Source organism: Mycolicibacterium sp. lyk4-40-TYG-92 (genome assembly GCF_030209435.1).
Classification (GTDB): Bacteria; Actinomycetota; Actinomycetes; order Mycobacteriales; family Mycobacteriaceae; genus Mycobacterium.
The window spans coordinates 1-54473 of the sequence record NZ_JARVRX010000009.1 but is presented as its reverse complement, the minus strand read 5'-3'; the positions used below and the strand labels follow the sequence as shown (position 1 = coordinate 54473).

The following is a 54473-nucleotide window of genomic DNA, read 5'->3' as shown; positions in this document are numbered from 1 at the left end:
CAAGGATCAACCGAAACAGATCCGTCACCCATCAACCGAAGTCCGACAGGGGCACTCTGGTGTTTCGTATGACGTGCGTGCTCGCTCTGGCATGACGTCGCGGGCCGGGCGCGTGACAGCGGGGCACTGCGCGCTCACTGACTTCCCGACTGTTGCGCAGTGGGAGCCACCACATTGCGCAGCGCACCGGTGCGCATGTCGGAAGGCGTGTAGCCCCACCACCGTTTGCAGCACCGAGTGAGGGCCGATTGTTCGGATAGCCCAAGGAGATTGGCAACCTGAGTCAACGGCATATCGCTGCCCGTCAAGTATGTGCGCGCCGCCGTCTGTCGCACTTCATCGAGCAAGATCGTGACCGAGGTCTTCTCATTGCTCAAACGACGTTGCAGCGTGCGTGGCGAGATTGTCAACATGCGAGCTACCGCGGTGACGTCCGTGGGCGCGGTGCCCAGTAACTGTTGGATCACCGCGCGCACTCGCGGGGCAAGGAGATCAGTTTCTCCAGGAGGTAACCGCTGAGCGAGCAGCGCCTCCACGAGGTGTCGCGTGTGCACGTCAGACTGAACTCGAAGGGGTAGTTCGAGAACCCGACTGGATAGGCGCAAGATGGCCGACGGCCGTTCAACGCGGACCGGCGCCCCGAAGAACTCTTCGAACACCGCGACCGGCGCCAGCGGCTGAAAGGGCAGCTCAACGGAAACCAGACCGTAGTGTTCGCCTGCCAAATCGGTGATGGACCGATGAAGGAATCCCATGCCGTGCTCGATTGAGCGATGAACCCTTGAGTCGTCGGGTGGGACATGGTTGCGAAGCGCCACAACACCCGGTGTGCCGTACGGGTCGGTTTCGAGACTGAGCCGAATCCCCGGCGAGTGCATGAAGAGATACCGTTGCGCGCATTCGAGGGCCTCACTCAAGGTGCTGCAGGCCTTTAGGGCCAGCGCCATGGTTCCGAGCATCGCGATGTTCTTTCGCCCGGCCAGCCGTAGCGCGAAATCTGGACAATTCAGTTCCGCCACGGCGAGGCGCAGCAGAGCCACCTGGGACGCCAACGGCGTCATCATTTCGTCGACATCAAGCGCCTCCCGCGGAAGGCCGACGCGTTCCACAAGCTGTTCGGCGTCCCCACCGAGTTCGGCGACCAAACCGCGAAACCCGCGTAACACCGCCGAACGAATCACCGTCACACGCCAAATGGTGGAAGCAGGGCCGCCATTACGTCAATACGACCGTCGTGGGTGATGTCTTGCAGGAGCTCTTACCCACCCGAGACCGATCGAGGTGTAGACGACTTTTCGTGGCCCCGCTCCGTGGCCGCAGCACGGGACGAAGCACCGGTAGCGCTGTCGTTGTCGCTACGGGCGGAACGCGGCAGGCGACTTGCCGGACTTGCAGGACCACCTGGACGCGCGAGTGGGAAAGGATGGCGTTCCGTGTGCGGTTCAGCACCGGGCTTCGATCGCAGGGATTCTTCAACGCGCGCTGTCGTTCGCCGTGGCTGTGTCGTCTTCTTAGGCCGATCGACTGCCGCGTCGGCCGCCGGTGGCGTTTTGGCTGTGGGTACGTCTACCTGTGCACTGTTGTCATGTTGGGCGAGGGTGTTGGCTACGTGAGTATCGCCGACTGCCGATTGACCGGTTGCCACCGTCGGCGTCGAGGCCGGCATCGCGGTACGGATTTCGCGGCTCGAGGCAGCATCGGTATGTGGGGCCAGCGCACCGGTGGTCTTCACAGTTGGGACCGACGCAGCGGCGACTGCCGGCGTCTTCGCGGTGCCCGTCGATGATCGCGGACCGCCGTGAATCACATCATTGAGCGCCTGAGAGATTCCTTGACCGGTAGCAGAGACGAGATCACGTGCCAACTTAAACGGGTCGATCGGCGGGAACAGCCCGGCCGGCGTCGGCTGACCGTAGGGTGCCGCGCGGTTGTAGCCGGTCTCAATCAGCACCCGCAGCACCGGTTCGATCAAGTCCACCAATGGAGTGACGACGAACGAGGTGCGGGTGAGTGTGCCCAGATCCCGCAGCGGTTGCAGAAGCGGCAACGCGTTGGTGGGAATCGTGATGTATGTCGTGTCACCGTAGGTTTGCCGGTTCGCCGGGTCGTTGAGCATCGCCTGGAACTCGTCCTCGGTGTACCCGTCGGGCCCCGTTCGCGTTGTCGGTATGCCGAGGCGCTGTGCCATGGGAATACCCGTCAGATCAGTGCCGTGGATGTAGATGATGCCCATGAGGGCGTTCGCCGTGGCCAGCAGGTTGATCGGATACGCGGGGAAGTCAGCGAAACCGTCGTACTGCATGGCGACATCAAGGGTTGAGTATCCGGTGTCGCTGCGGGTGGGGTCGGCGAAGGTGATGCCAAGTCCGGGAATCTGCAAGCCGGGGAATCGCGACAGCAAGCCGCCGTTCGGCCGATACTCGTTATCCGAGAGCACGAACTGGATCTGGCCCGCTGCCGGGGCGGACGGGTCCGCGGCCAGCTTTGCCTTCAACAGCGCGGCGACCATGGCCCCTTGAGAGCTACCCGTGATCACGATCTTGCCGGTGGGATCGGCTTGTAGTGCGTGCTGAAACGCTGTGGTCAGCGAAGCCGAGCCTTGGGCAACCGAATCGTCGAGGGTCATCTTCCCCGCGAGCGGGAACAGCTGCGCTGGGTAGAGCACCGGGACAACGTCGCACGCAGCAGTCTGGCAGACAGTGAACGGAAAATAGAGACGCTCGAGATTGGGGATGTAGCCCGGGACCTGAGTTGGATCGGGCATCCCGGTACCGCCCACGACGAGGGCGGTCGGCGCTGCCAGCGCCATGCCTGGGGTTAGTAATTCTGTCCCTCCGAGCAGCGCCACACTGGCAGCTGCGGAAACGGCGGCGACCGACGGCCACGTCACGCGACGCATAGGTATTGCCCTTTCTTTCGGGCGCTCATGTGCCCCCGGAATGCGATCATCGCGATTCTGCAGAAGCCGAAGCCCTAGCCGCTTGACTCTGCACGCCAGAAATTTGACCTATCGCGCCTTCCTAACTGGCGGCGCATCGCGCGTGAGCCCTGCCGTGATCCCCGTCGGCGGGTCGCCTCGTCATCCCCCACGCTCGACGTAGGGCGCTAGCCCGGTAGGTAGATCAGCCTGGCCATGACCACCGTGATCACCATGGTCAGCGCCAGCAGGGGCACGCCAACTTTCGCGTAGTCCGAGAACCGGTAGCCGCCAGGTTCCATCACCAGCATGTTGGTCGGCGACGACACGGGCGTGACGAACGCGGCGGAACAGGCGATGGCGACCGTCATCGCGAAGCCTTGCGGCGAGACGTGCAATGCCTGGGCCGCTTCGATGGCCACGGGCGCGATGAGCACCGCGGTGGCGGAGTTCGAGATGAACAGCGCCACCAGTGCCGTCACCAGGAACACCACCGCGAGCATGCCGGTGGGACCGAGGCCGCCCAGAGTGTCGACCAGGTGACCGGCGATCAGCGTCGTCGTCCCGGTCTTGGCCAACGCGGTCGCCAGTGGCAGCATGCCGGCAATCAGGACCAGGGTGCTCCAGCTGATCAGCCGGTAGATGCTGTCGACGCGAACGCAGCCCGCGCCGACCATGGCGAGCGCCGCGAGCAGCGCCGCATCGGCCCCAGGAAGCCAGCCGAACGCCATACACGTGACCATCGCGACCAGGATGCCTACGGCGGCGCGCGCCCGGCCCGGCGCGACCAACCGCTGCTGATACTCCGCGGGCAGGTTCAGGAGGATGAAGTTCCGGCGTGAATCGCTCAGCCGCTCGATGTCGTCCCAATTGCCACCCACCAGCATCGCGTCCCCGAAGTCGAGGGTGCGGCTGGTCAGGTGCTCGGTGAAGTTCTGCCCGCGGTGCCGGACCGCCAGGACGGTCACGTTGTGAGCAGCAGCGAGGTCCAGCTCGCCGAGTGTGGTGCCGATGGATTTCGACTCGGGCGCGAGCATCACCTCGGCCACCCCGACGTCCTGCAACACCTCGCGGCGTTCATCTTCGGCGCGGGGACCGGTCACCTGGCACCGAAGATCGGCGGCCAGCGCGGCGGTCTGCTGTTCATCGACGAGCGTGAACACCAGATCACCTGCCTCGAAAACGGTTTCGGGTCGCGGCGACAGATATCGGGCGGCCCCACGACTGTGCTTCTCGAATCCGAGCAGCTGGAGCCCGTAGCGATCGCGCAGCGCTTGTCGTTGCGCGGCAACCGATTGGCCGACCAGTGGCGAGTCAGCGGACACGTGCAGCAGGTGCCAGCGGGGTTTCAGACCATAGGACTCGATGACGTCGAAGGTAGAAGGCTCCTGAGCATCGGCCGCACCGGTCCGGTTGCGGCTCAACAGGTTACGCCCGATCGCGAGCATGAACACGACACTGACCGCGAGCGTGACGACGCCGAAGGGCGTGAAGCCGAAGAAGCCGAGCGTCGGCGTGATGCCGCGCTGACTGAGGATCCCCTCGATGATGATGTTCGGCGAGGACGCGATCGACGTCATCATGCCGCTGATCATGACGGCGACGCACAGCGGCATCAGCATGCGTTTGCGGTTCAAACCCGTTGCGGCCGTGACGGTCAGCACCACGGGAATCAGCATCGAGACGACGGCCGACGAGTTCATGACCGACCCGATACCGGCGGACAGCACCATCACCAACGCGACGAGCCGCGCCTCACTGCGGCCACCGACCTTGACGACGAACTCACCGAGCCGCTGCGTGATTCCGGTGTTGACCAGGCCCGCACTGACGATGAAGATGCCGGCCAACAGAATCACCACCGGTGAGCCGAAGCCCGCCAGTGCTTCGGTGGGGGTCAGCACTCCGGTGCTCATCAACGCGACGACGACGAGCACGCCGACGATATCGGCGCGCGGACGTCCCCACACGAACAGGCCGATCGCACCGGCCAGGATGCCGACGACGATCCACATCTGGTGTGTCACCGGATAGCCTCCGACCAGCTCACTGAGTCATGCATCCATGATCAATAGCATCCATTGCAGCGGATCGGCCGGAGGCCGACACCTGCACATCGCGCACTGATCAGCTCACGAGCGCCTGCGCATGCGCGCGCCGCAGCTTGCCCGACGGCGTCTTCGGGATCACTCCGGGCTCGACCACCACCACATTGCGCGGCCGGACATCGACCTCGGCGAACACCTCGTGTGCCACCTGCCGCTGGATGCGCCCCACCTGGGTTGGCTCACGCCAGCTCTTGGATTCGACTGCCATTGCGAAGGTCTCGCGCGACAGCCCGGCATCCAGTCGCACCGCTACGGCTCCGCCCGGCCGCACTCCCTCGACACGCGCGGCGGCTCGCTCGATGTCCGTCGGGTAGATATTGCGTCCGGCCATGATGATGACGTCCTTGACCCGGCCGCACACCACGATGCTGCCATTCTCTGTCAGGTACCCGAGGTCGCCGGTGTCGTACCAGCCTTGGTCGTCTTGAACCGAGAGGAAGCCGGCGACCGTCGTATACCCCGGCGTTACCGGCTCACCGCGTACCTCGATGACGCCGACACACCGGGCCGCCAAGATGCTGCCGTCCGCATCGACGACCCGGGTTTGCATGCCGCGCAGCGGCCGGCCCAGACACACGAGCCGCCGGGTATGACCCCGGTTCGCCGGCACTGCCCGCTGCAGAACTCCGAGCAGATCGGCGTCGACTTCATCGACGATCATCCCGGCGCCGCATTCAGTGAACGACACCGCCACCGTCGTCTCGGCCATCCCGTACGCCGGAACCATCGCCTGTGGTTTCAGCCCAAACGGCGCCCCGGCGTCGCATAGATCCTCCACATCGGCGGCCTCCACCTGCTCGGCGCCCGACAACGCCCAGCGCAACGAGGAGAGGTCGAATTGGCCCGGTGTGGCGTGCCTGCGCAACCGTGTGGCGAACAACTTGTAAGCGAAGTTCGGGGCCGCCGTCATGGTGCCCTTGTACTTGTCAATCAGCTTGGCCCACAACAACGTATCGCGCAGAAAATCCATCGGAGTTATCTTGATCAGTTCCACGCCGTAGTACATCGGCACGGTGAGATAGCCGGTCATGCCCATGTCGTGGAAGCAGGGCAGCCAGCTCACGATCACGTCGGAATCCGTGTCGACTTTCGCTCCCGCGAACATCGCCTCGGCGTTGGCGACGAAATTTGCGTGCGTGATGCGAACCGCCTTGGGCGGCCCGGTGGATCCGGATGTCAACTGCAGGAACGCGACATCGTCGTCGGTGGTGTCGAGTGGATCGATCGAAGGACCGTCGAGCAACTGCTCGACGGTGACAACTGGCATGCCCAATTGCGACAGCAGCGGCGCGGCGGGCAGGAAAGGATCAGACACGATCACAGCCTTGGCGCCGATCATGTCGACGACGGCGGTGGTTTCCTGGACCCAGCGCGGCAGATCGGTGCGCGGGGTGGGTTGATGCAGCATCGTCAGGCTCCCGCCGCGCATCCACACCCCCTGCGCGGTCGGAGCGATGTCGACCGGGGCGCCGGCCAGCACGGCGACCGCATCGCCGCGTCCGACCCCTACCGCGGCCAGCCCACCCGCGACGTGCCTCGCCCGGTGGTGTATCTCGATCCAGGTACGGCGCATTGGCGAATCGGGCTCACCGGTGACCATGCCCTTGAGGCTGTACCGTGCGTTTGCGAACATCGTCTCGGTAAATTTGCTCACAAGACTTCCCCTGACTATTGCGCGTTAGCGCTTGAGGGCGTCGTGTTCGCCTGCAGGCGTTGACAGCGCTACGTCAACGTGCAGGGACGAGACCGGAATGAGCGACTGCGGCCGGAACCCGCGCGATCCCCTCTCCCATCTGAATCGTAGTCGCTCCCGGACAAAACACAGCGCGAATTTGGCTGTGTCCGAACGAAAAGACGCCGATCACCGCGATATCACTCAAACGTCGACAATCGCCCAATCTTTGGTCCTGCGAGTGTTCATCAGATGGCACCCGGGCACATTGGAGACCCTGGAGCCATCGAAACCCAACTCTTCCAACGACTTTCGACGATATGTAACGGGCCGCCGTAGCCAGAGAACGGTCTGTGTAGAGCACCCCGCCGCGGACGTCGACGTGGACTGAACTTCGCCAGCTGCCCAGCAATCTTTGCCTGAATAAGAGTCGGCCAACCGAAATTCACACGCCAACATGCGTTGCGGCGATGATGTGGTTACTCTCGCCTAACGTCCGCTGATTTTGCCATCTTTCGTGCGGTACGCGTGAAACGCGGCCAATGAGAGGATGATCCGTGCAGGCTGACGAGTACGAGCCGACGGCGGGCCGTGCTCGCGGGCTGGATACCTGCGCGCTCACGGATCGATGCGAGTGGCTCGTACTGGAAGTCCCCGCCGACACCTGGTGGGACGTCGTGGATCGCCCGGAGGTCATCGCCCAGGGTATGGCCGGGTGGACGTTCTCTTCGTGCGCGCCTTCCGGTAGTGGCGCTGACACCGCAGTTTTGACGTTTACCGGGAACGGTCACGCCACGCGGTCGTTGTCCGAGTCGTGGAAAAACGACGGTCCGGGTTGAGGCTCAGAGGACCTCGCCGCTGACGCACGGAGATTCGTCACGGAGCGATTGACCGAGCTCTTCGGCGACCGGACCGTCAGTCGGCTCACGCCAGGAATCGCAGATAGCACGCCCCGAATATCAACACGATTCCGACGTTGGCCATCAGGCGGGGCCAGAAAAGGTGACGGAACAGCAGAACATCGACGCCCACAATGACGGCGATCATCGCCACCACGTAGGCCGCGAGCAACAGCTGTTTGCCCATGACTTGTTTGTACGCTGAACCGTCGGATTCGGCGGGCGGAACACGGCGCCGTCGCGTCTGCGGCGATACGGGCCAACCCCTGCCGGGCGGTCTACAGCATCGGTTCAACCGTCGAAAAACTACGCATTGTTCAGTAATTTCCGCAGCCGTACAGTCAATCTGGCAACCACGTTTCTGGAGGTCCAGACATGCCTGTGGACGAAGACAAACTCAACGAATTTCTCGGCATGGCGATCGGGGACATGGGCGCCGCGATGAGCGCCAGCCTGATCCTGCTGGGCGACCGACTCGGCCTCTACAAAGCGCTGGCCGTCAAACCGCTCACGTCCACCCAGCTGGCGGAGAAGACCGGCACGGTGGAGCGCTACGTCCGCGAGTGGCTGGCCAACCAGGCCGCCGGCGGCTACGTCCAGTTCGACCCCGACAGCGATACCTGGTCGTTGAGCCCGGAGCAGGCCGCATGTCTCGCGGATCCGAACGGGCCCGTCGACATCCCCGGCGCCTACAACATCATCGAGGCGGTGTTCCACGTCCTCGACCGCACCACCGAGAACTTCAGAACCGGCGGCGGCCTGGAATGGGGCGAGCACCACCCGTGCCTGTTCGCCGGTACCGAGCGGTTCTTCCGTGCGGGCTACAACCAGAACCTGATCAGCTCCTGGCTGCCTGCCCTCGACGGGGCGGTCGAGCGCCTGGAGACCGGAGCCAAGGTCGCCGACGTCGGCTGCGGGCACGGCGTCAGCACCATCCTGATGGCGAAGACCTATCCGAATTCGACATTCATCGGTTACGACTACCACCCCGAATCGATACGCGTCGCCGCCGAACACGCAGAGGCCTCCGGCACGTCCAACGCCCTGTTCGAGGTCGCCGACGCGACCAGCTACGCGGACAACGGCTTCGACCTGATCGCGTTCTTCGACTGCCTGCACGACATGGGCGATCCGGTCGGCGCCATGCGGCACACCCGAGCAGCGCTCAAGGACGACGGCATCGCGATGATCGTCGAGCCCTTCGCCGGCGATCGGGTCCAGGACAACCTGAATCCGATCGGCCGCATGATGTACGGCGCCTCGTCGCAGATCTGCGTGCCGGTGTCACTTGCCCGCAACGGTCCGGCGCTGGGCGCGCAGGCCGGCGAGGCCAGGCTGCGCGACGTCGTCGTCGACAAGAGCGGTTTCACGCGGTTCCAGCGCGCCACCGAGACGCCGTTCAACCTCGTCTTCGAAGCGCGGCCGTAGCGGCGCTCAGGGAATCAGGATGTAGCTCATCCCCGGGATGTGCTGGGTGTCGCGAGTCCACCAGGCGAACGGCCCGCCGTGGGACTCGTTGTTCATCTCGGTGATGTTGATCCAGCGGCCGGACACCGAATTCACCCAAGCCACATGGCCGTACTGGCTCACTCCGGGCAGTTCGGCCGGGTATACCGCGATGGACCGGGCCTGCGGTTCGTCCACCACCGTCCAGCCACGGGAGCGCGCAGAGTCAGCCCAGAGCTTGGCATTGCCGTGGATGTCCGGGTAGTAGCCCGCGTTCTCAAAGGCCTTCTGCAGGGCACCCCAGGTGCACTGACCGGGCCAGCCGGAGTTGGAGGCCTGGACCGCACCCATGGTCCGGGCGGGGCCGGCGTACTGCTGGCCGACAGGCTGACCGGTCTGCTGACCGTAGGACATCGGGTCGACGTACGACGCCGAATCGGCGTTGCTCGCGGGCACCGTCATGATCCCGCCGGCGGCGATCAACGCGGCCGCGAGCATGACACCCGCATACGACTTGGAGCTCATTGCGTACATCCGTCCCCCCGATCAAGCGAACGAACCGATGCTTGGATCAAATCACAATTCGGTCACGATTAGACACGAATTCAAAAACATAGCTTGGCAAACTGTCAAGTTTTGCTCAAGAGATGCTGATCACCGGGGTGGGGAAAGTTACCGGTCCAGGCGGAATTGCAGGTTGTTGCGCACGGCGGGCCATTCGATGTCGAGTATCGAATACACCGCGGTGTCGCGGCGAGAGCCGTCACTGAGCAACTGATGCGAGCGCAGCACCCCGTCGAGCTTGGCTCCGAGCCGCTCAATTGCCGCGCGACTCGCCGAGTTGAAGAAGTGGGTTCGCAGCTCCACTGCTATACAGTCGAGCGCTTCAAAAGCGTGCCAGAGCAGCAGCAGCTTGGTTTCGGTGTTCACCCCGGTGCGCCGAACCGACTCCACGTACCAGGTGGCACCGATCTCCAGGCGCCGGTTGGGACCGTCCACATTGAGGTAGCTGGACGAGCCGATGACCCGGCCGTCGAGCGCCCGCACGACGAACGTCAGCCCGGTATCCGGGCCCTGCACCGCCAACCGGGCCCGCACCCACTCCCCCGCCGTCGCCGGCGACGGTGCGGAGGTGAACCACAACCTGCCCGGGTCCCCATCGGCGGCCGCCGCGGCGATCTCCGGGATGTGATCGGTCGTCAGCGGTTCCAGCGTCACCCACCGCTGCCCCGTCAGCACGACGGGTTCGACGAATCCCATCACGACCGCCAGGCGACGACGGAGGCCAGCACCGACAACACGATCGCCAGCGCGGCCGCCACCAAACCGACATACAGCCCGTACGACGCGACCACCGGGCTGTGCACGTACAGCACGTGATACCACAGCCCGAGCGCCGTCAGCCCGGCCGAAAGCACCAGGGCCACAACGGAAGCGATACGCGACGACAGCCGGCGGGCGGCCATCGTGGCCGCCACGAGCAGGCAGGACGACAAGAGCACCATGAGCTGCCCCACACCGAAACCCGGTGGCGGAACACTGATGTGCCCGACCTTGCCGCCGATGGCGTTGGCATGCCCGGCCGGGCTCGACAGCCACGGCAACCAGGCACTGACCAACAGCACCAACGCGCACAACGCGACGATCCAGGCGGGCCGCAACCGATCCATGCCACGAGCGTATAGACCATCCGGCAGGCCGACACAGCTGATCAGCCGTAGCCTCAAGTGCCATGACCGATCTCCCCGATTGGGCGCGGCAGCTCGACCTCTCGCCGCATCCGGAAGGTGGCTGGTACCGCGAGACCTGGCGCAGCGACCTGACCGTCCCCCAATCCGCATTGCCCGCGCAGTATTCCGGCCCGCGCAGCGCCGGGACCGCGATCCTGTTCCTGCTGATGCCCGGGCAGCAGTCCGCCTGGCACACCGTGCACAGCGCCGAACTGTGGCTGTTCCACCGCGGCAGTCCGCTGCTGCTGGAGATCGGGGCCGACCCCGACACCGCCGGCACCGTACTGCTCGGGGCAGACGTCGCGGCGGGCCAACAGCCGCAGGCGCTGGTCCCGCCGGGGCACTGGCAGCGCGCGCGGCCGCGTGACGACGAACCGACCCTGGTGAGCTGTGTCGTGGTGCCCGGCTTCGACTTCGCCGACTTCGCGCTGTCTGGTCAGTAGGGCACATGCAGGGGCATGTCATCGTCTGCGGCACCGACGCGCTGGCCAACCGGATCACCGAGGGGTTGCAGGCGGCGGGCGCCACCGTCGTGACGATCCACGAGCCCGCCGGCCTCAAGGCGGCCATCGTCACCAGCGCCGCCGCCATCGTGTGCGCAGGTGACGACGACGCCGTCAATCTCGAAATCGCCCTGCTGGCACGGGAACTCAACCCGAATGTCCGGGTGGTGACGCGGCTGGCCAACAGCGTGCTGCGCGCCGCGGTGGCACAGGACAACGGACCGGGCGCAGTGCTCGACGTCGCCGACCTGGCGGCGCCATCGGTCGTCGAGGCCTGCCTGGCCCGCACCACCCACACCATCTCGGTGGCCGGCGTGGACTACGTCATCTCCGGCACCGACGCCCCGCGCGACGCCACGTTGCGGGAGATGTTCGGCGACCTGGCGCCCGTCGCCGTCGTCCGCGGCGAGAACTCGGAGACACCCGGCGAGGTGACGCCCTGTCCCGGCAGGGATTTCGAGGTCCGCGCCGGCGACTGGACCGCGATGATCGGCACCGCCGACGAATTGGCCGAGGCCGGCATCACGGTGCCACTTCCGTTGACCAGCCGAACCCACCGGCCGTGGCCGCGGCGCGTGATCGACGCGCTGCGCGTCACGCGTGACGACATCAACCCCATTTTCTGGTGGGCCCTGGGCACGTCGATGTCCCTGCTGCTCGGGTCGACGGTGCTGCTGCGCTTCGCCTATCACAACCCGGCCGGCATGAGCTGGATCGATGCGCTGTACTTCTCCACCGAGACCATCGCGACGGTCGGCTACGGCGACTTCAGCTTCATGCATCAGCCAACCTGGTTGCGGCTGTGGGGCATTGGTCTCATGTTCGCCGGCGTCACCACCACCGCGATCCTGGTGGCGTTCGTCGCCGACGCGCTGCTGTCGCGCCGTCTCGGTAATTCGTCGGGCCGCCGGCGGGTGCAGCATCTGCGCAACCACATCGTCGTGGTGGGCCTCGGCTCGTTCGGCATCCGGGTCGTCAGTGACCTGGCCGCGGCCGGGTACGACGTCGCCGTCATCGAGCGTGACGAGTCCAACCGGTTCCTGGCGCAGGCCGCCCAGTTGGACGTCCCGGTGATCTTCGGCGACGCGACGCTGCGACAGACGCTGGAGCTGGCCCGGCTGGACCGGGCGCGCGCCGTCGCGGTGCTGACGCAAGACGACATGGTCAACATCGAGACCGGCATCGTGCTGCGCGAAATGCTCAGTCCCCGGGTGCTGCCGGAGATCGACCGGCCCGACGTCCCCCTGGTGTTGCGCATCTACGACCGCACCCTCGGGGCCGCGGTGGCGGGGCGCTTCGGCTTCGCGCACGTCCGGTCGACGGTCGAACTCGCGGCCCCGTGGTTCGTCGGTGCGGCGATGGGATTACAGGTGCTGGGCACCTTCTCGGTGGGGCAGCAGTCGTTCACGGTGGGCGCCGTCCACGTCGACGCCGGCAGCGCGCTCGACGGCATGCGGATGGCTGAGGTGCGGACGCAGATCCGCGTCATCGCGATCACCCGGGCCGGCACCACGCATCGGAGGCCGCGGCGTGACAGCCGACTCTGCGCCGGCGACACCGCGTATCTCGTCGGCCCGTACCGCGAACTGATCGACACGCTGCTGACCGGCCAGCGGACGGCGTAGCGACATCGTCAGGCCGCGATCATGAGGTCGATGGACAGCTGGTCACAGATGGTGTGAGTGGTGGGCCAGTCGCCGCGCTGCGTCGCGCGGGCCAGTTCCTCGGTCAACGGGCTCTGCACATCCAGTTCCGAGAGCCAGCCCGCGACCGTCGCCGCAACACGGTCTGCGGTGACGCCAACGGCGTGGCGATCGTGGAGCTGGTCGACGATCTCGTACGTCGTCGCCGCGGGGTGCTGGTGCCGCCAATGGATGTTCATATCGGTAGGAGCACCGAGCGGGTCTGATCGGGACAGTTTTTGGGACCGAAAATGAGCTTGTGACCGAAAATCCGCGGGATCTTCGACCACAAGCTCAGGTTCGGCGGTCAGTCCTTCAGCGACGACAGGTTGAACGCGGCGCCCGTCGGATCGGTGACGGCGGCCAGCCGGCCGTACGGGGTGTCCTCGGCGGCGCGCACCACGGAGCCGCCGCCCGCGGTGATCAGTTCGATGGTCTTGTCGACATCGTCGCTGCCGAGGAAGCAGTTCCACGTGGAACGGTCCAGGCCGGGAATGACCGAGCCGTCCATGACGCCGATCAGCGGCTCGCCGTCGAAGATGGCGTTGCTGTAGCGGAACTCGGGACTGTCGGCCTCGACCTGCAGCTGCCAGCCGAACACCGTCGTGTAGAACTCGGTGGCCTTGGCGAAGTCGGTCGTGGTCAGCTGGAACCACACCGGGGCGCCGGCCTCCTCGTAGACCTCGAAGCCCTGGTGCCCAGTCGGCTGCCACAGCCCGAAGAAGGCACCCGTCGGGTCGGTCAGCATCGCCATCCAGCCCTTCTCGGGCACCTCCATGGCCGGGATGCAGTTGGTGGCGCCGGCGGCGACCGCGGCGTCGATGGTGGCTTGGATGTCGGCGGTGTGCAGGTACACCGTCCAGGCGTCGGGCGCGTTCCACGCCGGGTCGCTCGCCATCATGCCGCCGACGTAGCGGCCGTCGCGCCGGGCATTGATGTAGCCGCCGTAGTCGGGCCCCGGGTTTTCGTAGTCCCAACCCAGCACGGTGCGGTAGAACGCCTGGGCGCCGGCCACATCCGACGTGGCGAGGTCGATCCAGATGGGCGCGCCCAGCGGGGTTGCAGTACGAGTGGCCATGATGTTCTCCCTAGACGAGTGACGGGGTGGTCACCGATACAGACAACCACCCCGCCGAAAACTCATCGCGGCGGCGCCGACACGAAAAAGGTGGCGAGAATTCGAAAATTCTCGCCACCTTCGTCTGACGGGTCTACACCGACGCGAACAGCGCCTTGAACTTCTCCAGCGACTGGTGGATGTCGGACCGCAGCGCGGCCGCCACCACCATGCCGATGGGGCCGAACAGGGCCGGACCACCCAGGTGGATGTCGAACGCCACGTTCGAACCGTCACCGGCCGGCGTGATCTTGGCCATCAACTTGACCCGGACCCCGCCCTTTCCGACACCGTTGAGCGTCAGTGACCCGGGCGGGTTGTAATGCACGATGGTCCAGTCGACCCGGTTCAACATGCCCTTGACCTCGACGACTGATGAGATCTGCGTGCCCTTACCCAAGGTCTCGGGCAGCTGGCTACGCCACATCCGGTGAATCGACAGCCAGTCGTCGTATCGGGAGAGGTCCGACGCTGCCTCCCAGGCCTTTTCGGGCGACAGCGGTACTTCGATTGAACTTGCGAGCTTTGCCATGACTACTGCTGTTGCGTCCCTTCGGCAGGCGGCTCGGCGGCAGGCTGCTCGCCCGCAACGGCCTTCTTCGCGGCTTCCTGAGCGCTGTCGACGGCGCCCTTGAACTTGCCTTCGGTCTTCTCGTCGACGATGTCGCCGACCTTCTCGATAGCGGCCTCGACCTTGTCGGCGTTCTGTGCCGCCAGGTCTTTCACCTTGTCCAGAAATCCCATGATTCCCACCCTATCTATTGCCGGATTGTCCGGTGAACGTGTTCATTCTTCATTGCTCATCGGTTCGCCACAACCGCCGCGGCTCGCCCAGCCAGCGGCCCTGCAGCCACCACAGCACCTCGATCGCACCGGCACCCACCAGGCCGATTCCGACAGCCGCCGAGGTCAGCGCCAGGTTCGACGGGTCGAGCATGAATTGTTGCTGCGCCCAGGGAATCGAAAAAATCACCACGTACGCCAACGCCGACGCGGCGACCAGCGCGATGCGCCACCACTGGTACGGGCGTGCCACTACGGCCAGCACCCACACCGCCGACACCAGCAGCGTGATCAGCGCGGCGGTGGACGCCTGGTTCTGCTGGACCTCGTCGGCGTACTTCCCGTGGTAGGCCAGCAGGTACGAGACGAACGTCGCGGCACCCACCACCAGACCCGACGGCAGCGCGGCCGTCATCACCCGGCGTACGAAACCGTGGTGTGCCCGTTCATTGTTCGGCGCCAGTGACAGCACGAACGCCGGGATACCGATGGTGAACCATGCCGCGATGGTGACGTGGATGGGCTGGAACGGATACAGCACGGGCTCGGTGCCGAAGAACCGGGCGGACAGGCCCGCCAGGCCCACGAGCACGGCCAGCAGCACCGAGTACACCGTCTTGGTGAGGAACAGGTTCGAGACCCGCTCGATGTTGCCGATGACGCGGCGGCCCTCCCCCACCACATAGGGCAGGGTGGCGAACTTGTTGTCCAGCAGGACGATCTGCGCGACGGCCCGCGTCGCCGAGCTGCCCGATCCCATCGCGACGCCGATGTCGGCGTCCTTGAGCGCCAGCACGTCGTTGACGCCGTCGCCGGTCATCGCGACGGTGTGGCCGCGGGACTGCAGGGCATGCACCATGGCGCGCTTCTGGTCCGGCCGGACGCGGCCGAAAGTGGTGTATTCGCTGACGGTTTCGGCCAGCTGCTCCGGATCGTCCGGGAGCCGACGGGCGTCCAGCGTCTCACCGTTCAGGCCCAGCGACCCGGCCACCGCGCCCACCGACACCGCGTTGTCGCCGGAGATCACCTTGACCGAGACATGTTGCTGCGCAAAGTACTCCAGGGTCTCGCCGGCGTCGGGGCGGACGCGCTGTTCGAGGGTCACCAGCGCCACGGGAGTCACTGCGCCGGGCGCGTCGGGGGCATCGACGGGGCGGTCCGAGGAACCGAGCAGCAGCACCCGCAGGCCCTGGGCGCCGATCTGTTCGGCCTGCTCGGCTTCGGGCGAACCAGCGGCGAGCAGAACGTCGGGCGCACCGAGCACCCAGTTGCCGTCCTCGCCGTAGGACACCCCGCTCCACTTGGTCGCCGATTTGAACGGCGCGTTCGCGGTCTGCGTCCAGCCCGGCGGCAGCTTGTACGCCTCGGCGATGGCGGCCATGCTGGCGTTGGGCCGGACGTCGTCGGCCGCCATCTGTGCCAGCACGGCCGCCGCGTCGTCCGTCGTGAACGTGCTGAGATCGCTGACGCGCATGCCGTTTTCGGTGAGCGTCCCGGTCTTGTCGGCGCACACGACGTCGACGCGGGCCAGCCCTTCGATGGCCGGCAGCTCCTGCACCAGACACTGCCGCCGGCCCAGCCGGACCACGCCGACGGCGAACGCCAGCGACGTCATCAGCACCAGGCCTTCGGGCACCATCGGCACCAGGGCCCCGACCGTCCGCAGCACCGACTCTCTCCAGCCGACGCCGGTGACGGTGAACAGCTGGGTGTAGATGATCAGCGCACCGGCCGGCCAGAGCAGGTAGGTGATGAACCGCAGAATGGTGTTGATACCGCTGCGCAGCTCGGACTTGACCAGGGTGAATTTGCTTGCCTCGGCGGCCAATTGGGCGGCGTATGCCGCGCGGCCGACTTTGGTGGCGCGGTAGGAGCCGCTCCCGGCGACCACGAAGCTGCCCGACATGACGGTGTCGCCGGCGCCCTTGTCGATGGCGTCGGCCTCACCGGTGAGCAGAGACTCGTCGACCTCGAGGTTGGCCGCTTCCAGCACGATGCCGTCGACCACGATCTGGTCGCCCGGGCCGAGTTCGATGACGTCGTCGAGCACCACCTCGCCCGCGGGCCGCTCCTGCGTGCCGGACTGCCTGCGCACCAACGGTTTTGCCTGTCCGACGATGGCCAGCCGGTCGAGGGTCTGCTTGGCGCGCAGCTCCTGGATGATGCCGATGGCGCTGTTGGCGACGATCAGCAGCCCGAACAGCCCGTTGATCACCGAGCCCGTCGCCAGCACGATCAGGAACAGCGTCCCGAGGATCGCGTTGATGCGCGTGAAGACATTGGCGCGGATGATCTCCGAGACGCTGCGGGCCGCCCGCGTCGGCACGTCGTTGGTCTGGCCGGCGGCGACCCGGTGCGCCACTTCGTCATCCGAGAGGCCCGCAGCGGTGCGTTCCGGATCCTCGACAGTCACCCGTCATCCCCCTACGAAGTCGGGATTTGTGCACGAAAATCCGCGGCAGGCGCGGAAAATCGTGCACAAATCGCTATTGAGACGGTCGCCACCACTCGTCCAGCCCCGGTAGCCGCGCCGGCTCCAGCCGTTGGCCCGGCATGGGGACCGCGACGTCCACCGATTCGTCGCGCGCCGCGATGATCATCCGCTCGACCGGCTCGGACCACGGATGCGGCGCCAACCGGAACGTCGCCCAGTGGATCGGCACCAGCAGGCCGCTGTCGGTCACGTCGCGATGCGCCCGCACCGCGAACTCGGGGTTCATGTGGATGTCGGGCCAGCCCGGGTGGTACGCCCCGATGGGCATGAGGGTCAGGTCGAACGGCCCGTAATCGGCGCCGATGTCCCCGAAGCTCTTGGTGTAGCCGGTGTCGCCGCCGAAGAACGCCCGGTGCTGCGGACCGATCAGGGCCCACGACGCCCACAGGGTGGTGTTGCGGGTCAGGAAGCGCCCCGAGAAGTGCCGGGCCGGCGTGCACACGAGCGTGAGCTCGCCGAGCTTGGCGCTCTGGTTCCAGTCGAGTTCGACGATGCGCTCGGCCGGGATGCCCCACCAGCGCAGGTGTGCGCCGATACCGAGGGGAACGAAGAACTTGGCCCGCTGCATGCTGGCCAGCTGTGTGACGGTGTCGATGTCGAGGTGGTCGTAGTGATCGTGACTGATGATCACCGCGTCGACGGCCGGCAGCGCCTCCAGCGGCGCCGGGACCTCATGGAGCCGCTGCGGCCCGACCGTCCGCGACGGCGAGCACCGTCGGCTCCACACCGGATCAGCCAGTACGCGGTAGCCGTCGATCTCGATCAGCGCCGAGGAGTGCCCGAACCAGGTGACCGCCAGGTCCCCGGCCGGGAGGCCCGGATCGGGCACCACGAGCGGGATGGGCATGGGCGGGCGCTGCACGGCGCTGCTGGTCAGCAGCTCGCGCACCAGCCCGGCCTGCTGTTCCCGCGTCAGCTCGGTGCCGGACGGCGGTTCGAGGTTGACGAACACGCCGTCGTGAAAGTTGGGCGAGCCCTCCGCCACCGCGTTGATGTCCGCGGGGCCGGCCCCGAGCGCGGCGGGCGCGCCATTGAGCGCCCGCAACACCCAGCCGCCGGCTGCCAGCGCCGCCGTTCCCCACATCAGCCGCAGTGCCCGTCGCAGCATCAGGCGCCCTGGAACCTCGGCGCCCGCTTCTCGAACCGGGCCACCTGGGCCTCGATCACGTCGGGGCTGGCCCAGGCCTTGTTGAACATGCGGGTGTGTTCGCCGCGGACGGTGTCGTAGGCACCGTCGTCGTTGAGCACGCGCTTGGAGTGCGCCAGCGACAGCGGCGCGTAACCGGCGATCTCGGCGGCCCAGGCCTGGGCATCGGCCAGCGAGCCGGTGCGGTTGACCATGCCGGTCTGCAGCGCGGTCTCCAGCTCGAGACGCTCGGCGGCCAGCAGCATGGCGCGGGCCCGGCCGTGGCCGACCAGGGACGTCAGCCGGCGGATGCTCCAGTTGTCCAGCGCCAGGCCGTATTTGGCGATGGGGAACTGGAAGAACACGCCCGGCGCGGCGACCCGCAGGTCGCAGATCATCGCCAGGATGACGCCGGCGCCGATCGCGGGCCCGTTGAGCGCCGCGATGATCGGGATCGGGCTGGCGTCGATCGCCAGGTTCAGGGCCAGCGCCTTGTCCGGCAGCTCCTTGGCCACACCTTCGGCGTCGGACAGGTCGGCGCCCGCGCTGAACACGGTGCCCTGCCCGGTCAGCACGATCGCGCGGGTGTCCGACGGGGAGGCCTTCTCGATTTCTTCGCGCACACCGTCGACGAGCGCGGCGTTCAGCGCATTGCGCCGCTCCGGGCGCTGCATTTCCAGGGTCAGGACGTTGCCGTCCCGCGTCACTCCGATCATTGGGCCAGCCTAAGCGGTGCGCCGATGGAGCGCCGAGGCGCGTTGTGGAGTACCGGGGGTGTTTTGGTGTCACGATTGGCGCGTGCCGCCCACTGCGCCCCAACGGCCCCGGGCGAATCAGTTCGCCCATCTGGTGACGCTGGTCGCGGCCAACGGGGTTCCCGCGGTCGGCTGGTTCACCCAGGACTGGTCCGCGGCGACGACGTTGATCGTCTACTGGTTCGAGACTGTCGCCGGACTGCTGTTCATCTACGCCCGCGGCGTCCTGCAGCAGCGGTGGAACCCGCAGCGCGGGCATTTCCGCTACGAAGCGCCGCAGTCGAAGGGTCCCCAAGGCAAGCCCGGTTCCTTCATCAAGGGCTTCCTGTTCATCAACGGCGTGTTCTGCGCGGCACACGGCGTCTTCATCGCGGCGATCCTGCTGATCCTCACGCACAACGGGAACGCCGAACTGGTCGGTCTGGACTGGCGCAGCGCGGGCATCGGCTGCCTGCAGATGCTCGTCATCGTCGTGGTCGATTTCCTCGTGGATGTGCCATACCTGCGCCGCTGGCCGTTCGGTCTGCTCGAGCAGACCGCCAACCGGAGTTTCGGGCGGATGGCCGTCGTGCATCTGGCGCTGATCTTGGGCATGTTCGTCGCCGCGGTGACCGACTCACCCGCCCGGATGTTCGGGGTGTTCGTCGTGCTGAAGACGCTCTACTCCCTGAGCACCGCGCTGCCGATGTATGAGCCGGCCACCCCGCCGAAGTGGCTCAGCCGGGCGATGAATCGCCTCCGCCGCGAGCCCGAGGGGCAGCGGTTCGAAGACATGTGGGTGAAGGATCAGGCCGCCGAGGTCAGGCGCCGGACGCGAAACGACGAAGTGTGGACCGGGGCCGGGCGGTAGCCCATTAGCCTGACCGGGTGAGTCGGACCGGAGCACGTCAGTTCTTCGACGCCATCCTCGATGACGGATCGTTCCGCAGCTGGGACGGACCGCCGCTGGAGGTGGCCGTCACCGACGATTACCGCGCCGAACTGGCCGACGCGACACTGCGCACCGGCCTGGACGAGTCCGTCCTGACCGGTGAGGGCACCGTCTCCGGTCGGCGCGTGGCCGTGGTGGCCTGCGAATTCGACTTTCTGGCCGGTTCGATCGGCGTGGCCGCGGCCGAGCGGATCACCGCTTCCGTGCAGCGCGCGACCGCGCTCGGATTGCCGCTGATCGCTTCGCCGTCGTCCGGTGGGACGCGCATGCAGGAGGGCACGGTGGCGTTCCTGCAGATGGTGAAGATCGCCGCGGCCGTCGAGCTGCACAAGAAAGCGCACCTGCCGTACCTGGTGTACCTGCGGCACCCGACGACCGGCGGCGTGTTCGCGTCGTGGGGCTCCCTCGGCCATCTCACCGCCGCCGAGCCGGGCGCGCTGATCGGGTTCCTCGGGCCGCGGGTGTACGAGCACCTGTACGGCGAGCCGTTCCCGGACGGCGTGCAGACCGCCGAGCACCTGTTCGCCCACGGCGTCATCGACAGCGTGGTGCCGCTGGACAAGCTGCGCGGCCTGGTGGATCGGGTGTTGACGGTGGTCTCGGACCCGCCCGAACCGGCGATTTGTGCACGAAAATCCGCGGGGAGCGCGGAAAATCGTGCACAAATCGCAGAGGTCCCGGCGTGGGAGTCGGTGGAGGCGTCACGGCGGGCGGACCGGCCGGGCGTGGATTACCTGCTGGCGCACGGGGCGACCGACCGGGTGCTGCTGTCCGGGACGGGGCGCGGCGAATCGGGAACGACGCTGCTGGCGCTGGCCCGGTTCGGCGGGCAGTCCGCGGTCGTGGTGGGTCAGCGCCGGGTGATCGGCGGCCTCGTCGGGCCCCGCGCGCTGCGGGAGGCCCGCCGCGGCATGGCGCTGGCAGCCGGTTTGCGACTGCCGCTGGTGCTGGTAATCGACACCGCCGGCCCCGCGCTGTCGCGGCAGGCCGAGGAGGACGGGCTCGCCGGGGAGATCGCGCTGTGTCTCGCCGAACTCGTCACGCTCGATACCCCGACGGTGTCGGTGCTGCTGGGTCAGGGCAGCGGCGGCCCGGCGCTGGCGATGGTCCCGGCCGACCGGGTGCTCGCTGCGCAGCATGGCTGGCTGGCTCCGCTGCCGCCGGAAGGTGCCAGCGCCATCGTCTACCGCGACGTCGACCACGCGCCGGAACTCGCTGCCGCCCAAGGTGTTCGGTCGGCGGACCTGTTGAAGGCCGGCATCGTCGACGTGATCGTGCCCGAGGATCCGGATGCCGCCGACGACCCGACCGGGTTCACCGCGCGGATGTCGGCCGCCATCGCCGCCGAGCTGCGCACACTGCACACCGTGCCCGCCGCCCAGCGGCTCGGGGTCCGGCTGCAGCGGTACCGGCGGATCGGCGTCCCTGACAGCTGATCAGGCTTCGTCGAGATAGCGCTGCAGCGTCGGTGCGAGCCAGTGGACGAGGTCGTCGTCGCTCATCGCGACGATGGGCGGCAGCTTGAGGACGAACCGGCACATCGCCATGCCGAGCACCTGGGTGGCGATCAGGCCGGCGCAGCGCGCGGGATCGGCGGGCTCGAGCCGCGCGATGGCGGGCCGCAGCTGGTCGGCGAAGATGCGCTGCATGCGCGCCGCGGCATCGGCATTGGTGGTCGACGAACGCAGCAGCACGATGAGCCCGTCGTCCTGGGTCCAGCGGTCGAGGAAGTGCGCGACCAGCGCGGCACCGACCTCCGCTTTCGGGACATCTGACAGGTCGGGGAAGCGCAGATCGAATTCGGCTGCGGCAGCAAACAATTGGTCTTTGTTTCCGAAATAGCGCATCACCATCGACGGGTCGATGTGCGCGTCCGCGGCGATGGCCCGGATGGTCGCCGCTTGGTAACCGGTCGTCGCGAACCGCTCCCGGGCGGCGGCGAGGATCACCGCCTTGGTCTGTTCTGACGATCTACGCATGCCAACAACTGTATGCCAACACATGTTGACTTCGGCGGCGAAACGCGCAACCATGGTGATGCCAACAACTGTTGGCATACGTCGAAGGAGACGCAGATGACTGACACCGATGTGCTGATCGTCGGAGCAGGCCCCACCGGACTTGCCCTCGCCGTCGCGCTCCAGGCCCGGGGTATCGACGCCCTGGTGGTCGACCGGCTCGCCGCGGGCGCCAACACCTCACGCGCCGCGGTGGTGAATGCCCGCACGCTGGAGGTGCTCGAAGCGCTGGGCGTCTCAGAACGCCTGGTTGAGCGGGGCATTCCGGCGCCGCGGTTCACCATCCGCGATGGCCACAAGACCCTGATCCCGGTCGACTTCAGCACGCTGCCGACCCGCTATCCATACAGCCTGATGGTGCCGCAGTGCATCACCGAGCAGGTGCTGCTGGACCGCCTGGGCGAGCTCGGCGGCAAGGTGATCCGGCCGAAGACCCTGACCGGCGTCACGCACGACGCCCACGGTGCCACAGCCCGGTTCGATGACGGCGAGGTCATCCGGGCGCGCTACGTCGTCGGCGCCGACGGCATGCACAGCGTCGTGCGGGAGCAGGCGGGAATCGGGTTCAGCGGCGGCCAGTACGGGCAGTCGTTCGCCCTGGCCGATGTCCGTCTCACCGGCGACGTCACCGACGACGAGGTGATCCTGTTCTGGGCGGCCACCGGGCTGACCGTCGTCGCTCCCCTGCCCGGCGGCACCTACCGGATCGTGGCGCCCGTCGACGCGGCACCCGAGGAGCCGTCCGCCGCGTTCGTCCAGAACCTGCTCGACACCCGCGCCTTCGGGCCGGGACGGGTGACGGTGACCGGCGTCGAATGGGGATCGCGGTTCCGGGTGCACCACCGGGTCGCCGACAGCTACCGCGCCGGGCGGCTACTGCTCGCCGGCGACGCCGCCCACGTTCACAGCCCGGCCGGTGGCCAGGGCATGAATCTGGGTATCCAGGATGCCCTCGCGTTGAGTGCCGCGCTGGCAACCACTTTGACGACCGGGGGCGACGCGGTGCTCGACGAATACAGCGCGACCCGGCGTCCGCTGGCACAGCAGGTCGTGACTCTCACCGACCGACTGACCCGGCTGGCCACGTTGCCCGCGCCGGTCCGTCCTCTCCGGAACCTGGCGATCGGCCTGGTCGGCCGAATCCCTACCGTGCAGCACCAGCTGGCGTGGCGGTTGTCCGGGCTGTCCAACCGCTGAGCCGCCCCCGACAGCGGAAAGCCGGGCCCGGTCTTCGGGGGTGACCAGGCCCGGCAGCTCATTTCCCGCTCAGCCGTTGCAGCAGTGCGACTTCTTCGGCGACGGCGGCACATTCAACGCCGGGTTGCGATCGAAGAAGCTGACCGGCTTGAGCTTGAATCCGGCGTAGTCCACCGGCATCACGGGCCAGTCCTCGGGCCGCGGGAAGTGCGTCAGCCCGAAGGTGTGCCATACCACGATGTCCTCGCCCTCGATGTTCCGATCCTGCGCGACGTACGACGGGAGGCCGGCATCACCGGGGTGCTGGTTGACGAACTGGCCGGCCGGATACCGTTCTGCCGGATCGTATTTCGTCACCCACAGGTGCTTGGTCGCGAAGGCGGCGCGCTTGGCGATGGAGCTCGACGGGTCGGCCAGCAGCGTGGGTTGCCCCTCGGGATGCAACGCGTAGCCGACGTTCTGGCCCAGCCGGTTCTGCTTGGTGGGGTTGGTGATGTGCCACACCCGGGCTTTGAGGTTGTCGGCAGTGCGCATGGCTTCGAGCTCGTGGGTGAGCTTGGTCTTCTGTGGGCGGAATGCGTTGCCCCACGGGTTCTCCGGGCCCATCGGGACACCGACGGCGTCCACTTCTTCGACGGTGTTGGTGAGGCCGTCGACCGCCATGTCCAACCGCGCGGAGAACATGTGCTGGTGGAACGGTGCGCCCAATCCCGGTGCCATCTCGGTGGAGAAGCCTTCCGGCCCGCGGTAAGCCGACGCGAACACGATGCCGGTGGCCTTGGCCTCCAGCTCGATGGTGCCGTCGAGGTAGAGGTACCAGTAGAAGCCGTAGTCGTAGTTGCCGATGGTGAGGAAGAAGGAGATCACCAGGCGGCGCGACCGGCGGACCTCGGCCATCCCGTTGAACATGTCGGTGTGCTTCCACAGCACGCCGTAGTCCTCCTCGTGCAGGCAGATCGCGTTCTTCATGAGTTTGGGCTCGCCGTTCTCGTCGGCGATGGTGACGTCGAAGTACTTGATCTCACCGAGGCAGTCACAGCCCAGTTCGAGGGCATTGGTGTACCGGCCGAACAGGTACTCGCCCTGGTCGAAGTAGTTCTGCCAGTAGCGAACCGGCGACGGATCGGCGTAGGGCACCACCATCTCGGCGATGGACGCGCGGTACACCACCGGCCGCCCGTCGATCGACAGCTGGTGCAGGGTCAGACCCTCACGGACGTCGAAGCCGAAGCGGAAAGACCAGTCGGCCCAGGTGATCTGGTTGCCGTCGACGGTGAAGCTCGCGCCCTCGGGCTGCGTGATCTCGATGGGCTTGAGGTCGGTGCGGGCCGGCGCGGCGTGCGGCGCGGCATCCCACTCGCCGCGTTCGGTGGGCAGCGGCAGCTCGATCTCATCGATCACCTTGACGACCTTGCGGCCCGTGAGGTCGACGTAGGCGACGACACCGTCGATCGGGTGCGCCCACGGCAGGTCCGCGGCGTCGTACTGGTAGAACGCCAGGACCCGGACGATGCGGCGGCCCACCTCGTCCTCGTGGCCGAACACGCCGGCCGACAGCGGAACCGCCCGCACGTCAGTCGGATTCAGCTTGCGCTTGGTCATGGCGTCGATCCATTCGGGGCAGTCGAGCAGGAACGCCTCGATGTCCTCGAACTCCTGGTCCAGGATCGGCACGTGGCCGTCGCAGGTGCTGTCGATCGTCACCTCGCTGACCACGCGGCCCTCGGTCACCGACACCACCAGATCGAAACCCTGGCCGGTGGCCCGGTCCAGCAGCAGCACCCGGGCACGGCGGTCCATGGCGTCGCCAGGGCGGAAGGCCAGCACGTCACTCTTGTGCGGCTCCTCCAGCGCGACGAACACGAAGCGGACGCTGTCGCCGAGCAGGCCGTGGGCGTCGACGATGCGGCGTGCCGCGCGGATCTCATCGGCGCTCAGTGGAGTGAGCGGGTGGTCGGGGACTGTCGTCACCTGGGGCTCAATAGTGGCGGTCATCGTGCGATCTCCTTTGCGATATCAGGGTTTTCGTTCTGTTGAGCTCCGGCGTGCGGCCGCATGACCGCGACCGCGATGCCGCCGGCGAAGGCTCCGACCAGCAGCACGCCGATGATCGCGGCCAGGGTTCCGGAGCCGCCGACCAGCAGCGGCAGGTTGACCGCGGTCATCACCGACAGGACTGCCAGACCGGCGAAGCCGAGGCTCGGCGCGATGACGGTGTGCCACCGCCGGGTGTCGAGGCGGGTGCGCCGGAAGAAGACGACGACGGCCGCGGACGTCAGCGTCATCAGCACCACGATCCCCACCGACGCGGCGCCGACGAACCAGGTGAACACCTGGGTCACCGGGTCCAGGCCGGCCAGGACCGCCGCCGCGACGAGCACCAGCGCCGAGAGGGTCTGGGCGAACGAGGCGATGTGCGGAGAGTCGTGCCGCGGGTGCGAGCGTCCGCAGCGCTCGGGCAGCGCCCGGCTGTTGCCGAGCGAGAAGATGTAGCGGGCCAGCACGTTGTGGAAGGACAGCAGCGCCGCGAAAAGGCTTGTGATCAAGAAGATCTGGACCAGGTCGCCGGCCACCGCACCGACGTAACGGGTCGCGGTCTCGGTGAGCATGGTCGCGGGGTTCTTCGTCGCCTCGTCCACCGCTCCGGCGTCACCCCACGCACTGACCAGCGCCCAGCTGCTGAGCGCGTAGAAGCCACCGATCAGCAGCAGCGCGGCGTACGTCGCCCGCGGGATGGTCCGTACCGGGTCGCGAGCCTCGTCGCGGAACACCGCCGTCGCCTCGAACCCGATGTAACCGGCCAGCGCGAAGATCAGGGCGATGCCCGGCGCCCCGGAGAAGAAGTTGCCCGAGCGCAGCACCGCCGTCGAAAGCCCTTGTGCGCCGCCATGTCCGATGACGGCGGCATTGATCACCAGCACGATGCCGACCTCGCACACCAGCAGGACACCGAGCACCTTGCCCGACAGTTCGATGTGCCGGTAACCGAGGAAGCCGGTGACCGCCATCATCAGCAGCGCGTACAGGTACCACGGCACAGCGGGTCCGCCGTGGGCGGTGACGAGCTCATTGATGGACGCACCGATGTAGCCGTACACGCCGACCTGGACGGCGGTGTAGGACAGCAGCGCCAGGAACGCGGCGCCGAGCCCGGCATGCCGGCCGAAGCCGTGCGCGATGTAGGTGTAGAACGCGCCGGCACCTGTGATGTGCCGGGCCATGGCGGTGAAGCCGACCGCGAACAGCAGTAGCACCGCGGTACAGACCACGTACGACCCTGGGTAGGCCGCCCCGTTGCCGGCGGCGATGCCGATCGGGAAGGTGCCGGCGACGACGGTCAGCGGGGCGGCCGCGGCGACGACCATGAACACGATCGCCACCGGGCCGAGCCGCCCCGTCAACCGGTTGGGCGGAGCGCCGGTGCTTCGACCGGCATCGAGAACTGCGTCAGTTGTCATGGGTCTACCCTCGGTGGAATTGAATGTGAATTGGTTGCCCTGGGGTAAGGCTTCGGTGATTTCAAATGAGAATTGGCGATTCGGCGAATTCTCATTTGACAGTGAAAATCACAGCGCGATGTTGATGGCTTTCGTCTGGGTGTATTCGGCAATGGCGCCCTCGCCGAGTTCGCGGCCCCAGCCCGATTGCTTGTATCCGCCGAACGGCAGTGCGGTATCGAACGCGTTGTGGCAGTTGACCCACACCGTGCCGGCCTTGATCTGCTGAGCCACCCGGTGTGCGGTCGAGACGTCGCGCGTCCACACGCTGGCGGCCAGCCCGTACGGGGTGTCGTTGGCGGCTTCGTGCACGCCGCGGTCGCGGTTGAACGGCACCGCCACGGCGACCGGCCCGAAGATCTCCTCCTGGTACACGGTGAAGTCGCGGTTGACATCGACCAGCAGCGTGGGCTGGACGTAGAAGCCCCTGTCGCCGTGCCGGCCACCGCCGACCAGCGCCCGCGCGCCCTGCGCGATGCCGTCGTCGAGGTAGCCGGTGACCTTGGTGAGCTGCTCACGCGAGACGAGCGGGCCGATGTCGTTGGCGGGGTCCAGGCCGGGGCCGATCCGCAGACCGGCGGCATGCTCGGCGACGCCCTGCGTGAACTCGTCGAAGATGGCGTCCTCGACCAGCAGGCGGGTGCCCGCGGTGCAGGTCTGGCCGTGGTTGAACAGGAATCCGCTGGCCACACCCGGAATCGCGGCCTCGAGGTCGGCGTCGGCGAACACCACCTGAGGGCTCTTGCCGCCCAGTTCCAGCGAGACCTTCTTGAGGTTGCCCGACGCGGCGTTGACGATCTTCTTGCCCACCTCGGTAGACCCGGTGAAGGCGACCTTGTCGACGCCCTGATGAGCCGAGAGGGCGGCCCCCACGTCACCGAAGCCGGTCAGCAGGTTGAACACGCCTGCCGGGACGCCGGCCTCGGCGATCACCTCGGCGAGCAGCACCGCGGTGAGTGGGGTCTGCTCGGCGGGCTTGAGGATGACGGTGTTCCCGCAGGCCAGGGCCGGTGCGACTTTGAACGCGGCCATGACCAGCGGGAAGTTCCAGGGGGTGATCTGGGCACAGACGCCGACGGGTTCGCGCAGCGTGAAGGCGTGGAACTTGCCGCCCGGCGCCCACGGCACCGACACCGGGACGGTGCGGCCCTCGATCTTGGTGGCCCAGCCCGCGTAGTAGTAGAAGATCTCCGCGGCCCAGGTGACGTCGACGGCCCTGGCGACGGCGACGGACTTGCCGTTGTCGATGCTCTCGAGCTCGGCGAACTGGTCGGCGCGGGCCGTGATGCCCTCGGCGATGCGCCAGATCATCCGCTGCCGCTCGGCCGGTGTCATGGCCGGCCACGGGCCGTCCTCGAACGCGCGGCGGGCCGCCCGTACCGACCGCTCGACGTCTTCGGCGTCGCTGTGCGGAACCGTCGTGATGACCTGCTCGGTGGCGGGGTCGACGGTGTCGAACCGCCGGCCGGACGCCGATTCGACCCACTGGCCGTCGATGTACATCTGCTGCGGACGGGAGATGAAGTCGGCGGTCCGCGGGTCCAGATCGGTGGTGAGCGTGACTGTCATGGAAATCATGTCTACGCCTTGATGTGGTGCGCGTCACCACTAATTCGGAATGGGTATTTCGCCAATTCCGATTCTCATTTGAAATGGCTTCGGCATTCTCATTCGGGCGGCCCGATAATCGCAGTTCGAGTTGATCCGACACGCCGGCGCAGGGGTTTACCCGATGGACAGGGGCCCGGATTCTCATTTGAAGATTTTGGATGTTTACCCGACAACGCTGTCAGGGCTGCCGGTGATCGGCTACCTTCCGACAAATGGGCCCCAGCCGAACCATCCGGAGCCGCTCGCCGGTCGCCGGACTTCAGCGCGCGCAGCTGACGTTCGCCCAGGTTCTCGGGCAGTCGGTGTCGGCGGTGGCGCCGTCGGCGGTGATGGTCACCCTGCCCGCGCTGGTGCTGCCGGCGGCCGGCCACACCACGATCGCGGTGTTCGTCCTGACCGCGCTCATGATGACCGCGGTCGGGTACTGCATCACGCAGTTCTCCACCCGGATGGTGGCGGTGAGCGGGCTGTACAGCTACACCGTCAAGGGCCTCGGCCCGGTTCCCGGTATCGCGGCGGGCTGGTCGCTGGTCATCGGCTACGCCGCGGCCGCGATGGCGAGTGCGCTCGGCGCGGCGAGTTATCTCGCGACGCTGTTGGGCCGCTTCGGGGTGCCGGCAGGCAAACCCGTCATCGCCGGCCTGGCCGTCCTGGTCGGCGGCGCCGCGCTGATCCTCATGGTGCGGGGCATCAGGCTGTCGGCGCGCATTTCACTGGCCGTCGAACTGTTCGCGATCGTCGTGGCCGGTGTGGTGCTGATGATCGCCTTCGGCGGGGCTGTCACCGGTAGCGCCGCATCTTCGAAAACCGTTGCGGACGCGCCACATTCCGCGCTGGGCTTCGCCCTGCTGCTCGCCATCACCTCCTATGTGGGCTTCGAGAGCGCCAGTACCGTCGCCCGTGAGGCGCAACGACCGTTCGTCACCGTCAGCCGGGCCATCCGCTGGACGCCGCTGGCGCTGGGTGCGCTGTACACCTTCGCCGCCGTCCTGCAGACCACCGGCACGATCCAGACCCGAACCGGGTCGACGCCCATCGTGCTGTCCCTCCCCGACTCGGCCGACACCTTGGCCGGCGCGCTGTCCGTCGCCATGGAAGTCGGCATCACCGCATCCTGGATCGCGTGCGTGATCGGTTCCACGACCGCGTTGTCCCGGACGCTGTTCGCGATGGGACGCGAGGGCCTGCTACCGGATGCCCTGGGCCACGCCCACCCGCGCTATCGCACACCGCATGTCGCGCTCAGCATCGCGATGCCGGTGATCGTCGCGGTACCGGTCGTCTACCTGTTCGCCGCGGAGTCCAGCCGCGACGTCCTCGTCGGGCTGCTCGCGGTGTCGGCCCACGGCTACATCGTGGCGTATCTACTGGTATGCCTGGCCACTCCGGCCTTTCTGCGCCGGATCGGCGAACTCACCACCGTGCCGCTGATCGTCGGACTGGCCACCGCCGCCACCATGATCGCCATCATCGTCTGGGCCGCGCTGACGGTGGCATCGCCGGTGTGGATCGCCACCGCGGTCTACTCCGCGCTGTTGGCACTGGGTTTGGCGGCATTCCTCGTCCGCCGCCGCCGGATCCCCGACCTGGCCGAGCGGGTCGGGGTGTTCGACGAAACCGTCGCCGGCGACGTGTTCGCCGACTACAACCCGTGGGAGGTGCGCCGGTGAGCCCCACCGACGGCGCGCTGTCCGGCCGCCAGCCCAAAGCCGTACAGAGCGCCCTTCAGGTGCTCGAGGCCGTGGCGCTGGCCGGCACGGGCGTCACCGCGAAAGACATCGCCGAGCACCTGTCCATGCCGTCGGCCACCACCTACCGGCTGCTGAACCTCCTTGTCGCCGACGGCTACATCGTGCGGCTACCGGATTTGTCGGGGTTCGCGCTGGGCCCGCGGATGGGCCTGCTGATCGACGCCGCGGTCTCCCCCACTGTCTGTACCAAGGCCCGCGAGACACTCGCCGAGCTGCGGCTGTCGGTGCGCTTCGGGGTGCACCTGTTCTACTTCACGAACACCTCGGTGCGCCTTGCCGACGCCGACGGCGAATACCCGCCGCCCGCAGACGAATCGGTGCTCAACCGGCACCTGCACGCCAGTGCCGTCGGCAAGCTGCTGCTCGCCGAGAAGCGCGATGCCGACACGCTGCTCGCTCTCGCGCCGGCAGCACTCACCGACCGCACCGTGACCTCGAAACCCGTTCTGGCCGAACAGCTCACCGAGGTCCGGGAGCGCGGCTACGCCACCCAGGCCGGGGAGCTCCGGGCCGATTCGGCGTGTGTCGCGGTGCCTGTCCGGTCCGCGACCGCGACATTGGTGGCCGCGGTGGCGATGTCCGGGCGGGCCGAGCAGGAGCAGCTCCTGCGGAAGCAGATTCCGGTGTTGCAGGACTGCGCAACCCAATTGGCGCCGCTGCTGGCGTGAAGCCGCTCAGAAGGGAATCGAAGCGATCATCGCCCCGGCCCCGGTGACCAGGCTCTCCTTCTTCAGCGTCGTGCCGAAGTACTTCGCGTGCGGGTCCACCACCACCCGCTGATCGTCGTGATGGAGCGCCAGCACCTCCCGAGCCAGCCTCGAGAACGGGAACTTCTCGGGCCCGCCGATGTTGATCACGTGGTTGCGCGGTGGCTCTATCGCGACCTCGGCCAGGTACGCCGCCACCTCGTCGGCCGCGATCGGCTGAATCAGCGCATCCGGCACCCGTACGTCGTGCTCGTCGCCTTCATCGGTGTCGGCCTCGACGACCATCGAATCGACGATGGCGCTTGCGAACTCGTGGAACTGCGTGGCGCGCACGATCGTGTAGGGCAGCCCCGACGACGCGACGATCCGCTCTTGCGCGACCTTGGCCCGCATGTAACCGCTGTCCGGCAGCTCCTCGACGCCCACGATCGACAGCGCGACGTAATGGCCAACCCCGGCGGCCCGTGCCGCGGCCACCAGATTGGTGGTCGCTGTGACGAAGAAATCCATCACCTCGTCGTCTTCGAAGGACGGCGAGTTGGTGACGTCAACGAGGGCGTCTGCGCCCGCCAGGGCTTTGGCGAGGCCCACGCCACTGAGCACGTCGGCACCGGAACGCCGGGACGCGGCGACCACGTCCTCGCCCTCCCGGGTCAAGAGGTCGACCAGTAGCTGCCCGATGAGGCCACTGGCCCCCATGACTGTCACCTTCACTGTGCCAACACCTTTCGCCGTCGCCACCCCGACTCGGGAGTCGGACACTCAGCCTATGTCGCCCAGCATGCCGAGGGGCGCGAATCCACACCGGCGATCCGCTGTCGCCAGCTACCTCGACCCGGGACACACCGTTTGCGGTATTGACGCTCGCGTCGGTACTGTGCGACAGTCGGCGGGGACGGATCAGGATACGCACAGCAATGCAATGCATCGGACGGTCAGTGTGCTAAATCGACTGCTTACAGTGCATCAATTGGTCGTTCTCCTGCAGTCGGCAAATCAAGTCGAGTTGCTGCTCACTGCGGCAGCCGGGACGGCGTCGATCGTCACAGCCGCACGAAGCCCCGCAGCTGATGTTGCTGGCCTCGGTCCGGAGCGCCGACACACAGACTTGTGCACCTGCCGGGACGGCGACACGTCGCACTGTCCCGCGCGCGATTCCCTGTGACGGCGTGCCGAGGTGGGGCGCGGCACCACCGGCACCGCGCCACCTCCGTCAGCCGCTGATCGCCTCGGCGACCTTCACCCCGACGAGCACCACGGCCACCAGCAGGTAACCGCGCAATGCGACCATGCCGGCCACGCGCAGCGGCGACCAGGCCGGCCGTTCCAGGGTGTCCAGCGCGGGCGTGCGGAAACTGTCCCGCTCCTGACTCCGCAGTGCCTTCCGGACGGCACGGTCGTCGGGCTGCTCGTCCAGATCCTCCACCTGCTCGGGGTCCAAGCCGCCCAGCTCCGCAGCGACCTCTTCGGCGGCCTGCCTCCGTCGCCTGCGCCGCGACCGCAGCGTCGCCCCCGCGATGGCGCCACCACCGAGCGCGCCGATGCCCACTCCGATCCCGAAGCCCCACTCGAGTTGTGCGGCAGTCAGATTCGGGAAGAACGTCGCGGCCGTCAGCGCGAGGGACAGTAGCACCAGGGCCCACACGATCACGCCGGCCATGATGTTCTGCCGCATGGTGTTGACCCACGGACCCAGCACCGCCTTGTCGTTGCACAGCAGGACCAGGAACACCGTCGCCGACGGCAGCAGTACCCCGGCCAGCGCCTGCACGCCCTGGGTGAGCAGCCCCAGCACGTGGTCCGGGCTGAACGACACCGCGGCCGCCATCGCGAGCAACGCCGCGTAGCCGAGATAGAACGCGGGCGCCTCGCTGATCTTCCAGTGCAGCGAGTGCCGCTTACCCAAGGTGTCGCCCAGCGCGTAGGTGGTGGCCAGGCCGACGGCGTTGGCCCCGATGAGCGACGCGTCCAGCAGCAGGATCGCGAACAGTGCGCCCGCGGTGGGCGACACGTGCCGGCCCAGCTGGTTCGCCACGTCACCGGCATCGGTGAAGTTGCCGGCCGCGGCGCTGCCGCCGAGCCCGAAGGCGGCGGCAGCCATGATCGCGACGGCACCCACCATCACCACGACGATGCCGATCCACAGATCGATCCGCTCGTAGCGAATCCACTTGGGGGTCAACCGCTTGTCGACGATGTTGGACTGCTGGAAGAACAACTGCCAGGGCGCGACCGTGGTGCCGACGATGGCCACGATCAGCAGCAGGAGCGTCGAGTTCAGGCCACCCGGGAATGACGGAATCAGCCCCTTGGCCGTCTCGGTCGCCGACGGGTGCACGATGAACGCCAGTGGAAAGATCACGATGTTGACCGCGATCAGCGCGAAAATGAAACGCTCCCAACGACGGAACGAACCGCCGGCCACCACGGCGAACAGCAGCACCGCCGCGAGCGGCACCGAGATCGGCTTCGGCAGCCCGAAGTAGCTCAACGCCATGGCCACCCCGACGAATTCGGTGACGATGGTCAACGCGTTGACGATGAACAGGTCGCCGACACTGAAGGCGCCCCAGAACTTGCCGAACCGCGCAAAGATCAGCCGGGCGTGCCCCACTCCGGCGACGGCACCGAGCCGGACCACCATCTCCTGGTTGACGTACAGCACCGGAATCAGCAGTGCCAGTGTCCACATGAGCGCCATGCCGTAGTTCTGGCCGGCCTGTGCGTAGGTCGCGACGCCGCCGGCGTCGTTGTCCCCGACCATGACGATGAGGCCCGGCCCCATCACCACGAGCAGCATCTTCAGGCGCTGCCACCGGCTGCGTCCCGTGGTGGTCTCGTCGGTGCGAATGGTGCCGAGCGCGCCGACTATGTCGCCGACGTGCGCGGTGTCGAGCACCGCGGTGCTCGGTGAATCACGTTGGTTTGCAGATGTTTCGCCGGCGGGGCGCGGGGTACGAGCGAAGAGGGCCATGTCGAGATTCCTCCCGGGAAAATGGCAGCACAGCGGGGGTCCGCCCACCGGAATCGGCGGGCGGACCGTGCGGCCGAACGGATCAGAAGTTGGGGTGCGCCCCGAGGGACGCCGAGATCACCGCGAGCGGTGTGTGCGACAACTGCAGGTTGTAGCGTTCCTGCGGCGTCAGGTGCGTGCGGGTGTGCACCAGCCGGGCCAGGCGGCGTACTGGAATAGCGCGAAATACGGTCATGACAGAGCTCCTGTCGGGTTCGGTCCCGCGGGCCTGCCTTGGGCAGCGTCGGTCAGACGGCCAAACCGCCAACAGGTCGGCAGGGCAGCAGGGATTTCACAGAATGCTGAATGTGCTTGAAATGAAGACGTTCTCGTTCCGGGCTGGAACTCGGACTATCGCCGGGTCTCATGTGGTCCCTCACCTCCTCGCCGCCGGGCCTCCGCAGAGGCAAACTTGTCAATGACAACACAACAGGGCGAAGGCGACCGCCGTCCAGACCGTCAAGGATCCGTCACGATTCGGCACCGCTCACACCCCTCTCGTCAGAGCTTCGGCACTGAACGACGTAATCCGCGGGCGGATAGCCACTTTGGGTAACCCCTTAATCCGGGGAGACCTGTCCTGACCCTGGGCGTCTCTCGACGTCGTCGGATCAGTGGCTTCTGTTCGTTCAGGAGCCTCGCCTAGCGAGGTGCTGACTTTTGGAAGATAGACCCGGCCATCGGGACTCGTCAAGTCGATTGATGGCCCTGGTGGCCGGGGGAACGCTCCGGATCAGTGACCGATGTGCGCGCCGAGCGATGCCGAGATCACCGCAAGGGGAGTTTGCGAAAGCTCGAGATTGTGTCGTTCCTGCGGGGTCAGGTGGGCACGACGGCGGACGAACTTGGCTACCCGGCGGACGGCGCCGGTACGAAAAACGGTCATGGTGCGCTCCTGTCAGCTCCCGCCGGCCGGGGTGTGCGGCCGATGGTCAGACCCTTACCCACCCATGACAGCACGCAAACGTGGTCAGAGCACCTGATCAGGCCGTCAACACCGTGTTAAGAATTCCGGTCGGTAGACGCCACTTCACCTGGGCATTGTCGCGGAGACGAAAGGCACGCGAGCCGCCTCGATTGTGGGGGCGCGCGGAGATCGCGTGTGCCCGCCCCGCGGGCCCCGCCGCCCAGGAATGGCGCTACGGCTGCTCGAGCCCGAAGATGCGGATGCTCTCGGCACGCATGTCGACCTTGCGGACCTTGCCGGTGATGGTCATCGGAAACTCGTCGACGATGTGCACGTACCGCGGGATCTTGAAGTGCGCCAGCCGATCCGCGGTGAATTCCCGGATGGCGGCGGCGTCCAGCGGCGCCGCCCCCGGCCGCATCCGCAGCCACGCGCAGATCTCCTCGCCGTACCGGGCGTCCGGCACGCCGATCACCTGGGCGTCCTCGATGTCCGGGTGCGTGTACAGGAACTCCTCGATCTCACGGGGATACACGTTCTCGCCGCCGCGGATCACCATGTCCTTGATGCGGCCGACGATGGCGCAGTAGCCGTCTGACCGCATCACCGCGAGATCGCCGGTGTGCATCCAGCCGTCGGAATCGATGGCCTCTCTGGTCTTTTCGTCGTTGTCCCAGTACCCGAGCATCACCGAATAGCCCCGGGTACAGAACTCCCCCGGTTCGCCGCGCTCCACCGTCTCGCCGGTTTCCGGGTTGACGACCTTGACCTCCAGGTGCGGATGCGCGCGGCCGATGGTCGCGGTGCGGCGGTCCAGATCGTCATCGATCAGCGTCTGGCAGGACACCGGCGAGGTCTCCGTCATGCCGTACGCGATGGCGACCTCGGCCATGTGCATGTCGGAGACGCAGTGCTTCATCACCTCGACAGGGCACACCGAGCCCGCCATGATGCCGGTGCGCAGGCTCGACAGGTCCCGTCCGGCGAACGACGGGTGGTGCTGCATCGCGATGAACATCGTCGGCACGCCGTAGACGCCGGCGCACTGCTCGGCTTCGATGGCATCGAGGGTGGCAGCCGGGTCGAAGCCGGGTGCCGGAATCACCACGCCCGCACCATGTGTCGTGCAGCCGAGCACACCCATCACCATGCCGAAGCAGTGATAGAACGGCACCGGAATACACAACCGCTCCCCCGCTCGCAGGTTGATGCCCTCCGTGGTGAAGTAGCCGTTGTTCAGGATGTTGCGGTGCGACAGCGTCGCACCTTTCGGGAATCCGGTTGTGCCCGAGGTGTATTGGACGTTGATCGGGTCGGTGTTGGCCAGCGTGGCAAGCCGGGCCGCCAGGGCATCGGCACCGACGGCCGCGCTGTCGGCACGCAACCGGTCCCAGTCCGCGCCGTCGAGGAAGACGACGTCGGTCAGGCCCGGAACCCGCGGCCGCACCTCGTCGATCATCGCCGCATAGTCGGACGTCTTGAACGACGTCGCCGAGATCAGCATGCGCATCCCGGATTGGCCCAGCGCGTAGGCAAGTTCGTGCACCCGGTAGGCCGGATTCACGTTGACCAGGATGGCGCCGATCTTCGCCGTCGCGAGCTGCGTGACGATCCACTGCGCACAGTTCGGTGACCAGATGCCGACCCGGTCACCCTTCTCGATGCCGCGGGCCATCAAGCCGCGCGCGATCAGGTCGACCTCGGCGTTCAATTCGGCGTACGTGTATCGCAGTCCCTGCCCACGGTCGACCAGCGCAAGCGTGTCGGGATAGGTCGCGACGGTGCGCTCGAAGTTGGCGCCGATGGTCTCTTCCAGGATGGGGGTGTCGGTGGGCCCAGCGTCGTAGCTCAGCATCAGTTCACCAGATCCTCGTAACGGTATTCCGATGCGATCGGGGTGCCGGCCGCATGCGCCTGATCTTCGCGCTTGCGCAGGTCAACGCGCCGGATCTTGCCGGAAATCGTCTTGGGGAGATCGCCGAACTCCACCCGGCGGACCTTGAGGTAGGGCGCCAGGTGGTCGCGGGCGAATTCCATGATCGACCGTGCGGTGTCTTTGTCCGCACTCCAGCCGGCAGCCAGGCAGACGTACGCCTTCGGCACAGCGAGCCGGGTGTCATCGGGCTGCGGTACCACCGCGGCCTCCACCACCGCGGGATGCTCGATGAGCACGCTTTCCAGCTCGAACGGCGACACCTTGTAGTCCGATGACTTGAACACGTCATCGGTGCGGCCGATGTACGTGATGTAGCCGTCGCTGTCGCGGGATGCCACGTCACCGGTGTGGTAGTAACCGCCTGCCATGACGGCCGCATTACGTTGGGGGTCAACGAGATAACCGGTCATCAGGTTCAGCGGCTCGGCGTTCAGGTCCAGGCAGATCTCGCCCTCGTCGGTGAGCGCACCGGTCACCGGATCGACCAGCACCACCGGCACACCCGGCATCGGCCGCCCCATCGACCCGGCCTTCACCGGCTGGCCGGGGGTGTTGCCGATCAGCAGGGTGGTCTCGGTCTGGCCGAAACCGTCCCGGATCGTCAGACCCCAGGCGTCCTGCACCTTGGCGATGACATCGGGGTTCAGTGGTTCGCCGGCACCCACAATCTCGCGCAGCCCTTCGGGTTTGGCGCCGAGGTCGGCCTGGATCAGCATCCGCCACACGGTGGGCGGCGCGCAGAACGTGTTGACGCCGGCGCGACGCAATTGCCCCATCAGCGTGGCGGCGTCGAAGCGGCTGTAGTTGTAGACGAAGATGGTCGCCTCGGCGATCCACGGCGCGAACACACAACTCCAGGCGTGCTTGGCCCAGCCCGGCGAGCTGATCGCCAGGTGGACGTCGCCCGGCTTCACGCCGATCCAGGCCATCGTCGACAGGTGCCCGACGGGGTACGAAACCTGCGAGTGCTCAACGAGTTTGGGCTTGCTGGTGGTGCCCGAGGTGAAGTAGACCAGCAGCGGATCGTCGACGTCGGTCACGGCGGTGAACGGACCCGCCGAAACCGCTTGATAGGCATCGGCGTAGCGGTGCCAGCCCGGTACCGAATCCCCCACGACGATCCCGGTGTACTGGCCAACGACGGACGCGAACTTATCGGTGTCGGCCACGTTGGTCACCACGAAGCCTGCCCCGCCGCGCGTGATCCGGTCGGCCAGGTCATCGGGGCCCAGCGCCCCGGTGGTCGGCATCACCACCGCGCCCAGCTTGGCGACCGCCAGCATCGACTCCCAGAGTTCAACCTGGTTGCCCAGCATCACGATGACGCGGTCGCCCTTGCCCACGCCCAGCGCCTGCAGCCACGTCGCCACCTGGTCGGACCGGTCGGCCATCTCCGCGAAGGTGTACCGCTGCTCGCCCCCGCCTTCTTCGGTGATCCACAGCGCCGCCTGCCCGGCCCGTTCGGGGCTGCGAGCGACGGCGTCGAACCAGTCGGTGGCCCAGTTGAACGTGCCGGTCAGCCGCGGCCAACTGAACGAATCGACGGCCTGCGCGTAGTCACCGATCGATACCACGAGCCGGTCCCGCGCCGCTCGGTACTGCTCAGTGTTGGTCGTGATCCCAGCGTCTGTCGCCATGAACGTAGGATCTACGTCACACCCATCCGCCCGCTACCCCCGAAAGAGGGTGCTGACCGTGACCACCGGCCCATCCCTGCTGCGCCCGCGCGACACCGATGCGGTGCGCGCTGAGCTGCGGCGTCTGGGCTCCGAAGGTGCGGTGCCGGTGATGTTCGGCGGCGAGGTGCATGACGACGCACTGCTGATCACCGAGTTCTACGGCACCCGCGGCGGCGGCCTCCGGGGGCTGACAGTGCGCTCGAGGTTCGGCCTCGGCGGGGCCAGCATGGCCTCGGGTCAGCCGCTCGCGGTGGCCGACTACCGGCACGCGCCGTCCATCACGCACGACTACGACATGCCCGTGCTCTCCGAGGGCATCCGATCGGTACTGGCGGTGCCCGTCGTGGTCGACGGCCGGGCTCGAGCCGTGCTCTACGGTGCCTACCGGTCCAGCGCACCGTTCGGCGGGCGGACCGTGGACCTGATGCTGGCATCGGCGCAACGTCTGTCGGACGAGCTGACGATCCGCGACGAGGTGGACCGGCGGCTGCGGCTGCAACAGGCCCAGGCCACCGACACTCCGGTGAACTCCGAACACATCAGGCAGGTGCACGCCGAACTGCGCCGGCGGGCGGCCGGCGGCCAGGCTGTCGCGCCCGGTGAACTTGCCGCCCTCGCCGACCGGCTGGCCGAGGCTCTGGCCGGCGGACCCGCACCGGCGGCCGGTCCGCTGAGCCCGCGCGAACTCGACGTACTCACGCAGATCGCGCTGGGCTGCACCAATACCGAAGCTGCCCAACGGCTTTCGTTGAAACCCGAGACCGTCAAGAGCTATCTGCGCAGCGCCGCAACGAAACTCGGCACCCACAGCCGGCACGAGGCCGTGTCGAAGGCGCGGCAGCTGCGGCTGATCCCCTGACCGGTCAGGCCAGCGAGTCAACCCAGGCGCGGTGCAGCGCCGCGTACCGCCCGTTCTGGGCAACGAGATCGTCGGGGGCACCGTCTTCCACGATGCGTCCGCCATCGAGCACCAGGACCCGGTCCGCGGACTGCACAGTCGAAAGTCGGTGCGCGATAACCAAAGCGGTCCGCCCGGCCAGCACGGTCGCCAGCGCACGCTGCACCAGCCGCTCGGTCGGGATGTCCAGCGACGACGTCGCCTCGTCGAGGATCAGCACCTTGGGGTCGGCCAGGAACGCGCGGGCGAACGCGACCAACTGGCGCTGCCCCGCGGACAAGCGTCCGCCCCGGTTGGCGACGTCGGTGTCGTAGCCGTCCGGCAGGTTGTCGATGAACCGCTCCGCGCCAACGGCTTCCGCGGCCGCGCGGATTTCGGCGTCGGTGGCGTCGGGCCGCCCGAACCGGATGTTGTCCGCGACGCTGCCGGCGAACATGAAGTTCTCCTGCGTCACCATCACGACGTGCTGGCGCAACTCGGTTTGGGCGATGGACCGCAGGTCGGTGCCGTCGAGGGTGACGGTGCCGGTCACCGGATCGTAGAAGCGCGCGATGAGCTTCGTGATGGTCGTCTTGCCCGCGCCGGTGGCACCGACGAGGGCGACGGTCTGCCCCGCGGGCACCGTCAGGTTGAGTTCGGGCAGCACCGGCCGATCCGGGGTATAGCCGAAGCTGACGCCCCGAAAAGCGATGTCCCCCTTGACGGTCGTCAGCTCGACGGGGTCGGTGGGGTCCATGATGGCCGGCCGCTGACCGAGCACCCCGGCCAGCTTCTCCAGCGCCGACGCCGCCGACTGGAAGCTGTTGAAGAACTGCGATATCTCCTGCATCGGCTCGAAGAACATGCGCAGGTACAACAGGAACGCGGTCAGCGTTCCGATCGTCATATGCCCGTGCAGCACCAGGTTTCCGCCGTACAGCAGCACCAGGGCGGTGGTGACGTTGCCGACGAGTTTGACCCCGGGCATGAACACCGCGAGCAGCGTCATGGTGCGTTCGTTGATGACGCGGTAGTCGTCGACGACGTCGTCGAAGATCTCCTGGTTGCGGGGCTCGCGCCGGTAGGCCTGCACAGCCTTGATGCCGGTCATGGTTTCGACGAACTGCACGATCACCAGCGCCGCGCGTTCCCGGACAGTGCGGTATGTCCTGGACGACTCGCGCCGGAACCAGGCGACCAGCAACACCAGGAGCGGGAAGGCGCCCAGACACATCAGCCCGAGCCGCACGTCGAGCGTGACAAGCAGGACGGCGGTGCCGCCAAGCGTGAGGATCGCGGTGATGAGGCTGTCGAAACCCGTCGACAGCATGGTCTGGATCGCCTCGATGTCGTTGGTGGACCGGCTCACCACGCGGCCCGAGGTGTAGCGGTCGTGGAAGGCGACGTCGAGACGCTGGAACTGCCGGTACACCCGGCGGCGCAGTTCGAGCAGCACCTTCTGCCCGATCCGGCCCGACCGGTTCAGGAAGAACAACCGGAAGGTGGCCTGCAGCACCACGACACCGGACAGGGCTGCGACGATCTGCAACAGTTCACGGGCCGGCCCGCCCTGCAGGATCGGCGGGATGCCGTGGTCGATGCCGCGCTGCACGAGCAGCGGAACAGACAGGCGCGCACCGTTTTCCACCACGACGACCAGGCCCAGCAGCAGGACCGCGACGCGGTACGGCTTGAGCAGCGAGCCCAACAAGGCGCGGGCCTCGCGCCGCCGCGACACGCTCTCGTCGATGGGCAGGTCCGCGGCCGACTCGACCGTCTGGCCGCGCCAGCTCTCGGTGCTCATCGCCTACGCACCTCTTCGGCTTCGTCGCTCTGCTCGAGATACAGCTGTTCGAGCCGCTCGCGCTCGGCGTCCTGCTCCCAATCGCAGGCGCGTTCGCAACCGTCGTCGAGCTCGTCGTCCGCGGACAGCAGATAGCGGTACTCGGGTGCCTCCGCCAGCAACTCGGCGTGGGTGCCGATCCGGGTGATGGTGCCGTCCTGCAGCAGCGCCACCCGATCCGCCAGCAGGACCGTCGACGCCCGGTGCGCCACCACGATGCCCGTCACCGACGTCAGCACCCGCCGGAGTGCGACGGTGACCTCCGCTTCGGTGTGCATGTCCAGGGCGGACAGGGTGTCATCGAGCACCAGCAGCGACGGCGCGGCGAGGATCGCGCGGGCCAGCGAAAGGCGTTGCCGCTGACCACCGGACAGGCTCATGCCCTGCTCGCCGATGCGGGTGTCCAGCCCGAACGGCAGGTCGTAGACGAACTGGGCGGCGGCGATGTCGATGGCCGCGCGAATCTCGTCGTCGGTGGCGGGATTGTCGGCGCCACGACCGAGGGCGAGGTTCTCGGCGACGGACATCGAGAACAGCGTCGGGTCTTCGAACGCGGTGGCCACGGCGGTCCGCAAGGCGGGCAGCGACAGCTCGCGGATGTCACGTCCGTCGAGCAGGATCGCGCCCTCGGTGACGTCGTACAACCGCGAGAACAAGGCGGCCAGAACCGATTTCCCGGAGCCGGTGGCGCCGACCAGCGCCAGCGTCTGCCCCGGTTCGACCGTCACCGACACGTGGCGTAGCGCCCAGTCGTCGGGTGCGGCGTCGGGGAACCGGAAGCCGACGTCGCGCAATTCGAGGTGACCACCGCGAGGCGCGGCGGTGACCGGGCCGTCGGTGATATCCACTGGCGCATCGAAGATCTCGGCGACGCGATCGGCAGCGGTCATGGACTCCTGCATCATCGACAGCAGGAAGCCCAGCGACGCGATGGGCCACACCAGCGACAGCATCATGGTGATGAACGCGACGAGCGTGCCCATGGTGACCAGTCCGTGGCCGGCGGCATACGCACCGAACCCGAGCACCAGGATCAGCGTCAGATTCGGAATGACTTCCAGCAGCGTCCAGAAGCGCGCCGATACCGCCACCTTGCCGACCTCGGCGTCGTACAGGGCCGTGGCGCGCTCGTCGAACCGCTGATAGACATAGTCCTCCCGGCCGAACGACTTGATCACGCGCAGGCCCAGAGCCGACTCCTCGACATGTGTTGCGACATGGCCGGATTGGTCCTGCGCCAGCCGGGACAGCCGGCTGAACTGCCGCTCGAACCGGAAGATCGTCACCGTCACCGGCAGCACCGACACCAGGACCACGACGCCCAGTGGCCAGTACATGGCCAGCAGGATGGCGGTCACCACGACGATCTGAATGGAGTTGAGCACCAGGAACAGCAGGCCGAACCCGAGGAATTGGCGAATGGTGCCAAGGTCGTTCATCACGCGCGACAGCAACTGACCGGACTGCCACTGACGGTGGAACGACATGGGCAGAATCTGCAGCCGGGCGTAGAGCTCCTTGCGGATGTCGGCCTCGACGCCCATGGTCGCCCGCGCCCCGAGCCAGCGCCGGATGAACCACAGCACCGCCTCCAGGAGGCCCAACGCGAGTGCAGCCGAACCCAGCACCCACAGGCCGTGCTGATCCTGGTGCCGCACCGGACCGTCGATCACGGCCTTCGTCATCAGCGGAATCGCGACCGTCACGCCCAGACCGGCGAATGCGGTGAACAGCATGGCGCCCCAGCGCCCGCGATAAGGGCCCAGGTACGGCAGCAGGCGCACGAGATCCGTCGACGCACGCCGGCGCCGCGGCACCGGGGCGATTGCCGGAGCCGGTTGCAGGGGCTGGGCTATATCTGACACAACAACTTCAATGCTCGCATGTACCACTGACAAAACCCGTGCGGGCGGGTTGACCCGCTCGGGTGGTCAGATGAAACCGAGGTACCCGACCACGCCGGCCGCGGCGACCACGATCAGCGGGTTGAGCTTGGTGCGCATGAAGATCACGGTGCATACGGCCGTGACGGTGTAGGCCCGCCAGTCGTGGTCGGCAGCGCGGCTCATGACGAGCGAGGCCGCCAGGATCAGGCCCACGGTCAGCGGGGCGAAACCCTTCTCGACGGCGCGGCGGAGTTTGGAGCGTTCGGCCTTCTGCCAGATCAGCGTGATGACGTAGACGAAACCCGCGGCCGGCACCACCATCGCCACCATCGAGACGACGCCACCGATGATCGCGCCGGGAATGCCGGCCTCTTTCAGACCGGCGCCGTAGCCGACCATCGACACGATGAGGATGCTCGGGCCCGGTGCGGTCTGCGAGATGGAGAACAGGTCGGCGAACTGGTTGTTCGTCAGCCAGTGCCTGCCGTTGACGGCGTTGATGTGCATTTCCGGCAACACCACGTTGCCGCCGCCGATCGACAGCAGCGACAGCATCCCGAACAGCCCGATGAGCTGGAGGTAAGTCGAGAACGCAGTGGTGCTCATGCCGTCGCGGTGTCACTTGCCGCGGCGCGGTCGCGCGGCCACGCCCAGATCAGGCTCAACGGCGCCAGGATCGCGAGCGTCCCCAGCAGCGGGAAGCGCAGCACGCCGTTGAGCACGAAGGCGCCGGCGAACAGCAGGACCGGCACGGCGCCCGTCAGGCACTTCTGGCCCGTCTTGAGCACCATCGTCAGCGTCAGGGCCACCGCGGCCGCCGACGCACCGTGCAGCACGCCCTTGACGGCGGGCACCTCCTTGAAACGGAAGTAGGCGAACGACAGCGCCAGCACGATGACCAAGGGCATGGCGCACAAGCCGAACACCGCGGCGGCGGCACCGGGGAAGCCGCGCATCTTGGTGCCGGCGAACACCGCCATGTTGACCTGGTTGGCACCGGGCAGGATGCGGCACATCGTGGTGGCCGAGAGGAACTCGGCGTCGCCGAGCCAGCCCTTCTCCACCACCAGCACCTCGCGCGACCAGGCCGACAGCCCACCGCCGAACGACGCCAGCGCGATGTGGTTGAACGTCAGGACCAACTCGAACAACGAAACCCGTTGGGCCGTCGAGTCGACCTGCTCACTCATGGACCAGCTCAGGGTCGTGCGGGAAGTCGTCTTCGTGGTGCTGCGATGCGTCGAGCGGATCCGGCGGCTCGTAGTGGTGCGAGGTCTCCCAGTCGGCGTCGAACACCTGGGTCAGCTGCGTGACCGCGTCCGGATCGTGGACCATGACACCCAGTTCGCGGCGCAGGTCGAAGGCGCTGCGGTCGATGTTCATCGAACCGACCAGAGCCTCGCGGTCGTCGACGATGACCAGCTTGGCGTGCACCCGCAGGTTCTTCTGCTTGCGCACCTTCGCCCCGAACCGGCGCAGGGTCCGCAGCGAGGCGAAGGTGTCGAGGATGTCCCAGTCGCTGATGCCGTGCTTTCCGCCGCACAGCACATGGACATTCACGCCACGGCCCACCGCCGCCGCGATGTGATCGAGGATGACGGCGTCGACGTACTTGGGGTGCTGGATGCGCAGGTGGTGTTCGGCGGTGTCGATGAATTTCGCCATGTGGTAACGCGAATTCGAGTTGCTCCACAACAGGCCGTGATACTGCGACGGCTCCCAATCGGTGTGCGACCAGTCGGCGTCGAACACCTCGACGATCTGCGCGACGTGCTCCGGGACGGTGGTGATGAAGCCGTAGTCGCGGGTGAGTGTGAAGTACTTCTCGCACAAGTTGAACGTGGCCACCAGCGCCGCCGTCTCGTCGACCACGATCGACTTCTCGTGCGTCACATAGAACGACGGATTGGACCACTGGACGTTCACGCCGGCATCCGAGAACTGTTCGAACGTCTCGTCATTGGCGCGGTCCCCGCCCGAACGGGCCGGGTTCAGCATCACCCGCACCGCGACGCCCGCCCGGTGCCGGTCGATCACCGCCGCCACGAGAGACGGCTCGGTGAACGTGAATTGTTTGATCAGCAACGACTTCTGCGCCGACGCGATGAAATCCCGCACCGGCTGTACGCCATCATCGGGCTGGACGATGACTCGCGGCGACACAGGCCCCATAAGCGCCGGATGCTAGCACCGAATAGGTGCTGCCAGACGTGCCTCCGTCAATAACAGTGAGCCATCGGGCAAGATGAGGCACATGGATAGCGGAAGCGCCTCCCCCCGCCTGCTCGTAGTCGACGACGACCCGGACGTGCTGGCCTCACTGGAGCGTGGCCTGCGGCTGTCCGGATTCGAGGTCTCGACCGCGGTCGACGGCGCCGAAGCCCTGCGCAGCGCCACCGAATTCCGGCCGGACGCCATCATTCTGGACATCAACATGCCGGTGCTCGACGGCGTCAGCGTCGTCACCGCGTTGCGCGCCATGGACAACGACGTGCCGGTCTGTGTGCTCTCGGCCCGCAGCTCGGTCGACGACCGGGTGGCGGGCTTGGAAGCCGGCGCCGACGACTACCTGGTCAAGCCGTTCGTGCTGGCCGAGCTGGTGGCGCGCGTCAAGGCGCTGCTGCGCCGCCGCGGCGCGACGGCGACGTTCTCGTCGGAGACCATCTCGGTCGGGCCGCTCGAAGTCGACATCCCGGGCCGGCGGGCGCGCGTCAACGGCGCCGACGTCGACCTCACCAAGCGCGAGTTCGACCTGCTGGCCGTGCTGGCCGAGCACAAGACCGCCGTGCTGTCCCGCGCCCAGCTGCTCGAGCTGGTGTGGGGCTATGACTTCGCCGCCGACACCAACGTCGTCGACGTGTTCATCGGCTACCTGCGCCGCAAGCTGGAGGCCAACGGTGCGCCGCGACTGTTGCACACGGTCCGCGGTGTGGGGTTCGTACTCAGGCAGCAGTAGGCAGCAGACGGTGAACGTGCTGGCGCGGGTCTTCCGTCGCACCCCGTCGCTGCAGTCGCGCGTCGCGTTCGCCACCGGTATCGCCGCGGCCATCGTGGTCGGGATCGTCGGCACCATCGTGTGGATCGGCATCACCAACGACCGCAAGGAGCGCCTGGACCGCCGCCTCGACGAGGCCGCCGGCTTCGCGATCCCGTTCCTGCCGCGCGGACTGGACGAGATTCCGCGGCCACCGCACGACGAGAACGTCGTCATCACGGCACGGCGGAGCGGCCAGGTCAGCTCGAACTCGAATGTCGTGCTGCCCGAGCTGCCGGTCGGCTACGCCGACACCGACGTCAACGGCGTCCGCTATCGGGTGCGCACGGTGCAGATCCACATGCCGGACCCGATGCTGGTGGCGGTCGGCGCCACGTACGACGCGACGATCATCGACACCAACAACCTGCATCGCCGGGTGATCGCGTTGTGCGCGTTCGCCATTGGTGCGGCTGCCGTCGCGGGCTGGGCGCTGGCCGCGTTGGCGGTGCGCCCGCTCAAACGACTGGCGCAGCAGACGCGCGATATCGATCCGGAGGGCCAGGACGGGCAGGCCCCACATATCGACGTCCGCGGCGCCACCGAGGCCGTCGACATCGCCGACGCGGTGAAAGGTCTGGTGGACCGCGTGTGGGAAGAGAAGGGCCGGACGAAGGCCGCGCTGGCCTCGGCCCGCGACTTCGCGGCGGTGTCGGCACACGAGCTGCGCACCCCGCTCACCGCGATGCGCACCAACGTCGAAATCCTGAGCACGCTCGATCTCCCCGATGAGCAGCGCAAGGAAGTGCTGAGCGACGTGGTGCGTACCCAGTCGCGCATCGAGACCACGCTGTGGGCGCTGGAGCGGCTGGCACAGGGCGAGCTGTCCACCGTCGATGACCATGTGCCCGTGGACATCACCGAGCTCCTGGACCGTGCCGCACACGACGCCATGCGCGTGTACCCGGACCTGGAGGTGTCGCTGGTACCGGCGCCGACCATCATCATCGTGGGACTGCCTGCCGGACTGCGGCTTTCGGTCGACAACGCCATCGCCAACGCCGTCAAGCACGGCGGAGCCTCGAAAGTTCAGCTGTCGGCGGTCAGTTCGCGCGCCGGGGTCGAGATCGCCGTCGACGACGACGGCTGCGGCGTCCCCGAAGAGGAACGGCTGAAGGTTTTCGGCCGGTTCAACCGGGGTTCCACGGCGTCGCACTCAGGCTCCGGCCTGGGCCTGGCGCTGGTGGCCCAGCAAGCCGAATTGCACGGCGGGACCGCGACATTGGAGACCAGTCCCCTCGGCGGGACGCGGCTGTTACTGCGCCTGCCCGGGCATCGCTAGCCCGGCGCCGCTCTCAGCGCAAGTGCGTTGCGGCAGCGAGAGCGGACTCGACATACCGGCCGAGTTCTTCTTTGGACACCGGGAACTCGCCACGCAGCCAGGCGGCGACGAGTTCGAGTGAACCGCTGGCGAACACGTATAGGGCAGGATCGGGGTAAGGGGTATCGGCGGCCGGCTGCCCCTTGGCGATTTCCGTCATCCTGGTCGTCACGACGGCCAGCCGCTGAATGGTTGATTGACGGGCCCGCTGGAGGACTTCGTGTGAATACGAGGCCAGCAGCAGCGGGCCGTTGAGACGGTCGGTCACCGCGAAGTCGACCGCGGCCTGCGCCGCGGCGTGCAGTTGCGCGGAGACGTCCGGCCCGGCGGCGCCCATGGCGGCGGTGACCAGGCTGATGCCGCGCTCGGTGCGGTCTCGGACGAGCTCGAGCAACAGAGCGTCGCTGTTGGCGAAACTCTCGTAGAAGTAGCGATCGTTCAGTTGAGCGCGCGCACATACCGCACGCTTTGAGACCGCACCCGGACCCGAATCCACCAGCAGCTCGTACGCCGCCTCCATGAAAGCCGCGCGCCGCTGCGCACGGCGCTGGGATGCGGCGACCCCGCGATACGGGCGGGCCTGTGGCGATGGCGGCAAGGTTCGGTGTGCTGTCTGTTGACTCGGACGATGACAAGGTGCACACTACGCGCAAGCCCATTTCTGGTGCCGGTATGCATCAGAAATTGCGAGAGGTAGCGACGAGCGCACCGGTGCGCTTGCGGACAGAGGAGTTGTAACCAATGACTGCAATGGAATCTGCGGATGTCAGACGACCGCTCGAATCCGCACATTTGTTAGCTGACTCTGATGCGCGCGCAGACTCCGTTGAGCCGTGGGTGCAGCCAGTCCCAGACTTGGTCGACCCACTGGGGCCGATGGGCACCCTTTTCGGCCAATGGGCGGGGTTGCCGGTCAACGGCGCGGCATTTCTGCTGCAGGCAATGCATCCCGTGATCGGTTCGGTTGTGGACAGGTACTCGGTGTACGACACCGACCCGATGGGGCGCGCCATCCGGTCATTCGATGCGGTGCAGCAATGGATCTTCGGCGGCAAGGCCGCCATCGAACACGGCTACTGGCTCCGGACGATGCATCAGCCCTTGCAGATGACCGGCCCCGACGGCCAGCACATCAGTGCGCTGCATCCACAGGCCTATGCCTGGGTCATCGCCACCTCATTCCCATCGACCGTGTGGAGTGCGCCGCTGATCCTCGGACGCAGATACACCGACGCCGAGGAGGACGCCCTCTACCGCGACATGCTCCGGGTCGCGCGGATCACGCAGGTGCCGAAAAACCAACTCCCGCAGAGCCGGACGGAGTTCTGGCCCTACTTCGACAAGATGGTCGACGAAGTGCTCGAGAACACCTACGTCGCCAACAACATCGTCCACAACCTCAGCAAGAACCCACCGCTGACCATCCCCCGTCAGGTGCCCAAGCGGCTCCGGCCCGCCATCAAGATGGTGACGAAGTCAGCGGTCGGCATCCCGGCGGAATTGTTGCGCCTGACGCTCATCGGGTGCCTCCCGGCGAACGTCCGGGAAAAGCTCGATGTGTCGTGGAGCCGGGCCGAGGAAGCTGAACTCCAGGCCGCCTTCCGGGTCTACCGCGGGGCGGTGAAGGCGCTGCCCGAACGAATCACCTACGCACCGCTGGCCTATCACGCGCGCAAACACCAGCGCATCGTCAACGCCATGCGCAAGCGCGAACTCACCGACTTCACCGCACACGACAAGCAGCAGCCCGCCGCACGGTGCCCGTTCTAGGTAAGCCGTCCCATCATCCGGCCAGAAGCACACGCAGACATCATTCGGAAGTTGACGATGACCATCACCAGTAACGACGAGGCCACCAGCTTGCTCGGCATGTACCGCGCGGCCCCGGAACACCCCGATGAGGTAGTGCTGCCGATCATCGGCTCGGTACCACAGGAATTGAGGGGCACCCTCTATCGCAATGGCCCGGCCGACTGGGAATCGGGCGGGTTCAACGGAGTACACCCGTTTGACGGCGACGGCCTGGTGGTCAAGTTCACCATCACCGGCGGGACGGTGAAGTTCCGGTCGCGGTACGTGGACACGCCCAAGCGCCGCAAAGAACTGCGCGGCGCCGGCGACCGCATTCGCGGTGTGTACACGCAGGCTCGGCGATTGCGCGACAACATCGGCCGCGGGCCGGCTGATGCCGCCAACACTCACGCTGTTGTCCACGCCGACCGGCTTCTCGCACTCAGTGACGCCGGCCGGCCCTGGCAGCTGGACCTCGACGACTTGTCGACCCTCGGTCCATGCACATTCAACGGCCAACTCCCCTCGCTTTCCCGCTTTTCACCGCATCCACGCATCGACCCGGTCACCGGAGAACTGTTCAACTTCGGGCTCGACGTCGGCCCATCGCTGGAGGGCCGCACCGTGGCATGCCTTCGATGCTTCCGGGTTGACCCGGCGGGCCGACTCAGCCAGCTCGCCGCGATCCCGCTCGAGCACATCTACATCCAGCACGACTTCGCCATCACCCCACAGTTTCTGGTGTTCGCGCTGGCGCCGATCACCGTCGACCCGGTGACCGCGGCGCTGGCCGCCCTGGGCAAGGGCGCCCTCGGCGACAGCGCGGACTACCGCCCGCAGCAGGGCATGAAGATCATCCTGGTTCCGCGCGCGGGCGGCGGCAAACCCCGCATCATCGAGTGCGATCCGTTCGTGTACATCCACGTCGACAACGCCTACGAGGACCGCGGCGACGTCGTCCTCGATCTGGTGCGCCACGAGTCCTTCGCCTTTCTCAGCCAGGCGGCCAAGCAGTTCCGCACGGAACCTCTTGCGGTGGCCGGTTGGCCCGCACGGCTTCGCGTCTCAGCCGGCGGATCAGTGGACCTTACCGACTACCCCAGTCCCGCAACCGAATTCCCCTCCCACGATGAACGTCGCACCGGTCGCGAGCACCGGTACACCTACCTGGCCTCAGCCGAAGAGGACGCTGCGGCCATCGTCAAACTGGACCGGCAGACCAACACCCAACGCCTGCACCACTTCTCGCAGGCGATGGCCCCGGGCGAGCCGATCTTCGTCCCCAAAGCGCACCACTCCGGGGAGGATGAGGGCTGGCTCCTGGTCGTCACCTACAACGCCGGCGAGCATCGCACCGAGTTGCACATCCTCGACGCCGCCGACATCGAAAACCCGCCCCTCGCAATAGCCGTCCTACCGAGTCATCATTTCCCGGGCTTTCACGGCAGCTTCACCGAGCGCATCACCGCGCCATAGGCGCGAACCGCTCAGCCGACGGTGATCTCGACCCGCCGGTTCTTCGCGCGGCCTTCCTCGGTGCTGTTGTCGGCGATGGGGTTGGCGGCGCCGGCGCCGCGGGCCGTCATCTTCGCCGCCAGCACGCCGTTCGAAACCAGGGCGGCGGCAACGGCTTTCGCCCGGGTGTCGCTCAGTTTGAGGTTGACGGCGTCGCTGCCCTGGTTGTCGGTGTAGCCGATCACGGTGACCGCACCGTTCGGGCAGCCCTTGATCTTGTCCGCGATCTGCCCCAGCAGCCGGCGGGATTCCCCCGTCATCTGCGAGCCGCCGGTGACGAAACTGATCGGGGTCCGCAGCAGCTCGGTGACGTCGGCCTGCACCTTGGCGCAAGGTCCACCGGCAGGCGAGGGAGCCGGCGCGGGTACGGGTGCGGGAGCCGACGAGGGCTCCTGCACGGGCGGTGCCACCGGACCACCCGGCGCCGGAATCTGAATGTTGTTGGCCAGCTTCGCCCCGGGGAACGACAGAGCCGCAGCGCTCTGCACCTCGCCGGCCACGTCGAGGTTGGGTGCCGTCCCCATCAGCGTGATGGTGGCGCCGTCGATGGACAGCCCGAAATCCGGGATCGTGTCGGCCGCGGAGAAGACGTTGCCGATGGCCGCCATGTCCGGGGTGCCGGCACCATCGACGACGGTCGTCTTGTCGGTGAGGGTGGCGTTCTGCCACTGCGCCTTCACCGCGGCGGCGAGTTCGGACTTCGACCGGGTGTTGGCGAGGCTGCCCGTCAGCGTGACGGTGTTGCCGTCGCGGGTCAGGGAGAACGGCGCGGAGGTCAGCTCGGGCTGTGCCTGTGTCGGTACCGCCGAGGCCGCGATCGAACTCGGTGCCTGGTGTTCGTCCGAGGTGCCGAACACCACCCAGCCGACGGCGGCGACGACGGCTGCCACGACGGCCACCACCGCTACCCTGCCGCGGGTGCCGAGTCGACGACGGCTGCCGGACGGCTCGATGTCGTCAGCTGTGTCCGGCATTGCAAAACCCTCCCTGAAACACGTACGAGCCTAGAGCCCGGCAGCTGTGGAGACGGCAGGTTGCCGCCGTGACACGCCACAACCGCCGGGCTCTAAGCCCGACAGAAAGTCGATCAGGTCAGCGGACGCCGACGAGGTCGATGACGAAGATCAGCGTCTTGCCGGACAGGCGGTGCCCGCCACCGGCGGGGCCGTAGGCCTGTGCGGGCGGGATGGTCAGCTTGCGCCGGCCGCCCACGCGCATCCCGGGGATGCCGTCCTGCCAGCCCTGGATCAGGCCGCGCAGGGGGAATTCGATGGTTTCGCCGCGGTTCCAGGAGGAGTCGAACTCCTCACCGGTGTCGTACTCGACGCCGACGTAGTGGACCGTGACGTTGCCGCCGGGTACCGCCTCGGCACCGTCGCCGACGATGACGTCCTCGATCACCAGCGAGTCAGGCGCCGGGCCGTCCGGGAATTCGATCTCAGGTTTGGTGTTAGCCACGGGGACCACCGTAGTCGGGCACCCGACGCGGGTGGACAGGAACCGCACCCCTAGTGGCGGCGCAGGCGGCCCAGCAGGTCACGGAGCGTGGCGAGCTCGTCGGCGTCCAACGTGGCAAAGACCGGCGGGGCCGGGTCGTCGAGCTGGTCGATGCCGCGCAGCACTGCGCCACCGGCATCCGTCAGGGACACCAGTTTGCAGCGCCGATTCTCCGGATCCGGTTGACGCACAACCAATCCACGCTCTTCCAGATCGTTGATCGCGACGGTGGTGGCCGGCGCGTCCATGCCGGTGGCGGCAGCGATCTCTTTGGCCGTCATAGCCTTGGCGTCGAGCCTGCGCAGAATCCGGGCACGGCTGAAGGGCAGTCCCGTCTGCTCGACCACCGCGCGTTTCCAGCTGTCACGGTTCTCGACCACGACGGCGGCCATGGTCTGCCAGACCTCGTCGGCCAACGAATCAGCGGACACCGGCCGGCTCCGGCTCATGCGATCCCTGGATCAGCGGGGCCAGCCGCTGCGCAGAGCGCAGCGCCCGCGGCGAGGTCGAGACGAATCCGAGCACGGCGACCGCCACGCCCACCCCGACACACATCCACCACAGCGGCCGGGCCTGCGTGGCGAAGTCGACGCCGCCACCGGCCAGGGCCGAGCCGGCGATCGAACCACACAGTGCCACACCGATACTCACCCCCACCTGCCGGCTGGTGGACGTCACAGCTGCCGCGGCACCGGCACGGTCCACCGGCATGCCGCTCACGGCGGCGTTGGTCACTGGCGCGTTCATCATCGCGAACCCTATGCCGTACACCGCGAAAATGATGACCACTCGCCACATGGGCGTCGTCGCGGTCAACGTCGTCAGCATCAGCGCAGCCGAGGCCATCAGGACGCCGGCGGCCATCAGTGACGGCCGGGCGCCGTAGCGCCCGACGATTCGTCCGGACAACGGTGAAAAGACCAGGGCGCCAATGGCAATGGGCAGATAGATGATGCCGGTGTGCATCGCCGAGTAGTGCCGCTCGTTCTGCAGGTAGAACGACATCATGAACAGGAACGCGCCCCAGGCGGTCAGCGCCATCACGGCCGTGACGGTGGCGCCTGCGAACGGGATGCTGCGGAAGAAGCGCAGATCGATGAACGGGTCGTGGCGCCGGCGCTCATAGCGCAGGAAGGCCACGAGAGCGATGGCGGCCAGTACTGCGATGGTCACCGTGCGGGGGCTGGTCCAGCCCATGCCCGGCCCCTCGATGAGGGTGAAGACCAGGCTGAAGAGAAACAGCACCGCGAGCCCCTGGCCGACCGGGTCGACGTCGCGCATGGTGCCCGACTTGCTCTCGGGCACGAAGATCGCCGTCAGCACGATGGCGGCCAGACAGATCGGCAGGTTGATCCAGAACACCGACCGCCACCCGACGGCGTGGATCAGCAGGCCACCGACGGTCGGGCCCAGCGCCATCGAGATGCCGACGACCGCACCCCAGAAGCCGAGCGCCCGCGCCCGCTCGACGCGGTCGGTGAAGACCTGCGAAATAATCGACAGCGCAACAGGATTCAGCATCGAGCCGCCGATCCCCTGGACCAGGCGGGCAGCGATCAGCGCTTCCGCTGTCGGCGCGAGGCTGCACAGCAGGGACCCGCACGCGAAGATCGTCAGGCCGATCTGGAACACCCGCCGACGGCCGAACCGGTCCCCGGCGGCGCCCGAGAGCATCAGCAGCGAGGCCAGCACCAGCGTGTAGACGTCGACGACCCACTGCATCTGGGCGGCGCTCGCGCCGAGGTCGCGGCGGATCGACGGGATGGCGACATTCACGATGGTGGAGTCCATCGACACGATCAGCAGACTCAGGCAGCAGGAGATCAGGATGATCGTCTTGCGCCGCGAGTCGAGCGCGCCGATGGTTGTATTCACACAACCATTGTGAAACTACAAACGTTGTCGTGGCAACGTCGGGTCGGGGTGACATTCGCGACATGTACAGGAACCGGCCGGTCACCGCCGGCGAACGGCCCCGAAGTGCACGCAAAAGGCGGCGTGTCGCGGTACAGACACGGCCGCTCGCGGGAAGTGGCAACCAGCCTGGCTCGCGGGAAGTGGCATCCAGCGTGGCTCGCGGGGAGTGGCGACCAGCGTGTCTCGGCTCAGGGAAAAACAAACAAGGCCCCTGCGCGACGTGCGCGAGGGGCCCTGTTCGAACAAGCTCTAGTGAGCGGGGTAGTCCCGCTCGGTGTAGCCGGTGTAGATCTGGCGCGGCCGGCCGATCTTG

48 protein-coding genes and 1 riboswitch are annotated in these 54473 nt (G+C 67.2%); of the genes, 13 read left to right on the top strand and 35 right to left on the bottom strand.

The features are described from left to right. Window positions 1-134: 134 nt before the first annotated feature. From QRN63_RS14785 to QRN63_RS14765, 5 genes are all read right to left on the bottom strand, one after another. Complete coding sequence (locus tag QRN63_RS14785; protein ID WP_285031482.1) at window positions 135-1187, bottom strand: AraC family transcriptional regulator; 1053 nt, start codon at window positions 1185-1187, stop codon at window positions 135-137. Window positions 1188-1258: 71 nt separating this feature from the next. Further along, a complete protein-coding gene (locus tag QRN63_RS14780) occupies window positions 1259-2809 on the bottom strand; it encodes a PE-PPE domain-containing protein (protein WP_285031481.1) in 1551 nt (516 codons plus the stop codon). A 296-nt stretch (window positions 2810-3105) separates the two neighbouring features. Continuing rightward, window positions 3106-4944, bottom strand: a complete 1839-nt coding sequence (locus QRN63_RS14775) for an SLC13 family permease (protein ID WP_285031480.1) — start codon at window positions 4942-4944, stop codon at window positions 3106-3108. 100 nt (window positions 4945-5044) lie between these two features. Further along, window positions 5045-6679: a fatty acyl-AMP ligase gene (locus QRN63_RS14770; protein WP_285031479.1), complete on the bottom strand. Its 1635-nt coding sequence runs from the start codon at window positions 6677-6679 to the stop codon at window positions 5045-5047. A 942-nt stretch (window positions 6680-7621) separates the two neighbouring features. Then, on the bottom strand, window positions 7622-7783 hold the full coding sequence (locus tag QRN63_RS14765; RefSeq protein WP_267315724.1) for a hypothetical protein: 162 nt from the start codon (window positions 7781-7783) through the stop codon (window positions 7622-7624). Window positions 7784-7971: 188 nt separating this feature from the next. Here QRN63_RS14765 and QRN63_RS14760 point away from each other — a divergent pair, with 188 nt between their 5' ends. Next, on the top strand, window positions 7972-9024 hold the full coding sequence (locus QRN63_RS14760; protein ID WP_285031478.1) for a class I SAM-dependent methyltransferase: 1053 nt from the start codon (window positions 7972-7974) through the stop codon (window positions 9022-9024). 6 nt (window positions 9025-9030) lie between these two features. Here the strand turns inward: QRN63_RS14760 and QRN63_RS14755 are convergent, their stop codons facing one another. The 3 genes from QRN63_RS14755 to QRN63_RS14745 form a co-directional block, all read right to left on the bottom strand. Next, on the bottom strand, window positions 9031-9567 hold the full coding sequence (locus tag QRN63_RS14755; RefSeq protein WP_285031477.1) for a CHAP domain-containing protein: 537 nt from the start codon (window positions 9565-9567) through the stop codon (window positions 9031-9033). A 147-nt stretch (window positions 9568-9714) separates the two neighbouring features. After that, a complete protein-coding gene (locus QRN63_RS14750) occupies window positions 9715-10305 on the bottom strand; it encodes a GNAT family N-acetyltransferase (RefSeq protein WP_267315727.1) in 591 nt (196 codons plus the stop codon). Next, window positions 10302-10712 carry a hypothetical protein gene (locus QRN63_RS14745; RefSeq protein ID WP_285031476.1) on the bottom strand — a complete coding sequence of 137 codons (411 nt, stop codon included), beginning with the start codon at window positions 10710-10712 and terminating at the stop codon, window positions 10302-10304. Before QRN63_RS14745 ends, QRN63_RS14750 begins: the two co-directional genes overlap by 4 nt. 62 nt (window positions 10713-10774) lie before the next feature. Between QRN63_RS14745 and QRN63_RS14740 the strand changes: the two genes are divergently transcribed. Together QRN63_RS14740 and QRN63_RS14735 are read left to right on the top strand one after the other, a co-directional pair. Beyond that, window positions 10775-11215: a cupin domain-containing protein gene (locus tag QRN63_RS14740; RefSeq protein ID WP_285031475.1), complete on the top strand. Its 441-nt coding sequence runs from the start codon at window positions 10775-10777 to the stop codon at window positions 11213-11215. 5 nt (window positions 11216-11220) lie between these two features. Then, window positions 11221-12900 carry an NAD-binding protein gene (locus QRN63_RS14735; protein ID WP_285031474.1) on the top strand — a complete coding sequence of 560 codons (1680 nt, stop codon included), beginning with the start codon at window positions 11221-11223 and terminating at the stop codon, window positions 12898-12900. 8 nt (window positions 12901-12908) lie between these two features. On the opposite strand, the gene QRN63_RS14730 is transcribed toward QRN63_RS14735, so the two are convergent. The 7 genes from QRN63_RS14730 to QRN63_RS14700 form a co-directional block, all read right to left on the bottom strand. Beyond that, a complete protein-coding gene (locus tag QRN63_RS14730) occupies window positions 12909-13157 on the bottom strand; it encodes an Rv2628 protein family (protein ID WP_285031473.1) in 249 nt (82 codons plus the stop codon). 107 nt (window positions 13158-13264) lie between these two features. Further along, window positions 13265-14035, bottom strand: a complete 771-nt coding sequence (locus QRN63_RS14725) for a VOC family protein (RefSeq protein ID WP_267315732.1) — start codon at window positions 14033-14035, stop codon at window positions 13265-13267. A gap of 133 nt (window positions 14036-14168) precedes the next feature. Beyond that, on the bottom strand, window positions 14169-14606 hold the full coding sequence (locus QRN63_RS14720; RefSeq protein WP_267315733.1) for a type II toxin-antitoxin system Rv0910 family toxin: 438 nt from the start codon (window positions 14604-14606) through the stop codon (window positions 14169-14171). Window positions 14607-14608: 2 nt separating this feature from the next. Then, window positions 14609-14818, bottom strand: a complete 210-nt coding sequence (locus tag QRN63_RS14715) for an antitoxin (RefSeq protein WP_267315734.1) — start codon at window positions 14816-14818, stop codon at window positions 14609-14611. A 49-nt stretch (window positions 14819-14867) separates the two neighbouring features. Next, window positions 14868-17270, bottom strand: a complete 2403-nt coding sequence (locus tag QRN63_RS14710; protein WP_285031472.1) for an HAD-IC family P-type ATPase — start codon at window positions 17268-17270, stop codon at window positions 14868-14870. Between the two features lie 73 nt (window positions 17271-17343). Further along, complete coding sequence (locus tag QRN63_RS14705; RefSeq protein WP_267315736.1) at window positions 17344-18459, bottom strand: MBL fold metallo-hydrolase; 1116 nt, start codon at window positions 18457-18459, stop codon at window positions 17344-17346. Continuing rightward, window positions 18459-19193: an enoyl-CoA hydratase gene (locus tag QRN63_RS14700; protein WP_020098935.1), complete on the bottom strand. Its 735-nt coding sequence runs from the start codon at window positions 19191-19193 to the stop codon at window positions 18459-18461. The genes QRN63_RS14705 and QRN63_RS14700 overlap by 1 nt, the downstream gene beginning before the upstream one ends. A gap of 82 nt (window positions 19194-19275) precedes the next feature. On the opposite strand from QRN63_RS14700, the gene QRN63_RS14695 reads away from it, so the two are divergent. Beyond that, the gene (locus QRN63_RS14695; RefSeq protein WP_285031471.1) at window positions 19276-20082 is read left to right on the top strand and encodes a DUF6498-containing protein; all 807 of its coding nucleotides are present in this window, start codon (window positions 19276-19278) and stop codon (window positions 20080-20082) included. A 17-nt stretch (window positions 20083-20099) separates the two neighbouring features. Continuing rightward, window positions 20100-21599: a carboxyl transferase domain-containing protein gene (locus QRN63_RS14690; RefSeq protein WP_285031470.1), complete on the top strand. Its 1500-nt coding sequence runs from the start codon at window positions 20100-20102 to the stop codon at window positions 21597-21599. On the opposite strand, the gene QRN63_RS14685 is transcribed toward QRN63_RS14690, so the two are convergent. Then, entirely contained in the window at window positions 21600-22142 is a 543-nt protein-coding gene (locus tag QRN63_RS14685; protein WP_285031469.1) for a TetR/AcrR family transcriptional regulator, read from the bottom strand. 96 nt (window positions 22143-22238) lie between these two features. On the opposite strand from QRN63_RS14685, the gene QRN63_RS14680 reads away from it, so the two are divergent. Next, entirely contained in the window at window positions 22239-23378 is a 1140-nt protein-coding gene (locus tag QRN63_RS14680; protein WP_285031468.1) for an FAD-dependent monooxygenase, read from the top strand. Between the two features lie 69 nt (window positions 23379-23447). Here the strand turns inward: QRN63_RS14680 and QRN63_RS14675 are convergent, their stop codons facing one another. The 3 genes from QRN63_RS14675 to QRN63_RS14665 form a co-directional block, all read right to left on the bottom strand. Next, complete coding sequence (locus QRN63_RS14675) at window positions 23448-25373, bottom strand: primary-amine oxidase (protein ID WP_285031467.1); 1926 nt, start codon at window positions 25371-25373, stop codon at window positions 23448-23450. Continuing rightward, window positions 25370-26836 (bottom strand): APC family permease, encoded by a 1467-nt coding sequence (locus tag QRN63_RS14670; protein WP_285031466.1) that lies wholly within the window; start codon window positions 26834-26836, stop codon window positions 25370-25372. The genes QRN63_RS14675 and QRN63_RS14670 overlap by 4 nt, the downstream gene beginning before the upstream one ends. Window positions 26837-26944: 108 nt before the next feature. Next, a complete protein-coding gene (locus QRN63_RS14665; protein ID WP_502888136.1) occupies window positions 26945-28444 on the bottom strand; it encodes an aldehyde dehydrogenase family protein in 1500 nt (499 codons plus the stop codon). A gap of 254 nt (window positions 28445-28698) precedes the next feature. Between QRN63_RS14665 and QRN63_RS14660 the strand changes: the two genes are divergently transcribed. Both QRN63_RS14660 and QRN63_RS14655 read left to right on the top strand, forming a co-directional pair. Then, window positions 28699-30156 (top strand): APC family permease, encoded by a 1458-nt coding sequence (locus QRN63_RS14660; protein ID WP_285031464.1) that lies wholly within the window; start codon window positions 28699-28701, stop codon window positions 30154-30156. Then, a complete protein-coding gene (locus QRN63_RS14655) occupies window positions 30153-30905 on the top strand; it encodes an IclR family transcriptional regulator (RefSeq protein WP_285031463.1) in 753 nt (250 codons plus the stop codon). Before QRN63_RS14660 ends, QRN63_RS14655 begins: the two co-directional genes overlap by 4 nt. Before the next feature lie 6 nt (window positions 30906-30911). Here the strand turns inward: QRN63_RS14655 and QRN63_RS14650 are convergent, their stop codons facing one another. The 6 genes from QRN63_RS14650 to QRN63_RS14625 form a co-directional block, all read right to left on the bottom strand. Further along, a complete protein-coding gene (locus tag QRN63_RS14650; protein ID WP_285031462.1) occupies window positions 30912-31658 on the bottom strand; it encodes an SDR family oxidoreductase in 747 nt (248 codons plus the stop codon). A gap of 499 nt (window positions 31659-32157) precedes the next feature. Continuing rightward, a complete protein-coding gene (locus QRN63_RS14645) occupies window positions 32158-33918 on the bottom strand; it encodes an NRAMP family divalent metal transporter (protein ID WP_285031461.1) in 1761 nt (586 codons plus the stop codon). An 82-nt stretch (window positions 33919-34000) separates the two neighbouring features. Next, window positions 34001-34153: a hypothetical protein gene (locus QRN63_RS14640; protein ID WP_267315746.1), complete on the bottom strand. Its 153-nt coding sequence runs from the start codon at window positions 34151-34153 to the stop codon at window positions 34001-34003. 290 nt (window positions 34154-34443) lie between these two features. Further along, a riboswitch (M-box (ykoK) riboswitch) is annotated at window positions 34444-34614 on the bottom strand. A 76-nt stretch (window positions 34615-34690) separates the two neighbouring features. Continuing rightward, window positions 34691-34843 (bottom strand): hypothetical protein, encoded by a 153-nt coding sequence (locus QRN63_RS14635; protein ID WP_285031460.1) that lies wholly within the window; start codon window positions 34841-34843, stop codon window positions 34691-34693. A gap of 253 nt (window positions 34844-35096) precedes the next feature. Continuing rightward, window positions 35097-36719, bottom strand: a complete 1623-nt coding sequence (locus tag QRN63_RS14630; RefSeq protein WP_285031459.1) for an AMP-binding protein — start codon at window positions 36717-36719, stop codon at window positions 35097-35099. After that, window positions 36719-38419, bottom strand: a complete 1701-nt coding sequence (locus QRN63_RS14625; RefSeq protein WP_285031483.1) for an AMP-binding protein — start codon at window positions 38417-38419, stop codon at window positions 36719-36721. The genes QRN63_RS14630 and QRN63_RS14625 overlap by 1 nt, the downstream gene beginning before the upstream one ends. Window positions 38420-38486: 67 nt before the next feature. Between QRN63_RS14625 and QRN63_RS14620 the strand changes: the two genes are divergently transcribed. Further along, window positions 38487-39338 carry a LuxR C-terminal-related transcriptional regulator gene (locus tag QRN63_RS14620; protein ID WP_502888135.1) on the top strand — a complete coding sequence of 284 codons (852 nt, stop codon included), beginning with the start codon at window positions 38487-38489 and terminating at the stop codon, window positions 39336-39338. 4 nt (window positions 39339-39342) lie between these two features. Here QRN63_RS14620 and QRN63_RS14615 read toward each other — a convergent pair whose 3' ends face one another. The 5 genes from QRN63_RS14615 to QRN63_RS14595 all read right to left on the bottom strand — a co-directional run bounded on the left by QRN63_RS14615 (window position 39343) and on the right by QRN63_RS14595 (window position 45257). Next, complete coding sequence (locus QRN63_RS14615) at window positions 39343-41160, bottom strand: ABC transporter ATP-binding protein (protein WP_285031457.1); 1818 nt, start codon at window positions 41158-41160, stop codon at window positions 39343-39345. Further along, window positions 41157-43055, bottom strand: a complete 1899-nt coding sequence (locus tag QRN63_RS14610; protein WP_267316630.1) for an ABC transporter ATP-binding protein — start codon at window positions 43053-43055, stop codon at window positions 41157-41159. The genes QRN63_RS14615 and QRN63_RS14610 overlap by 4 nt, the downstream gene beginning before the upstream one ends. A gap of 75 nt (window positions 43056-43130) precedes the next feature. Beyond that, window positions 43131-43691: a chromate transporter gene (locus QRN63_RS14605; protein WP_267315751.1), complete on the bottom strand. Its 561-nt coding sequence runs from the start codon at window positions 43689-43691 to the stop codon at window positions 43131-43133. After that, window positions 43688-44275, bottom strand: a complete 588-nt coding sequence (locus QRN63_RS14600; RefSeq protein WP_267315752.1) for a chromate transporter — start codon at window positions 44273-44275, stop codon at window positions 43688-43690. Before QRN63_RS14600 ends, QRN63_RS14605 begins: the two co-directional genes overlap by 4 nt. After that, window positions 44268-45257: a phospholipase D-like domain-containing protein gene (locus tag QRN63_RS14595; protein ID WP_267315753.1), complete on the bottom strand. Its 990-nt coding sequence runs from the start codon at window positions 45255-45257 to the stop codon at window positions 44268-44270. The genes QRN63_RS14600 and QRN63_RS14595 overlap by 8 nt, the downstream gene beginning before the upstream one ends. Before the next feature lie 82 nt (window positions 45258-45339). Between QRN63_RS14595 and QRN63_RS14590 the strand changes: the two genes are divergently transcribed. Together QRN63_RS14590 and QRN63_RS14585 are read left to right on the top strand one after the other, a co-directional pair. Continuing rightward, window positions 45340-46041, top strand: a complete 702-nt coding sequence (locus tag QRN63_RS14590) for a response regulator transcription factor (RefSeq protein WP_020098913.1) — start codon at window positions 45340-45342, stop codon at window positions 46039-46041. Between the two features lie 10 nt (window positions 46042-46051). Continuing rightward, on the top strand, window positions 46052-47401 hold the full coding sequence (locus tag QRN63_RS14585; RefSeq protein ID WP_285031456.1) for a sensor histidine kinase: 1350 nt from the start codon (window positions 46052-46054) through the stop codon (window positions 47399-47401). Window positions 47402-47414: 13 nt separating this feature from the next. Here the strand turns inward: QRN63_RS14585 and QRN63_RS14580 are convergent, their stop codons facing one another. Continuing rightward, complete coding sequence (locus QRN63_RS14580; protein WP_285031455.1) at window positions 47415-48038, bottom strand: TetR/AcrR family transcriptional regulator; 624 nt, start codon at window positions 48036-48038, stop codon at window positions 47415-47417. A gap of 278 nt (window positions 48039-48316) precedes the next feature. Between QRN63_RS14580 and QRN63_RS14575 the strand changes: the two genes are divergently transcribed. Both QRN63_RS14575 and QRN63_RS14570 read left to right on the top strand, forming a co-directional pair. Beyond that, complete coding sequence (locus QRN63_RS14575) at window positions 48317-49210, top strand: oxygenase MpaB family protein (protein ID WP_285031454.1); 894 nt, start codon at window positions 48317-48319, stop codon at window positions 49208-49210. A 57-nt stretch (window positions 49211-49267) separates the two neighbouring features. After that, window positions 49268-50707: a carotenoid oxygenase family protein gene (locus tag QRN63_RS14570; RefSeq protein WP_285031453.1), complete on the top strand. Its 1440-nt coding sequence runs from the start codon at window positions 49268-49270 to the stop codon at window positions 50705-50707. Window positions 50708-50718: 11 nt separating this feature from the next. On the opposite strand, the gene arfA is transcribed toward QRN63_RS14570, so the two are convergent. The 4 genes from arfA to QRN63_RS14550 all read right to left on the bottom strand — a co-directional run bounded on the left by arfA (window position 50719) and on the right by QRN63_RS14550 (window position 54118). Next, window positions 50719-51720: a channel-forming protein ArfA/OmpATb gene (gene arfA, locus QRN63_RS14565; RefSeq protein WP_285031452.1), complete on the bottom strand. Its 1002-nt coding sequence runs from the start codon at window positions 51718-51720 to the stop codon at window positions 50719-50721. 118 nt (window positions 51721-51838) lie between these two features. Beyond that, window positions 51839-52204: an FKBP-type peptidyl-prolyl cis-trans isomerase gene (locus QRN63_RS14560; RefSeq protein ID WP_061005607.1), complete on the bottom strand. Its 366-nt coding sequence runs from the start codon at window positions 52202-52204 to the stop codon at window positions 51839-51841. Window positions 52205-52254: 50 nt separating this feature from the next. After that, window positions 52255-52692, bottom strand: coding sequence for a MarR family winged helix-turn-helix transcriptional regulator (locus tag QRN63_RS14555; RefSeq protein WP_502888134.1), 438 nt, complete (start codon window positions 52690-52692; stop codon window positions 52255-52257). Beyond that, window positions 52664-54118 (bottom strand): MFS transporter, encoded by a 1455-nt coding sequence (locus QRN63_RS14550; protein WP_285031450.1) that lies wholly within the window; start codon window positions 54116-54118, stop codon window positions 52664-52666. The genes QRN63_RS14555 and QRN63_RS14550 overlap by 29 nt, the downstream gene beginning before the upstream one ends. Window positions 54119-54473 lie beyond the last annotated feature (355 nt).

Coding starts and splice junctions, on each gene's coding strand:
- QRN63_RS14700 (WP_020098935.1), bottom strand. CDS start 19,193: ATGATCGGAGTGACGCGGGACGGCAACGTCCTGACCCTGGAAATGCAG.
- QRN63_RS14555 (WP_502888134.1), bottom strand. CDS start 52,692: ATGAGCCGGAGCCGGCCGGTGTCCGCTGATTCGTTGGCCGACGAGGTC.
- QRN63_RS14755 (WP_285031477.1), bottom strand. CDS start 9,567: ATGAGCTCCAAGTCGTATGCGGGTGTCATGCTCGCGGCCGCGTTGATC.
- QRN63_RS14725 (WP_267315732.1), bottom strand. CDS start 14,035: ATGGCCACTCGTACTGCAACCCCGCTGGGCGCGCCCATCTGGATCGAC.
- QRN63_RS14760 (WP_285031478.1), top strand. CDS start 7,972: ATGCCTGTGGACGAAGACAAACTCAACGAATTTCTCGGCATGGCGATC.
- QRN63_RS14735 (WP_285031474.1), top strand. CDS start 11,221: ATGCAGGGGCATGTCATCGTCTGCGGCACCGACGCGCTGGCCAACCGG.
- QRN63_RS14705 (WP_267315736.1), bottom strand. CDS start 18,459: ATGCTGCGACGGGCACTGCGGCTGATGTGGGGAACGGCGGCGCTGGCA.
- arfA (WP_285031452.1), bottom strand. CDS start 51,720: ATGCCGGACACAGCTGACGACATCGAGCCGTCCGGCAGCCGTCGTCGA.
- QRN63_RS14590 (WP_020098913.1), top strand. CDS start 45,340: ATGGATAGCGGAAGCGCCTCCCCCCGCCTGCTCGTAGTCGACGACGAC.
- QRN63_RS14745 (WP_285031476.1), bottom strand. CDS start 10,712: ATGGATCGGTTGCGGCCCGCCTGGATCGTCGCGTTGTGCGCGTTGGTG.
- QRN63_RS14765 (WP_267315724.1), bottom strand. CDS start 7,783: ATGGGCAAACAGCTGTTGCTCGCGGCCTACGTGGTGGCGATGATCGCC.
- QRN63_RS14720 (WP_267315733.1), bottom strand. CDS start 14,606: ATGGCAAAGCTCGCAAGTTCAATCGAAGTACCGCTGTCGCCCGAAAAG.
- QRN63_RS14780 (WP_285031481.1), bottom strand. CDS start 2,809: ATGGCGCTGGCAGCGCCGACCGCCCTCGTCGTGGGCGGTACCGGGATG.
- QRN63_RS14595 (WP_267315753.1), bottom strand. CDS start 45,257: ATGGGGCCTGTGTCGCCGCGAGTCATCGTCCAGCCCGATGATGGCGTA.
- QRN63_RS14730 (WP_285031473.1), bottom strand. CDS start 13,157: ATGAACATCCATTGGCGGCACCAGCACCCCGCGGCGACGACGTACGAG.
- QRN63_RS14685 (WP_285031469.1), bottom strand. CDS start 22,142: ATGCGTAGATCGTCAGAACAGACCAAGGCGGTGATCCTCGCCGCCGCC.
- QRN63_RS14605 (WP_267315751.1), bottom strand. CDS start 43,691: ATGAGCACCACTGCGTTCTCGACTTACCTCCAGCTCATCGGGCTGTTC.
- QRN63_RS14670 (WP_285031466.1), bottom strand. CDS start 26,836: ATGACAACTGACGCAGTTCTCGATGCCGGTCGAAGCACCGGCGCTCCG.
- QRN63_RS14630 (WP_285031459.1), bottom strand. CDS start 36,719: ATGCTGAGCTACGACGCTGGGCCCACCGACACCCCCATCCTGGAAGAG.
- QRN63_RS14680 (WP_285031468.1), top strand. CDS start 22,239: ATGACTGACACCGATGTGCTGATCGTCGGAGCAGGCCCCACCGGACTT.
- QRN63_RS14635 (WP_285031460.1), bottom strand. CDS start 34,843: ATGACCGTTTTTCGTACCGGCGCCGTCCGCCGGGTAGCCAAGTTCGTC.
- QRN63_RS14640 (WP_267315746.1), bottom strand. CDS start 34,153: ATGACCGTATTTCGCGCTATTCCAGTACGCCGCCTGGCCCGGCTGGTG.
- QRN63_RS14675 (WP_285031467.1), bottom strand. CDS start 25,373: ATGACCGCCACTATTGAGCCCCAGGTGACGACAGTCCCCGACCACCCG.
- QRN63_RS14665 (WP_502888136.1), bottom strand. CDS start 28,444: ATGACAGTCACGCTCACCACCGATCTGGACCCGCGGACCGCCGACTTC.
- QRN63_RS14660 (WP_285031464.1), top strand. CDS start 28,699: ATGGGCCCCAGCCGAACCATCCGGAGCCGCTCGCCGGTCGCCGGACTT.
- QRN63_RS14740 (WP_285031475.1), top strand. CDS start 10,775: ATGACCGATCTCCCCGATTGGGCGCGGCAGCTCGACCTCTCGCCGCAT.
- QRN63_RS14570 (WP_285031453.1), top strand. CDS start 49,268: ATGACCATCACCAGTAACGACGAGGCCACCAGCTTGCTCGGCATGTAC.
- QRN63_RS14615 (WP_285031457.1), bottom strand. CDS start 41,160: ATGAGCACCGAGAGCTGGCGCGGCCAGACGGTCGAGTCGGCCGCGGAC.
- QRN63_RS14600 (WP_267315752.1), bottom strand. CDS start 44,275: ATGAGTGAGCAGGTCGACTCGACGGCCCAACGGGTTTCGTTGTTCGAG.
- QRN63_RS14575 (WP_285031454.1), top strand. CDS start 48,317: ATGGGCACCCTTTTCGGCCAATGGGCGGGGTTGCCGGTCAACGGCGCG.
- QRN63_RS14715 (WP_267315734.1), bottom strand. CDS start 14,818: ATGGGATTTCTGGACAAGGTGAAAGACCTGGCGGCACAGAACGCCGAC.
- QRN63_RS14645 (WP_285031461.1), bottom strand. CDS start 33,918: ATGGCCCTCTTCGCTCGTACCCCGCGCCCCGCCGGCGAAACATCTGCA.